Consider the following 57,671-nt stretch of genomic DNA (forward strand, 5'->3'; position numbering starts at 1 on the left):
AGGTTTACATATTTCACAGCCATGACCGCTGCCGTGTTTAGTTAGTAAGTCATCAAAGCTTTTAATGCTTTCTACTTTCACCATGTGCAGTAGTTCTTGGCGTGAATACGCAAAGTGCTCACATACATGGTTATTTACTTCAACACCGCGACTTGCTAATTCGTTATCAACAACAGATTTTAATAACGCAGCACAACCGCCACAGCCGCTTGCTGCTTTAGTGCATGATTTTACCGATGCTAAATCGCATGAGCCGCCATCAATCGCGCCTACAATGTCGCCTTTACTCACATTGTGACACGAACAAATAGTGGCGGTGTCGGGTAGGGCACTGCCAGATAACGACGGCGCGCCGCTGCTGTCTGGTAAAATTAAACACTCAGGGTTTTCTGGTAAGTCCATGTCGTTAAGCATGTACTGTAATAAAGTATCGTAATCGCTGGTATCGCCAACAAGTACAGCGCCCAGTAATTTATCGCCTTTTTCACTTAGTATTATTTTTTTATAACAGCCGCGAATAGCGTCTTGATATATAAGCTCTTTACAGTCTGGCGTTTTTGCATGAGCGTCGCCAATTGAGCCTACTTCCACGCCTAATAGCTTAAGTTTGGTGCTCATATCGGCACCTAAAAACTCAAGCTCGCCACCACTTAATTGACTCGCTGCAACGCGCGCCATGTTGTAACCCGGTGCTACTAAACCAAATAGTTTTTTGTCCCACAGGGCACATTCACCAATGGCTAAAATATCAGGATCTGACGTTTGGCATTGGTTATTAATAATAATACCGCCGCGCTCACCGAGTTCTAAATCAGCAATTTTACCTAGCTGATCATACGGGCGAATACCGGCAGAGAACAAAATTAGGTCTGTTTCTAAAAATGACTCATCCGAAAAATTTAATCTAAAGCGACTGGTTTCGCCTTTTACTATTTCGCTGGTTGCTTTTGATGTGTGTACCGTTACGCCAAGTTTTTCTATTTTATTTTTTAGTAGCGTACCGCCTTGTCCATCAAGTTGAACAGCCATAAGTTGTGGCGCAAATTCAACTACGTGGGTATCAAGCCCTAGTTGCTTAATGGCGTTTGCGGCTTCAAGCCCCAACAAACCACCACCAATAACAACACCGCTTTTACTTACAGCGGCACTGGCTTTTATTTGTTCTAAATCTTCTAATGTGCGATACACCAAACAATGGGGTTGGTCGTTACCTTTTATAGGCGGCACAAACGGAAATGAACCTGTTGCAAGTATAAGTTTGTCGTACGGGTATTGCTCACCTGTTAATGTGGTCACTATTTTTGCTGTTCTATCAATGCCTTCAACCCACTGGCTGGTATGCACATTAATATTAAGCTGTTTGTAGTTGTCGTGAGTGGTAAGTGCTAAATCGGCGGCTGTTTTACCATCAAATACACTTGATAAGTACACGCGATCGTATGCAAGATTTGCTTCTCCGCAAAGTACAGTAATGTCTGCGTTGGCATCGCTTTGGCGCATTTGCTCAACAAAGTGGTGTCCGACCATACCATTACCAATAATGAGTATTTTTTGCGAGGTTTGCATAGGGCATTCCTTAAAGTGACGGTTTAAATACAAATAACAAAAAAGCCCGCCACAAATACGCAATATGCATAACTGTGTGCGGGCTTCTTTGCCGATGGTTGCTAATAGCTATTGTGCTAACAACCTAAATTTTTGCCGTAAGTAAAACGGGCTTGTTAATAGAATGTTTGCAAAAATACAGCCAGTTTTTTAAGTTATTGTTTAAATAGTATTTAATGTATTTTTAGAGTGAAGATAAAACCCGTTTTGTTATATTTTGGTGCGCGCCTGGCACTAAGAGGGTGCAAGTATTGTCATTGTATTGTGCATTATCAGTCAATAAAACACCCATTATCATTCATTGTGTATTGAGTTAAATTTAGCCCATAAAATACGCACACGAATTACAAGCAAAATGATAAACACAAATTCAATAGATGATTCCCCTTTTCACGAAGGCGAGCTGGCAATACAAGACAAGCTCGGTAAACGAGAAATAATGGCAACATTTGGCAAACGTGCCGTGCGCTCATTTATGCCAGAGCAGCATCAGGCCTTTTTTGAGCAGTTACCATTTGTGGTTGCAGGCAGTGTTGATGAAAATGCCGATGTGTGGGTATCTATTGTTTCAGGGCAGTCAGGCTTTTTAAGCGCCCCCACACCTAGGTCGTTATTAATGACGCACGCGGTTGATAAAAACGACCCCTTACATGGCACGTTAAATATTGCCGGCTCGCCAATTGGTTTATTAGGCATTGAGCTAAGCACGCGTAGGCGTAACCGTTTAAATGTGCGCGTAGGTGAGGCAATTAGTGATAATAAAGTGAGTTTTAATGTTGATCAATCCTTTGGGAATTGCCCACAGTATATTCAAACGCGCGACTTAACGCTTAATAGAGATCCTTTACTTAAAAGTAATGCGGTACAAAAAGTTGAATTTAATACACTTGATAACGCAGCTAGTGCGTTAATTGACACAACCGATACATTTTTTGTTTCAAGCTTTATAACCGCAAAAAACAATCCAAAAATTGAAGGGGTGGATGTTTCTCACCGTGGTGGGTTGCCGGGCTTTGTAAAGCGCGAAGGTAACACATTAACGATTCCTGATTACGCAGGTAACAATTTTTTTAATACCTTGGGTAACTTTTTATTAAACCCAAAAGCAGGTTTGTTATTTCCTGATTTTGACACGGGTAATGTATTAATGGTTACCGGCAGCGTTGAAATTTTATGGGACGGGCACCCAGAGCTTGAAGGCTTTATTGGCGCAGACCGAGGCTGGAAATTTACCCTCACTAAAGGAATGTGGCTTAAAAACTTACTTCCGTTTAGTGCTAAATTTGATGCTTATTCCCCTAACACTAAAATGACGGGCACGTGGCTTGAGGCTGATAAAAACAAACAAGCCGAAAAACTAAAACATACTTGGCAGCCTTTAAAAGTAACCAAAATAACGAAAGAAAGTGATGTAATTACTTCCTTTTATTTAGAAGGGTATAACAATACAACCTTGTTACCGTTTAAAGCTGGGCAGCACTTAACCGTACAAATACCAAGTAAAAATAGTAGCAATAACAGTAATAGCAAACCTGTTATTAGAACCTACACCGTGTCATCGAGCCCTCATGAACTATTTTATCGGTTATCGATTAAAAAAGAGCTCAGTGGTGAGGTGTCTAACTACTTTCATAATAACGTAAAAGTAGGCGACGTTATTTTAGCTAAATACCCACAAGGGCAGTTTTTTATTGACCCTACTAGTACCAAGCCTGCGGTACTCATTGGTGGCGGAATAGGCATTACACCTATGATTTCAATGGCTAAACACATTGCCAATGAAGGGTTAAGAACCCGCTATACACGCCCCCTGCATATTTTCCACAGTGCTAAAAATAAACAGCAGCGTGCTTTTTATAACGAGCTAAAAGCACTAGCAGATACGAGCGGCGGGGCAATTGATTACTACTCACTTTTATCGCAGTCTGAGCTTAATGAAAAACAAGACGACATTTTTGATTTAAAAGATAATAGCTTTAATTTAAAAGATCAGAGCTTTGATTTAAAAGGGCGTATAAATGCGGATGTGTTTAGGTATTATTTACCACTTGATGATTACGAGTTCTTTTTATGCGGACCGCAAGCGTTTATGCAGCACGTATATAACGAGCTGTTATTACTCGGTGTGCAGGACAAAAACATATTTGCTGAAGTATTTGGACCCTCCAGTATTAAGCGCAAAGTACTTAACACAAGCGAAGCGCCTAATAAAACCAAAGAGATTAGTGTTGAGGAAGCAGACAACACTGTAATTAAATTTAGTAAATCGGGCTTTGAACAGCGCTGGAATAAAGGCGACAACACTATACTTAATGTAGCCGAAGCTCATGGTTTAGAACCTGAGTTTGGTTGTCGAAACGGCAGCTGCGGCAGTTGCGCCGTAAAAATAAACGCAGGTGCTGTGGTTTATCGCAATAACGTAAGTTATCCAGTAGAGCCGGGGCAGGCGCTGATTTGCTGCGCCGTACCTGCTAAAGGCGCTGATGAACTTGATTTAGAGCTGTAGTGTTTTGAAATGCAGCTCTAAATACATTAACTAAACTTGAGAATTAAAGTTCTGAGGAGTCCAGCTTGTTACAACCTACTTAATATAATCAAAAATTGAAAATACCTATAAATTATTTATCGCAGTATGAAGTCTCGTAATAATTATCGGCTTTAAAATAGTTTTATAGTCACTTGTTATGTATTTAAGCATTAATATATTGAGGTACTTTTTGTTTAAATAGTTTGATTAGAGCTGGCTCCATATATTCATAATCATCTGGAATACCTAAACATATGACACGTTGTTCTTTTAAATGCTTTTTAAAATATGTACGCAGCTTCTTTATCTGTGCTTGCTCCATGACAAAAATATAATGGGCCCAAACAACATCGTCAACGCCTAAAGGTATTTCTGCATTATTATTTAATCCTGCAGAGCGAACATTAACATTTGGTAAATCTGAGAATATGGATTCTGCAGTTGGGCTTCTTAGTTTATTTTGACTACATATAAAGAGTAAGTTCATCTACTTCCTTAGAGAAACATATAACGTCTGCTTAAACGGGCTAAAAAATGGGTTGTAATGATCGACGTACTTAAATGGAACAATGGTGAACAGAAGTATTTTTAAAAGTTTTTATCTTTCTAATTATATAGATTTAGTTTCCCTTTGTTAATTAGAACTCTAATAAAATCGGAAAAGCGTTTCACGTCACTTATGTTCCCATAGGAGTATCTCGGTATTCTTTCTCGAATAAATTCAATTCAGATCTTCCTCTAGCATATACCTATTTTATTAGAGGACATTTTCTTTACTTTCTAATGGAAAAATCCATATACCCTATGAAATTCTACAAATAGCAAATAGCGTAACCTATTGCCAATTATAAATATTATTCACTAAACTTCTAATCTCACTTAAACAAACACACAAAAAAGAGGCTTAATAGCCTCTTAAAAAATAGTATTAAAAACTTAAAACACTAAGCGAGCAAACCCGCTTTTGTTTCAGGCATTGCTAAAAAACCGTCAAGTTTACGAACGTTGTTTAACCATCTTAAAATATTTGGGTATTGCTCAAGCGATACGCCGCCCTCCGGTGCGTGTGCTATGTACGAAAAGTTGGCAATGTCGGCAATGGTTGGCTGAGTACCTACTAAGTATTCGCGGTTTTGCAAGTACGCATCCATTGTTTTAAATAATGTGTGGGCAATGTTTATCGCGTTTTGATGATCAAGCTTTGCGCCAAATACAGTGACTAAACGCGCCGAACACGGACCTGAAGCCACAAGTCCTGCAGCAACACTCAACCAGCGCTGAATGTGCGCTTGAGCAGTAACATCTTCAGGGTACCAGGTTCTGTTAGCATCAAATTTTTGTGCTAAGTACACTAAAATAGCGTTTGAATCGTTAATAATGTCGTCGTTGTTTTTAAGCACCGGTACTTGTCCAAAAATATTCATTTTTAGAAAGTCATCGTGCTTTTGTGCGCCGTCTTGCAGTGCCACATCAACCATATTTACATCAAGCTTTAAAAGCGATGTAAATAGCTCTGCACGATGAGAATGACCAGATAAAGTAAAACGATATAGCGTTAAGTTGCTCATGGGTTGTCCTGTTTTTAATTTGAATAGTGATTTTTAATAACGCTATTCTTTCACTATTATCAGTTTTGAAAAACCGAGCTAGTAAGGAATAAATGTCAATGCTATATTGACAATCATGGATACTATTATTGGCATTAAAACAATCATCGCGGTTGTTGAAACAGGCTCTTTTACAGCCGCAGGCGACAGACTAGGGCTTTCAAAGGCGCTGGTTAGTAAATATGTGGGCATTGTAGAGCAAGACTTAGGGGTTAGATTATTTAATCGTTCCACGCGCAGAATTTCGATTACCGAGGCGGGGCAAAGTTATTACGCAAGCGTAGTGCCGGTAATTGAAAGCTATAGCGAAATGCTCGATAACTTATCGGGTCAAACAGCCCTTGCCAGCGGCAAGCTTCGGGTGAGTGCGCCGGTGTCGTTTGGTGAATCAAACCTTGCGCCGTTAATGCCTGAATTACTGAGCCGATACCCTGATTTAAGTATTGATTTAGTGCTTTCAGACAAAACAATTGATTTGCTTGAAGAGGGGGTTGATTTAGCAATTAGAATCGGCAGTGTGTCTGACTCTAATTTAATTGCGCGGCAAATAACCAGTTACCCTTTAATTTTATGTGCATCAGCCGATTATATTCAGCGTTTTGGCGCACCTATAAGTGTTGACGAGCTTGAACAACACGCCACGGTGATTGATAGCAATTTTAAAATAGGTCGCCATTGGCCTCTAGTTTCACCTAGTGGCGAGGCATTAACGGCAAATGTAAACTCGCGAGTATCAGTTAATAATCCACAAGCTGTAAAAGAGGTGGTTGTAGCGGGTGGTGGTATTGGTTTAATTCCTGAAATAGTGGTGAGAGACGATATTGCATCGGGTAAGCTTGTGCAGGTTATGCGGGATTATAAAACCTTTGAGTTTGGTTTATTTGCTATTTATCCGCATAGGAAGTTTGTTGCTCAAAAGGTTACGTCGTTTATTCAGTTTTTATTTGAAAAGTTTGAAGCTAAAAAGTAAAGCCACTCTAAACCTTACTTTAAATTTAAAACTAAAACTAAAACTAAAACCCAACCTAAGCCAAAAACAAAAAGCCTAAAATCAGTTAAGTGATTTTAGGCTTTTTGTATGGGATTCTAAAACTTATTTAAAACCAATCCTTATTTAAAAATGGTCCTTACTTTAAAATAACCACTGGCACATCGCTGTTTTCGAGCATTTTAATGGTGTTACTACCTACAAAAAACTGCCTTAGTTTAGAGTGGCCAAACGCACCCATTACAATTAACTCTACATTATTTTGCTCTTTGTATTGCATTAGCGAGTCAAAAATATTGCCTTCTAAAAAGCTTGCTGACACTTCAAACCCCATACTGAGAAGTTTATGCTGCGCGTTAATAAACTTTTCTTCGAGGTCTTTTTCGTTATTTTTGATACTCACCAAATGACAATGTAAGCCATGTAATAAGCCACCATTAATCACTTGTTGCAGTGCTTTGTCGGCTGTTTCTCGACCATCATACGCAATCATGAATGATTCAGGTTGTTTAAATGTTTCAGGAATAAGTAATATAGGCTGAGTAGCATTACGTACTAAGGTTTCTATATGTGAGCCCAGCACTGCAAAACTATTACTATGTCCCGCACCATTTTGCCCAATAACAATAAGGCGTGTATCGTCTTTAAAGTCTATAACGGTGTTGAGTAAGTTACCGTGACGTTTTATTAATTCAAAATTAGTAATACCTGCCGATTTAGCATGCTCACTTACAGAACGTAATAATTCGTCAGCCATTTTTAAATTTACTTTACCGCGCTGCTCGTCAAGTTTAACCATCTCATCAAGCAATGTTGATTGCGCGCCAAGCCCAATGTTCCCCGAGTAGTCGCCGATATTAGTTTGTTGCGCTTTTTCAATTGTATGCACAAAGCTAATTGGTTTATTGAGCTTTTTTGAAGCCCAAATAGCAGCATCGGTTACATTTTTAGTAATGGCTGAGCCATCTACATAAGTAATTATTTTAGTCATTACATTCTCCTTAATGTCCGCCAAGTAGTTTTTCGACTTCTTCAGGGTTGTTGTGTACACCAAATTTATCAATTACGGTTTCGGTTGCGCTATTCATACCAATAATATTAACTGTTGCGCCTTCACGCCTAAACTTAATAACCACCTTGTCGAGTGACGATACACCGGTGATATCCCAAAAGTGAGCATGGGTTAAATCAATTACTACGTTAGAAACCGCATTTTTAAAATCGAACGACGCTATAAATTGCTCCGCTGAGGCAAAAAATACTTGGCCAACAACTTCGTAAGTTATTTGATCGTTGCTTTCATCATGGTTAGCTTTAACCACCATAAAGCGACCAATTTTGTTCGCAAAAAATAATGTAGCTAGCAATACGCCAACTAAAACACCAATGGCTAGATTATGCGTGGCAACTACCACAATAACGGTGGAAATCATCACTACGTTTGATGAAAGTGGATTCTTCTTTAAATCTTTAACTGATGTCCAAGAGAATGTACCAATCGACACCATAATCATTACTGCAACTAATGCAGCCATAGGAATTAACCGTAGCCATTCATCTAAAAACACCACCATGATGATTAAAAATGAACCTGCAATAAAGGTAGAAAGCCTGCCGCGACCACCCGATTTAACGTTAATAATTGATTGTCCAATCATGGCGCAACCTGCCATACCACCAAATAAACCTGCGCCAATATTGGCAATACCTTGACCTTTACACTCTTTATTACGATCGCTTGTGGTATCGGTTAAGTCATCAACAATAGTGGCGGTCATCATTGATTCAAGTAAGCCCACAACCGCAAGACCAATCGAATACGGCAAAACAATTTGCAGCGTTTCGAGTGTTAGCGGTACGTCGGGCCATAAAAATATAGGCAGAGTGTCTGGCAGTTCGCCCATGTCGCCAACGGTTCTTATATCAAGCCCTAAAAACAGTGAAACCAGCGTAATAACAACAATACACACTAAAGGAGAGGGAAGTATTTTGCCAATAGTTGGAATGTACGGGAATAAGTAAATAATACCTAAGCCCGCTGCGGTCATGGCGTAAACATGCCAAGTAACATTGGTAAGCTCAGGTAATTGCGCCATAAATATTAAAATAGCCAGTGCGTTTACAAAACCAGTAACAACAGAGCGCGATACAAATCGCATTAACTCACCGAGCTTTAAAAAGCCTGCAAATATTTGTATTACGCCGGTAAGCAAGGTGGCAACAAGTAAGTATTCCAGACCATGATCTTTAACTAGCGTCACCATTAACAGTGCCATTGCACCGGTAGNGGGCGCCCGCCTACAAAGGCAATAATAACGGCGATACAAAATGAGGCGTACAAACCCACTTTAGGATCAACACCCGCAATAATAGAAAAGGCAATAGCCTCAGGTATTAGGGCAAGCGCCACAACAATACCAGCAAGCACATCGCCACGAACATTAGAGAGCCAATCTCTTTTTACGTGATCAAACATGTAAATAACCTAATTAGTTAGTTTCCCAAAGTATAGGGGAATATTTTATTTAAATAACAATGATTCTCGCGCAGATGGCGATTAAGGTTGCACGTAACGTGCCGATGAAAAAGGGGGGGTTGCCTAGGGCGGCGTAAGTTTCAAGTAAAAAGCTCCTTTTTGATTAGTTTATATTAATAATGCAAACGAATTAAAGGTATCACATATATATTAGCAATATGCTGTTTGGCCTTAAAGACCAAACTTTAATCCAATAATGTTTTTGAATATTTAAAACTCAAACGTAAAACCAAACTCTCTTAGTTTTTCGTACACGTTTATGTCAAAACGGTACAAAGTTGCGGCTCTGTGTGCCACATTGGTCTGTTTTTCTTTGCAGTTTATCAATAAGTTCATTTTTTGAAACTTACGTCTAAAGTTAGGTTTATCGAGTGATTTATTTAAAATCGACTCGTAAATTCCTTGTAGCTCAAGCAGGGTAAATTTTTCTGGGAGTAGGCTAAAACCAATAGGCTCGTGTCTTACTTTATAGCGTAAATAATCTAAGCCGCTTTTTAAAATATCGGCGTGGTCAAACATTAAAGCCGGTACACTATTTACATCAAACCATTCACATTCTAAAGCATTATCGCCACTCACAAGGTTGGTTTCTTCAAAGCGAACGAGCGAATAATAAACAATAGTAATAATACGTCTAGCTGGGTAGCGGTCTACGTTACCAAATGCACCTAACTGATCTAAATACAGGTTTTCAACACCGGTTGTACTTTTAACGACACGAAGTGCGGCTGAATCTAGGTTTTCATTCTTTCGAACCCAATGACCAATTAAACCCCACTGGCTTGTTGCAAGGCCGCGGTTATATTTAACCAGCAACACCTTTAATTTACCTTCATGAATAGCAAATACAATATTATCTACGGTTAGATTACTAATACAGTCATCAGGAATCGATTCTTCGTCGATGTTGTTAGAAATGCTTGATGTTTTATAGTGCATAAATTACTCAGCCAAAGCTATACGTAGATATTGTTATAAAGACTATTAAGGGTATATAAAAGGTGGGTAAAGCGCAAATAAAAAGCTTTTATAATTCCTATTTAAAACAATCACATCTATTTAATTACTCACTTTATAAACTGTACCTGTTTTTACGCGTTCACGCCGATATTCGACTTTGGTTTGGTATTGGTTTTTTATTGAACGGATAATACCTTTGTATGTTAGTAAATTTAACGGCTAATTAGCGTCGTGTATTAAATACATTACTAGCAAATTAAAAATGTAACATAAATGTTTACATGCGCTAAAAATGCATATAGTATTTTTGACTATATCGATTTGCATTGAAAATTGAGCACACATGAACAACACAAAACACACACTCACAATTAAAGAAAAAATAGGGTACGGCCTTGGTGATACAGCCAGTAATATTGTATTTCAAATGGTCGCTAACTTTATGTTGATATTTTATACCGATGTTTACGGTTTATCTGCAGCCGCTGCGGGTACCTTATTATTAGCGGTTCGTTTATTTGATGGAATTACCGACCCAATAATGGGCAGTATTGCCGATAGAACGCGCAGCCGTTGGGGCTCTTACCGACCATATATATTATTTTTAGCCGTGCCTTACGGTGTGTTTGCTTGCTTAGCATTCATAACTCCAGATTTTGATTCTACGGGCAAGCTTATATATGCTTACTTTACTTACGGACTTTTAATGACGTGTTATACCGCCATTAATATACCGTACGGCGCACTTGGCGCAGTAATGACAAACGACCCTAAAGAGCGTGCATCGCTTCAGTCATATCGATTTGCAATGGCAATGGCTGCACTGCTTGTAATTGTATGGGCACTGCCTAAGCTGGTTGCTTTTTTTGGCGACGGTGACGATGTAGTAGGTTACCCGCTAGCAATGGTGTTTTTAGGCGGACTTGCTGCGGCTTGTTTTTTACTGTGTTTTAAAATGACCAAAGAAACCAAACAAGTTAAACCCGCGCAAAGTAAAAAGAATGCCTTCCTTGAATTTTTAAGCTTATTTAAAAACGATCAATGGGTTGTTATAGCCGTTATAAGCCTTGCAACATTAATATTAATTGGCGTTAGAGCCTCAGTAGCACCGCATTATATTAAGTACTACGTAGGAGAAGCCTCACTTACTTCTAACTTTTTAACACTCTCAGCAATTGGCTCAGTACTCGGCGCTGTGTCTACCAACTTTTTAACCAAATTTATTGAAAAGAAAACGCTATTTATAGTCGCTTTAGTGGTCGTAATTATTTCTCACAGCATGTTTTACGTACTTGAGAGCGACGCCATAGTCACCATTTTTATTGTCTACTTTATTGCTAACTTTGCTCACATGATAATTACCCCAATCATGTTCTCAATGGTGGCAGATACGGTTGATTACGGCGCATTAAAAATTGGCCGCAGATTAACCGCAGTTACGTTTTCGGGTCATTTATTAGCAATAAAATTAGGCTTTGCAATCGGCGGTGCTATTGCAGGGTGGATATTATCAGGGTACGCATACGTGCCTAATCAAGAGCAATCAGAACACACGTTATCAGGCATTTTACTCGCCTTTGCTGGCATTCCAGTAATTTGTACCGTGGCATGTTTAATTTTTATAACACGTTACAAACTCACCGAGCCTGAAGTAAAGCGCATTCAAACGCAGCTGGCTGATAACAAAACCATAAACTAATTTAGCAGCCCACTTTGCACCTTTTAAAAGTACAAAGTGGGCAGGCAATACTAGGAGTAAAAATGCAAAATACAGCGCAAGCAGCACCCCCATCTAATGGATTAAGTGACGCTGAACTTAAACAGTTAAAAGACCTACAACGAGCCAACTCGTTAATACAAAATCATAATGTGTTAGTTGATCACATGTATACAGCCGATCCGTCTGCGCATGTGTTTAACGGCAAAGTGTATATTTATCCATCGCACGACATTGAATCAAAAAATGAAATTAATGATAACGGCGACCACTTTGCAATGCGCGACTACCATGTGTTTTCCCTTGACGAAAGCTCAGGCAAAGCCATAGACCATGGCGTAGCACTTTGTGTAGATGACGTAAAATGGGCAAGCAAGCAAATGTGGGCACCCGATGCAGCGCATAAACTTGGTCAGTATTACCTTTATTTTCCGGCGCGCGATCAGCAAGGTATTTTCAGAATTGGCGTTGCAAAAAGTGACAGCCCAACAGGTCCATTCAAAGCAGAAGATGATTACATTCAAGGGACGTTTAGCATCGACCCAGCTGTATTTGAAGATGACGACTCAAGCCATTATTTGTATTTTGGTGGCTTGTGGGGCGGGCAATTACAAAATTGGCAAAGGAGCGAATTTAACAATGAAGACACCTATCCCAAAAATGGTGAACCTGCAATCCCTGCGCGTGTAGCAAGATTATCTGAAGATATGATCAGCCTAAGCGAAGACGTAAAAGAAGTTGCTGTACTCGATGAAAGCGGCTCNCCGCCGCTTTTTTGAAGGCCCTTGGGTACACAAACACAATGGTGTTTATTACTTTTCGTATTCAACGGGTGATACGCACAAAATTGTATACGCAACAGGCGATAACCCATACGGACCATTTACCTATCAGGGCGTTATTTTAAACCCAGTACTAGGTTGGACCACGCATCACTCAATTGTTAAACACAATGGTGATTGGTTTTTATTTTATCACGACAGCACGTTGTCGGGCGGGCAAACCCATTTACGCAGTATGAAAATGGCTAAGCTTGAGCACGACTCAAACGGAAAAATTCAAACAATAAGCCCATATGAACACGCTTAGTAAAAATAGTTACAAACATTGCAAATTATCTGCGTAAGCACCGCTACGGCTTTTATTTGCATAAAAAAGATATAGTCAATATGACCATTAATTTTTATTGTTAATGGTCAAAATAAGAGGAAGCTGAGGACATATGACAAAATGAAAATATTTTAAAGCAAAAAATTAGCACAAAGAATTAGCATAAACGTGCTGTTATTTAACGGTTTTTAGTTAAGTAACACATGTTTAAAACTGGTTGTGGTCTTTGTAAAACGTTTAAAACATACACACACAATAATTATTTATTGACCGTAAAATGAAACAAATAGTTTACAATTATGTTTCGAGTAATTCTTAAAGTCTTGCAGTACGTCAATAATAATTAAATAAGAAAAAGGCATCATGATGTTTAAGAAAAAGATAATTTCAACAGCCATACTCGCTGCAATGGGTACCGTTACGCTTCCTCACCAAAGCTACGCTGCCGAAACTGTTGCCGATGAAGATGTAGAAATAATACAAGTAACCGGCATTAGAGGTTCATTGCAACGCTCTATGGATGTTAAACGCGACTCTTCTGGTATTGTCGATGCAATTTCGGCTGAGGATATGGGGAAATTTCCTGATACCAATCTTGCTGAATCGTTACAACGTATTACCGGTGTATCAATTGATAGAGCGGGCGGTGAAGGTAGCCGCGTAACAGTACGTGGATTTGGACCTGCTAATAACTTAATTACTATTAATGGCCGCCAACTTCCAAATACAACAGGTGACCGCACATTTGATTTTGCAAATGTCGCATCTGAAAGCGTATCGGGCGTGCAAGTTTATAAAACATCAGACGCAAGTGTTACCTCCGGTGGCATTGGCGCAACTATAAACTTAACAACAAATAGACCTTTAAATAGCCCAGGTATAAAAGCATCGTTTGGCGTAAAAGCCGTAGACGATCAATCAACCGACGAGGGCAGCATTACACCAGAGGTAAGCGGTTTATATTCGCAAACATTTGGGGATGACAAGTTTGGCATTTCGATTTCAGGTAGCTACCAAGACCGTGAAAGCGGTATGCAACAGTTTATTCAAGATCAAGGTTACAGAGCATCTGATTACACAAATACAGGATGGGGCGGTGTACCTGCAGGCGCAGAAGGCGGAGCAAACAGACCTACATCAGGCATTTACTCAAACCCGCAACAACCACGTTATGTGTTTGAAGAGCGCCAACGTGAACGTGTAAATGGTCAGTTGGTATTTCAATATCAACCTGTTGAAAATATTACAGCAACCCTTGATTACACGGGCTTTAAAACAACCGTTGAAGAGCAGCACACTGACGCCTCAGTTTGGTTTAACTACGCTGGCGACAGAAGTGAATCTGTTTGGGCGGGCGAGCCTAACGCGTATCCACTTATTTACTCAGAAATTTATGACATTCAAAGTGATGCCGATTTCCGCGATACGTCGCTTACGGTAGGTTCTTGGGGTCGCGAAGAAAAAACAGATTCATTAGGCTTTAATTTAGAGTGGACAGTATCGGATCAGCTTAACCTAGAGTTTGATCACCACAGTTCAAAAGCATCAATGAAAGCAACTGATCCACGCCACGGTACACGTAACAATATTCAGTTACCATCTTACACACGTTCACGTACCGGGCTTGATTTAACCGGCGACTTACCCGGTATTGCTATTGGTAACATTGAAAATTTTACCCCAGAAACCATGCGTTTATCGGGTAGCTGGTTTGCAAACGACAAATACGATTCAGAAATCGATCAAACACAAATCTCAGGTAAGTACTTCTTAGACGACAGTTTAAGTATTGATTTTGGTGTTGCAGTTAATAAAGTAAACAACCATTATCGTCATACACAAGTGCAGCGTCCAGATTGGGGTGGGGTTGGTGTTGAGGGCGACTTTGCTGATATCGATTGGCGCCAAGATACTATTTTAGATAAGTTTCAAGCTAAGGCGGGCAACTTTGAAGGCACTGCAACACAAGGCGAATACGATTTATTTAATACAATCTTTTTTGCCGACTTTGATGCGATTGTAAATGCAGCAGAGTACGCAGATCCTATTGCCAACGTAGATAACCTTTATGGTGATTGTAAAGCAGCCGACGGCGCAGCGGCAGGACCAAACGGCGAAGGACAATTTTGTGCTTCAACCGACTGGGATGCAGCAACAAACCGCTTTACTGAAGAAAAAACGCAATCTGCTTTTGCACAAGTAAACTACAAAGGTGAATTGAGCGGCATGTTCTTCGACCTGCAAATTGGCTTACGCTACGAAAAAACAGACGTATTTTCTAAAGCAACCGCACCAGGTTACAGCCGCGTAGAGTGGAACGAAGATACAGCCACATCAGTAACCGGTGTTACTGGTATTGAAACGCTAAGCCAATCGGCAGATTACAGTCAATTCCTACCTAATATTAACTTTAATATTGAAGTTGTTGAAGATGTAATGATACGTGCAGCAGCGAGTAAAACTATTTCAAGAGCGGGCTACGGTCAGCTGCAAGGCGGTACAACTATTAATACCGGTGGTAGTTTAAGTGGTTATTCGGGTGGCTCTGGTAACCCAGGTCTTAAACCGCTTGAATCAATTAACTACGATTTATCAAGTGAATGGTATTACGACGAAGGAAGTTATATTTCGTTTGGTTACTTTAAAAAAGACGTAACAAATTGGATCACTACAGGCACTATCGACTCAAATATATTTAACTTATATGACCCATTAAATGGTGAAAAATTTAGAGCTGCATCAAGTGCACTAGGTGGTAATGCATCTAACGAAGACATCAGAAATTACATTTTTGAAAACTTTGCTGATGATCCAAATGTGCAGCCTAATTTTGATGAAGATGGTGAATTAGACGGTGGCACAATTGTTGGTGACCCAGACTCAGATGATCCAATTAACTTTAGAATAAACGTGCCTGTAAATGGCGACCAAGAATACACTATTGATGGCTTTGAATTTAATATTCAGCACTTATTTGGTGAGTCAGGCTTTGGTGGTATTTTTAACTACACTATGGTTGACTCAGGCCTTGAATACGACAACGACTCACTAGAGGATACAGAAGCACTAGTAGGGTTAAGTGACACGGCAAACGTGGTGTTCTTTTACGATAAAGAAGGCTTACAAGCGCGTATTGCGTATAACTGGCGCGACTCGTTTTTAAATGAGCGTCGTGTAAATGGCGATTTAACCGCACCAATTTACACCGATGAGTATTACCAAATAGACTTTAACGTAAGTTACGAAGTACCGGCAGTAGAGGGACTTACCGTATTTATTGAAGGTATAAACATTACTGATGAGTACGTAACATCGTACGGGCGCAAGCAAGAGCTGATTTATAACATCACTCAAACTGGCTCTCGTTACGGTTTAGGTGTTCGTTATAATTTTTAATAAATCACCCTTGTAGCAACCTTATAAAAGCCGCATTTTGCGGCTTTTTATTTGCCTAAATTAACCTAGTAATAATAATACCCAGCTGTTATAGTCAATGTGAATTTAACTTATTTGTTACATTTAACTCGTAACAGTAAGTAAAGGCACACAACAACAATTGGAGCACACAATCCATGGCCAATCATGCATTATTAAATAATGTTGAACATCAGCATTTAAAAATAAACCCTGCACGCAGCACACACTTAGGTGACGGGGTTTGGTATAGCGAAACATTTGTGAGCGAATTTAGAGTCGCTCAAGCACATTACCCAATATTTTTTACCAAAGACGATACAACAAATACATTTTCGTCGGTGTGTTTGTACGGCATAAATAAAGACGAAAATTTATTTTTAGTAAACCAGCAATGGCAAGCACACTACATTCCGTTAAGTATGCAGCGACTGCCTTTTGCTATTGCTACTCAAAATACAATGCAAAACGGTGTAGCAACGCAAGAGCGCATGCTTAGCATTGATTTAGACTCGCCAAAAGTATCAACAAAGCAGGGTATTAACTTATTTTTAGAACACGGCGGGAATAGCGATTACCTCGAAAACGTAATAAATGTGCTCGACAACCTGCATCATGGTTTACAACAAAACCAGCCCTTTATTAAAACCTTAATTAAACATGGTTTACTTGAGTCGGTATCCCTAGAGCTTGATTTAGTAAACGGGCTTAAACATAACTTACTCGGCTTTTACACCATAAACGAAGACACGCTTAACCAACTAAGTAGCGATGCAATTGCGCAGCTGCACTCGCAAGGGTATTTAGCGTGTATATACATGGTCATTGCCTCGCAAGTACATGTACGTGATTTAGTCGCGCTTAAAAACGAGCAACTTATGCTACAAAAGCACGCTGTGTAAGTGCTTAACTATGGAAAATTTAGAAAATAAAATTCAAACGCTTAATGGCTTAACTCCCAGCACGTTGCCCAAAGAGTTTTTAAACTCGCCTGTGCCTATTGTACTAAAAGGGTTTGTAAGCGATTGGCCCCTCGTTATTGCCGCTAAAAAATCTGATGCAGCTGCAATTGATTATTTAACACCGTTTTACGAAGGTTTTTTAGTTAACACTTGCACAATACCCGCCAGTCAAAGCGGGGTTGTAGGGTATAACCCTGATATGAGCGGTTTTAACTTTACTAATCAACAAGCGGCATTTATTAGTGCGCTTGAGCAAATAATGCAAAGTGGAAATAACCCACAAGCCGACACTTTATACATTGGCTCTACTAGCATTGCACAGTGCTTACCTGGTTTGGTTAATCACTGCCACGTTAACGCATTAAACGAAGGCTGTTTATTTAATGTATGGGCAGGCGGAAAAGTTACCGTACCAGCACATTACGACGTAGCGCAAAATTTAGCATGTTGCGTTGCAGGTAAAAGGCGTTTTACTTTATTTGCCCCCGATCAAATAGACAATCTATATATAGGTCCGCTTGATAAAGCACCCGGTGGTCAGCCAATAAGCTTAACCACTACAACTGCACCTAACTTTGAGCAGTTTCCTAAGTTTGAGCAGGCAATAAAAGCGGCAATTACCGTTGATCTTGAAGCCGGCGATGCCCTTATATTGCCCAGCATGTGGTGGCACCAAGTAGAGGGGCTTGGCAGCTTAAATATACTGTTTAATTATTGGTTTAAAAATACGCCTGCGGTTTATGGTCAGCCTACTAATGCGTTGCACCTTGCTATTTTAAACATACGTAATTTACCAAAGCATGAGCGCGAAGCATGGCAACGTTTGTTTAATTACTACGTATTTTCCGATAACGAATTTACTCACATCCCAGAGCCTGCACAGGCTATTTTAGCAAAGCCAATGGATGAGCTTGCAGCGCGTAAATTAAGAGCCGAATTACAAAATAAATTAAGACGCTAAGCGTACTTGTAAGGTTTGAAATATGAATCAAAATGCAATTAAAAAAATCGTAATAGCAGGTGGCGGAACCGCCGGTTGGATGTGTAGCGCTGCAATGGCAAAGCTACTAGGTAAAAATATTAAAGTGTGCTTAGTTGAATCCGATTTAATTCCTACCGTAGGGGTCGGGGAGTCAACTATTCCTACGCTGCATATATTTCATGATTTACTAAAAATCAGCGAATCAGAATTTATGGCAGCCACTAACGCCACGTTCAAATTAGGCATATCGTTTGAGGGTTGGAAACAAAACCAACAAAGCTACTTTCACTCATTTGGTTATGTTGGACAAGGCTGTTGGGCTGCAGGTTTTCAGCACTTTTGGCTAAAAGGTATGCAACAAGGTGTTGCAGCCGATATTGGCGACTATTGCACAGAGCACGTAGCAAGTCGCTTGGGTAAATTTGCCGTAGTGACGAATCAAGACCGTAACCATGCTTATCAGTTAGATGCCGGTTTGTACGCTAAATTTTTACGAAATTTTGCAGAGCAAAACGGCGCTAAACGTATAGAAGGCATGATAAGCAAAGTTAATTTAGAGCCCACCAATGGCTTTATAAAATCGCTTACTTTAGGTGACGGGCAAATTATTGAGGGCGATTTATTTATAGATTGCACCGGCTTTAAAGGTTTATTAATAGAGCAAGCGCTACACACCGGATACGAAGATTGGAGCCATTGGCTCCCGTGCGACAGTGCCGTTGCAGTGCAAACAGAATTAGTAAGCCCAATTGTGCCATACACACGTGCAATGGCACATAAATGTGGTTGGCAGTGGCAAATACCGCTGCAAAGCCGCCGTGGTAATGGTTTTGTGTTTTGCAGTAAATACATGAGCGATGATGAGGCCAAAACAGCGCTCCTCAATAACGTAGAAGGCAAACCTATTAATGAGCCGCGCGTTATTAAATACCGCACCGGTACACGACGTAAACATTGGAACAAAAACTGTGTTGCTATTGGCTTGGCAAGTGGTTTTATTGAGCCGCTTGAATCAACCAGTATTCATTTAATTCAGCAAAGCATTATAAGATTAATGCAAAACATGCCAACCAAAGCAATCGAGTCGTGCTATCAAGATGACTTTAATAACAAAATGCGCTTTGAAGCCGAAAACATTCGCGACTTTATTGTGCTGCATTACCACGTAACGCAGCGCACCGACAGCGACTTTTGGCGCTACTGTAAAAACATGCCAATACCAGAGTCACTCGCCAAGCGCATTGAGCTATTTAAGCAAAGCGGGCATGTATATAAAGCAGAGCAAGAGCTATTTGGCGAAGCATCGTGGTTACAAGTGATGTTAGGGCAAGGGCTAATGCCGCAAAATTATCACCCCATTGTAGACAGCATGAGCGATGATGAGCTTAAACGATTTTTAGAATCAATAAAAAATCATGTGGCTAAAAAGGCAAATAGCTTACCGAGTCACATTGATTTTATTAATCATTATTGCAAGGCTAAGTAAGTATTATGCTAACACTTGGCAATAACTTACAGCCGCAATATGAGTTTATAGGGCAAGAGCAAACGCCAATTATTATAATTGACGACTACCTAAGTGTGCCGCAAAAACTTATAAACCTAGCGCAAAGTGCTGCTCAAAGTAATGGGGAGTTTAAACCCGACGAACTCACTCAATACCCAGGTTTACGCATGCCGCTGCCAAAGCAATGTGTGGTTGATTACCTAAAGCCGCTTATACAGGGGTTTTATAACGTATTTAACATTGGGCAAACACTTACCCCATACCCAAAAGATAATACCCTATCGTTAATTACTAAAACGGAGCGGCAGCTATCACCAATACAAACCTTGCCACACTTTGATACAAACGATCCAAACTTAATTGCCATTATTCATTACCTTGGAGAGGGAGCGCACGGCGGCACTGGATTTTTTAGACATAAAAAAACAGGGTTTGAAACAATAAGCTCAAAGCGCAAAAACACGTATTTAACATATGCTCAGAAGTACCTTGAATTAGATAATGCAAAGCCTAGTTATTGCACCACACAGCATAGTGAATTTGAGTGCTACAAGCACATAGAATATAAGTCAAATAGACTTATTGTGTTTCCTGGGTATTTGCTGCACACCAGTTTACTTAACACCTCTACCGATATTTCGTCGTGTCCACAAACAGGGCGGCTAACGGCTAATATGTTTGTTCATTTTAAATAGGATTACTATGTCTTTTTCTTTATCTAGATTCGCATATAAGGGTTGGCTATTAAGCTTTGTTGTATTGGCGCTGAGTATGGTAACAGTGCAAAAAAGTAATGCTACAGGGTTTGATACCCTCCCTAAAAAGCAATTTAATGTGCTGCTATTTACAAAAACCGCAGGGTGGCACCATAAGTCGCAAACCGAAGGCGTTAAAGCGCTAGAAGGCTTAGCCGATAAGCACTTTTTTAACTTAATTTGGCACGAAGAAAGCCATTATTTTAACGACTATTACTTAAAGAATGTTGATGTAGTGTTATTTTTATCAACCACGGGCGATATTTTAAACCCAAAAGAGCAAGCCGCGCTTGAGCGATTTGTAAAAGCAGGCAAAGGCTTTGTTGGCATTCATAGCGCATCAGATACCGAATACGACTGGCCGTGGTATCAAAAGTTGGTGGGGCGCACCTTTAACATTCATCCTGTTATTCAAACTGGCGTACTAAGTAAAGTGCCTAATACTCGCTTTATTGGCTTAAACCATATGCCGCAGGAAATGCTTTGGACCGACGAGTGGTACGAATTTGGGCCCGAGCTAACTAAGTTAAACTACTTACTCACAGTTGATGAGCAAAGTTACAACCCAACTGCCGATTGGGGTAATAACAAAACAGGCTCAGGTATGGGGGCGTTTCATCCTATTTCGTGGTATCACAATTACGATGGCGGACGCTCGTTTTATACAGCCCTTGGGCATACTAATGCAGTGTATAAAAGTGAGTTTTTAACCGAGCATATTTATGGCGGAATTTATTGGGCTGCAACGGGTAAAGGATTAAAAAAGTAGTAATTAATAAATAACTAATAAATACGCTTTTTAGCACAATTCATGTCGATTCAGGCTGCTTTTTTAAGCGGCCTTTTATATTTTTTAAGTACTTCTTAAACACTTATTAAGCACCTCACACATTTCACTTAGTTTATAAAACAGATAAATAGTTTTGAGAATACCTTGATCAAATGGTCAAAAAGACTATATTAAATTTGCACGCTGATATAATTCAAATAAAGAGGATAAACATGAAAGTATTTTTTAAAATAACAACTTTATTGTTAACACTAATAAGCTATCAATCACTTGTTGCATTTAATAGTAACCCATCGAGTGTAGGCGCTGATAGTTCAGGGGCATACCGTAACCTCGCACAAGAAATGGGTAAAACAAACATACAACAAAAGGTGAATAGTACTTTTGACAATATGTTTGGCTATAACAATACACAACAACTTTACTACCCGTACACCGAAAACGGTGTTTATAAAGCACACTACATAAAAGCAATTAACCCTGACGAGGGTGATGATATAAGAACAGAAGGGCAATCGTGGGGAATGACCGCTGCTGTCATGCTTAATAAACAAGAAGAATTTGATAACCTATGGCGCTTTGCAAAAGCGTATCAAAAAAATCCAGACAACCACCCTGATGTAAAAAAACAAGGCGTTTACGCGTGGAAACTAAAGCTTAATCAAAACGGCTTTGTTTATAAAGTAGATGAAGGCCCCGCTCCGGATGGCGAAGAGTACTTTGCTTTTGCACTACTTAATGCCTCCGCTCGTTGGGGTAATTCGGGGGAGTTTAACTACTACAACGATGCAATTACCATGTTAAACACAATTAAAAATAAGCTGATGGAAAACTAAATAATCCGCTTTTCGCCTTACATTGATAACTTAACAGACCCTTCTTACCATATACCTGCGTTTTACGACTACTTTGCTAATAACGTAACTAACCAAGCAGACAAAACTTACTGGCGACAAGTAGCCACAAAAAGTAGAACCTTACTCAAAAACCATTTTACAAAAGTAAGTGATAATCCGCATTGGAACTTACCTACATTTTTATCGCGCTTAGATGGCAGCCCTGTTATTGGCTACATTTTTAACGGCCAAGCAAACCCAGGTCAATGGTATGAATTTGATGCATGGCGCGTAATTATAAATGTGGGTTTAGACGCGCATTTAATGGGTGCTCAAGCGTGGCATAAAAATGCAGTTAATAAAGCACTTGGCTTTTTAAGTTATGCAAAAACAAACAACAGTAAAAACTGTTACGAGCAAGTGTATTCGTACGGTGGTGCGCAAAACAAAGGCTGTGCAGGCGAAGGTCAAAAAGCCGCGAATGCAGTAGCGTTACTTGCTTCAACAAACGCTGGACAAGCAAATGAATTTTTTAACGAGTTTTGGTCTTTATCGCAACCAACCGGTAGCTACCGTTACTACAATGGTTCGCTGTATATGTTAGCTATGCTGCATGTATCGGGCAATTTTAAGTTTTATAACAACACGTTTAATTAAAATAACGGTGCTTAAGTAGCAAAAACCTAAGTAGTAAAAGCTTAGGCAGCAATAACTTAAATAATAAAAAACCGGTGTAACCAAGTTACACCGGTTTTTGTGCTTAACTAATAAACTTAACTTTCTCTTTAATAAGTTGCTTAACTAATTTAACTAATTAGCCAAACCAGCTATTTTTACATCAAGTGTAAATAACCCCTTAGCGGTAGTTATTAATAACGTTTTTCGGTTTTTACCACCAAAGGCAAGGTTGGTTACATTAGGGCCCAGTTCAATTTTATCGATAAATGCACCTTCTGGCGTATAAATATTAATAACGCCTTTTTTGTGGCTGCTAACGTAAATATTGCCAGCGGAGTCTACTTTTATGCCATCGGGCGAGGTTACTTTAATAAAGTCTTCGCGTGGTGAAATATCACCGTTTTCATCAATAGTGTATTTGCTTACGCGGTTGCTAAAGTCGCCAATATAAAGGGTATGCTGATCTGGCGAGAGCGCAACACCGTTGGGCTTTTCAAGCGTGGCGTCAATTAAACTAAGTGTGCCCGTATTACTTAACTTATACACACCGGTATAAGGCATTTGTTGAGTGCGTTCGCCTATTTGCCAGTTAGGATCGGTAAAAAATATATCGCCATTTTTATGCATAGTCATATCGTTTGGCGAGCTAAAGCTTAGCCCATCAAATTTATTGACTATTACGGTATTAGTTTTACTTTTTATATTAATTTTAGAAAGCGACTGCGTACTATGGTTAAGCGTATAGAGGCTCTCTCCTTTGGCATACAATCCGTTTGTACCACTGTGTTTTAAATAAGTGGTGAGAGTATTGGGCAGCACTAATTTATAAATGGTGGAGTCGGGGCCAAGTGCTTGCGAGCTTGCAAAGTTCATTTCTGAAAAATAAAACGCATTGTCTTGGCTTGACCACGTTGGGCCTTCTAAAAATAAAAGCTCGTCACTAACAAGTGTGGGTTTTACGCCCTTTATTAATGGCGACTGCTCATTGCTTTGGCTGTTTACAGTGTTTAACAAAGGCGTATTTTCAGGTTGTTGTGCCAGCGCTGCTTTATTAAAACAGAGTATTAATACAACTAAGCTTAGCGTTTTTTTGTGTGTTTTTAGCATAGACGTTTACTCAGGTTTGTTTAATTTATAATTAATGGTCATTTTGACTATATCATTTATTTTTTTCGTTGTATGATATTTATCGAAAATAATAACGATTCAACGGAGCACACACATGCATAAAAAACACACACTCAGCCTGCTTTTACTTGCAGGGTCATTAAGCGTAAACGCTGCACAAGACCAAGCTCTTAAAAACACCTTTGCAGACTCATTCAAAATGGGGGTTGCTGTAAACCAAGATATAGTGACAGGCAAAAACGCAGCCGCGCAGTCAATTATTGCTAAGCAATTTAATACAGTCACCCTAGAAAACGCCATGAAAGCAGAAGTAATTTACCCACAGCAAGGTAAGGTCGATTTTAGTGGTGCAGATGCGTTTATAGATTTTGCCAAGCAAAATAACATGTTTACCGTAGCCCACACCTTAGTGTGGCATAACCAAACGCCTGACTGGTTTTTTACAAATAGCAAAAATGAGCCAAATACCCCAGCAGAGCAGTTAGAGCAAATGCGCAAACACATAGAGCTTGTAGCAGGGCGCTATAAAAACAAAGTAGATGCGTGGGATGTAGTTAACGAAGTGATTGCTGATGATGGCTCTTATCGCCCAACTGTGTGGGTTAACCGCGTTGGTGATGGCGATACGATGGTAAAAGCCGCGTTTAAATACGCCCAGCAGTATTCACCTAATACCGAGCTTTACTACAACGATTTTAATGCATGGCGACCAGAAAAAAGAGACGGCATTATACGCATGATCAAAATGCTGCAAAAAGAAGGTATCCGCATTGATGGCATTGGCATACAAGCGCATTGGGGGCTTAACTTTCCTAAAATGCAATACATTGAACAAGCCATTGACGCATACGCCGCACTGGGTATAAAAGTGATGATCACCGAGCTTGATATAGACGTGCTGCCTTTAACAAAAGAAGGGCAAATTACCGGCACCGATATGATGAAACCGCAGTTTCAGTTAGAAGAGTTTGAAACCTACCTCGACCCATACAAAAATGGCTTGCCGAGCGATGTAGAGGCGCAACTAAACGCCCGTTATAAAGCCTTGTTTGAATTGTTTTATGCAAAGCGCGACAAGATAGACCGCGTAACCTTTTGGGGATTACACGATGGTATGTCGTGGAAAAACGACTACCCAATCCCAAACAGAACAAACTACCCATTACTATGGGATCGTAATTTAAACCCTAAGCCAGTTATTAAAACCATTGCTGATGTAGTTAAGTAAATCGCATTGTGTAGTCAAAGCCGAGTATTTTTAAATACTCGGCTTTTTTTGTTTGCAAATTTTTATATGGAGGCAAATAAAAGTCATTTTACTAAGCGATGAGCTGGTAAACCTTGATCTTACCTAAGTAATACAAGCACAAGTATCACTTACACCTTCTATTTAATTATTTTTATCAGGCTCAAATCAAACTCAAAGCATACTTAATAAGAAACGGGTCAAATTTTAGCCTTGATCCTTATTGTTAAATAGACTATAACAATGTTGGTTTTAGGTTAATTTTATGATTGCATATTCACACACACGATATAAAACAATAAATTTTAATTTAAACCTTAACTATAACTCAATGATTTTAAGTTTATATTTGTACCCTTGTACAAGGTAAATATTAACGTTTGAAGAGATATTAAAATAATAAATATAAATGACTGTTTGTTTTTCTAATTAGTTATAGTCATGTTGAATAATAGATTTTGATAATGCAGTAGAAATACTCTTATCATATTTTATTCACTCAAATGGCTTTTACTGCACCTAGTTTAAAAACGACTCATTTATTGCTTTAGTCTAAGGAATAAAAATGAATAAATCGATTTTTCGTAACACCGGATTAGTGACCTTAGTATCACTATTAATGGCGTGCGGGGGGAATAGTAAAGATACACCGGTGCCTGAACCTATACCGGAAGTAGTAGCCCCTGATACTCCAGCGCCTGAAGCGCCAATAGCAGCTGAAATAACAAATGGTGGGTTTGAAGAAGACACTACAGGGCAAACAACGCCTGTCGGAAATTGGGTATTTAGACCAGATCAAGAATCAAGCGCTGCTTCTACTATAGAGGTAATTGAATCGCAAGAAGGCGTTAATACTTACAAAGGCACCAAAGCAGCTGAGGTTATTGTTAATACATTGGGTGACAACCCTTGGGGAATTGAAATAGCTTATGAAGACATTCCTATCACTGGAGGTAAAAATTACGAGTTTAGTGTTTGGGCCAAAGGTGAAGAGGGAACCAGTGCCGATTTTTGGATTCAAACGCCCGCACCAGATTACGGTCAACTTAGCCTGGTAAAAGAAACACTCACAGGCGAGTGGCAAAAAATTACATTAACAGCAGCAACTGCCGAAGCTGACTCATTAGTTAGATTAGCAATTCACTTTTCAAAAGAAGAAAACATTAACAAATCTATATATATTGACGAATTTTCAGGCTTTATTTTAGACGATGTACCAGCAGAAGAAATACCCGATGTTCAATACAGCGAAGTGACAGCACAAAGTTTAAAAGCATTAGCACCTAATTTTAATATTGGTGTAGCTGTTCCTGCGGGTGGATTTGGTAACAGCATAATAGACAGACCAGAGATTAAAACGATTATTGAACAACACTTTAATCAACTCTCTGCTGAAAACATTATGAAGCCTACCTATTTACAACCAACCCAAGGTGAATTTTTTTACGATGATTCTGATGAGCTAGTTAACTACGCCAAAGACAACTCACTCACGGTACATGGCCATGTTTTTGTTTGGCACTCGCAAATTGCACCTTGGATGCAAAGTTTTCAAGGTGATAAAAGCGCTTGGATAACCATGATGGAAAATCATATCACTCAAGTTGCCACTCATTTTGAAGAAGAAGGTGATAACGATACGGTAGTTAGCTGGGATGTAGTTAACGAAGCGTTTATGGAAAATGGTAAATACCGTGGTGAAAAAACCACAAACGACAGCGCTGACGAATCTGTGTGGTTTGAAAATATAGGTGCTGAATTTTTGTCGTTATCCTATAAAGCAGCAAGAGCGGCCGATCCTGATGCCGACTTATACTATAACGATTACAACCTGATTTGGAATGCAGATAAATTAGATGCTGTTATCAATATGGTTAACGACTTTCAAACCAATGGCGTGCCTATTGATGGTATAGGGTTTCAATCTCATATTTCACTTAACAGCCCTGATATTTCAACCATTCAGACACATCTTCAAAAAGTGGTCGATATTCGCCCTAAAATCAAAGTAAAAATTACCGAGCTAGATGTTCGTATGAACCACGAAGGCGGCATTCCTCTAACTTACCTAACCAGTGAAAGAGCGGACGAACAAAAGCAGTACTACTACGATATTGTTAAAACATACTTAGAAACTGTACCTGAAGATCAACGCGGTGGCATAACTATTTGGGGCGTAATTGACGAGGATAGCTGGTTACAAAACTGGCCAGAGCCAACAACAGAATGGCCACTGTTATTTTTTAATGACTTTACTGCAAAGCCTGCCTTACAGGGATTTGCTAATGCATTAAAAGAGCTAATTGAAGTAGCTGAACCAGCACCTTCATCAGAGCTGCTAACTAATGGCGACTTTGAAGCCGGACTAGATTCATGGCAAGCCCGTGGCAGTGCAAGCATAACTCTTGAAACAACCCAAGCCCACAATGGCAATAATAGCGCTTTAGTACAAGGGCGAACTGAAACGTGGAATGGCATACAAAAGGATGTAAAAGGCTTATTTACAGTAGATAAAACCTATAACGTATCTGCATGGGTTAAGTTATTTGACGACAGCACAACAGTGTCGCCAGATATAAAACTCACACTACAAATAGAGCACACTAGCACCGAGTACCTTGAGCTTACACCCGTTACTACCGTTAACACGGGTGACTGGGTACAGCTTTCGGGCACTTACACACATTCAATTACAACGCAGGAAAGCGCCGCTTTACTTTATGTTGAGTCAAGTGAACTCACTGCTGACTTTTATGTGGATGATGTATCGGTAACCTTGGTCGAATAAAAACCTAGCTAAAGGAAATTAACCCCAGATTAAATAGTCTGTATTTTTATACAGACTATTTTTTTAGAGGGGGGGTTAATTTTTTATAAAAGTATTTTATATTCAGCAGAAGAATTAATATTTTGGTTTAGCTAAACGTTATCGGTATCTAATTTATTAAAAGAAAAATAAAGAGCTTTTTCTAGTCTGTTAAGAGTTCCTTTTTTGGGCGAAACTGGTTGATTAGCTAGTTCCAACTTCACAAAGTTTAAAAGTTTTTCTAAAGTTTCCTTTTCTTCACTGAAGTTATATGTATGACTAAATGTTCTATACCTTTCAAAAAGGTAGTCAGAGAAATAGCCAATTTCATTAAACGTCCAACCTTTTATAAGAGATTTCCATTGGGTAACTGTAAATTTATTGAGAATAGGTCTTGTCTTATAATTGTTTCCCATATAAAGCATTGATCTTTTAAATGACACTTGCAATGACTCATATAAATCACTTATTTCTTTACCAGCAGTTTCTATATCTAACTTCTCTATATATTCATCAGCTATATCTTTATATTTGGGGTTGGATATTGATAAACTTCTATTGCTGCGGTAGTTTATGAAAGTCTTTTGATCAGCTAATATTCTTATTGTATCAAATATAATGCTCTCATCTTTTGGGATATAACTATTGTCGACAAGATACTCATGGTAGAAGCAACATTCGAAAAACTTCCTAATTTCTACATTTATTTCGGTTAGTATGTAATATTTAAGTTCAGATACACCTCGAATGAATTCAGAGTCGCTTAAGCTAAAAGGCTGCTCAAATAATAGAGTATCTAAAAGTGATTTTTTTTTAGGGAGTTCATCTACATTAAAAACATCAGTAACACTTAAGTGTCGACCAATGATGTATCGTACAAATAATTCATTTAGTGTCAACGAGCCTCTAATTTTTAATTTTATCTTTTCTTTTTTATCTTCATCTGTACTTATTATTTCATTAACTGTTCTGTTTTCAATGTAATACATCTTAGATATGTGTAAACCATCATTAATTATTTTACCTTTAAGTAATTCATAGTTAACGTCTTCTAGTTCATTTACATATTTTAAAAGTGCTTCAAGTCTTTTAAATGTTCTATTGAGAACTCTAAGATTATATAGCTCATGCTTATTTATAAACTCTTCAATATGATTTTGTGAATCAGTTAAATGAACAAATTTCGGCTTAAAAATAGAAAAAATATCAAAGCTATTTAAGCTAAATATTATAGAGTCAGAAAATACTTTTTCGGTAAAAGATTTATCAAGCTTTAACTCATCATCAACAGTGACAAATAAAAATTTATTATTGTTCTCAGTAAGTCTCAGGCATTCCCCAATTATATTCTTTTTCAGCTTACAATCTTCGATACGCTCAATGTCATCGATAATAAAAAGCTCATTAGATATATTCTTTAACATATAATGTTTTATAGCACCGGTCGATCCTTTTAGTACGCTAGTAATTGCGTTATTGCCTAGAGAGTTTTTTTCTATGGAACCAAATAGTTCTATTAATTTAGATACTCCATTTGAATCATGTTTTTTTTCAAGATATCTTTTAGAAACAATTAGATCCTTAAAATCATCAAGTGATGAAATTCCCATAGTGGAAATATATGTAACGTTATAGCTATAGACGTTTTTTAGATCTTCAATTAAATGCTCTGTTACGTAATATGTCTTACCAGCCCCCCATTTACCGGAAAAAATAATCATAGGAGGGAAGGAGTCATCTGAGAAAAGAGTATGGATTTGTTTATGGTAGTCAGACATGAGTAATTTCCTTATTTTTTATACAAGCTAAGCTAACTTAATTAATTATTCAATATAATCCTTTCTATTAAGTAAGCTTCCTAATCTCGCGACCCAAAACTACTTAGCCTGATACCTCACGACTACAAACTTAAGTGGCACATCGCCGTTGTTATAAATGCCGTGTACGTCGTTAGGGGCTGCAAATAAAATATCTCCAGTATGCGCTGGCTGGCTTTTGCCATTAAGCGTCCACGTGCCAGAGCCCTCGAGAATCATTAGGTATTCTTCATCGGGATGCTGGTGGGCAGGATGTATTTCGTTATTAGGTTTAATAACCGCAACGCCCGTAATAGCGCCTTTGGTGAGTGGTGTATCGCCGTAAAAGTAGGTATGAAAATCACCGCCTTCGTAGTGAGTAATGTGCGCGTCTTTTTGACTTACAATAGCTGATGTAAGTAGTGTGGATTTATCTGCTGCGCTGACAGGTAATGCAAAAATGGCTGCGGCTGTTAGTGATAAGGTGTTTGTTGTGTTTTTCATGTGTGTCCTTGCCAATTTATTTACTAGTTAGGTGTGTAATTAAGAAATGTATGCTGTGTTATTTTTGTTCAGTCTATTTTAATAAAACGTTGTTGTCAAAAGGACTATATGGTGTTAAGTTTACGTTGCACACTAAAAACACACAACAGGTACATCATGCATAAAAATAAACTTACGATTGCTATTTTATTAGGAATGTCGAGCCTTGCACTTGGCTGTAATGACTCAGCAGAGCAAAGTAAACCGACATTAAAATCACAAAAAGCGCCGGAGCAATTAACGCTTAAAGCGCAATTTAAAGACCACTTTAAAATAGGTACAGCGATTAGCCGCGACCAAATATTAGAGGCTTTGCCTGAAGATTTAAATGTGGCTAAAGCGCAATTTAATACCTTTACGCCAGAAAACTCAATGAAGTGGGAGCGTATACACCCAGAGCTAGAAACGTATGACTTTGAAGCTGCTGATGCGCTAGTTGAGTACGCACAAGAGAACAACCAAGAGTTAGTTGGGCACACATTAGTGTGGCATTCGCAAACCCCTGACTGGGTTTTTGAAGACGACCAAGGCGAGCCGCTTACCCGCGATGCATTACTTAAGCGTATGCAAAACCATATTAATGCTGTTGCAGGGCGCTATAAAAACCGCATTTTTGCATGGGACGTGGTAAACGAAGCACTTAACGAAGACGGCACACTGCGCGAATCTAAATGGAGCACCATTATTGGTGACGACTTTATAGAATACGCGTTTAAATACGCTAAACAGGCAGCACCTAATGCCAAGTTATATTACAACGATTACAACTTGTATAAGCCAGAAAAAAGAGCCGGTGCAATTGCGCTTATTAAAAATTTGCAAAGCAAAGGTATTCAAATTGATGGTATTGGTATGCAAGCGCATTACTCGCTTGATAACCCAGAGCTTTCGTTAATGGAAGACTCTATTTTGGCATACGCAGCCACTGGCATTGATGTGATGATAACCGAGCTTGATATTTCGGTATTACCGTTCCCTGAAGGTGAAGAGCAAGGCGCTGACATTTCGTTAGATATTGCGCTACAAGAGCGCTTTAACCCATACCCGAATGGTTTACCTAGTGAAGTAAACACCCAGTTAGGCGAGCGCTACAAAGCCGTGTTTAACATACTTAAAAAACATGACGATAAAGTAAGCCGTGTTACTTTTTGGGGTATAAGCGATGCACGTACTTGGCGCAACGATTGGCCAATGCAAGGGCGCACCGATTACCCATTATTAATTGACCGTGAGTTAAAACTTAAAAGCTTTGTAAGCGATTTATAATCGCACTAAACATTTAACCTCCCGCAAAGGATCGCTTAATAGCGATCCTTTTTTGGTTTTAAGCGCTTAAAATAGCTATTTTTGATAGGTTTATTATTAAGATTTCAAGTTAGTTAAGCAGTAACTAATATGCGTTTGCAAAGGCACTTGTGGTGTTAAATAGCTAAATGGGAAGTGTGGGTTATTAGGGCTGTCGGGGAAAAATTGGGGTTCTAGGCATATACCGTCGTATGCATTAAACGGAGTTTTTAAATGCTGCCCTGTATAAACCTGAATGGCAGGGTAGTTAGAGAATACACTCAGCACTAGTTTTGTATCGGCGCTTGTAAGCTCTGCGTGTTGCTTATTGGTTTGCAGGTTAAGTGTTTGTTCGGTTACAAAGTTATGATCGAGCTTATCGGTTTTATTAAGCACCCGCGCATTTGTGTAGTCAAAAGTGGTATTTGCTACAGGCGTTATTAAACCTGTGGGAATGGCGTTTGTATCTACGGGGGTATAATACGCGCCGGCCAGTTTTAATGCATGCCCTTGTGCGCTGTTAGTAATGCCATTTAAATTAAAATACGGGTGCGCTGTTGGCCCTGCAATGGTTTTTTTATTACTGGTAATTGTAAATTTAATATCAAGATTACTGTGGCTTTTACTGTTAGTGGTAAAGGTATACAGCACGTTAAATGTAGTTTTACCTGGGTAGCCGTTGTATCCATCGGGTAGGGTAATACTTAAACTTATTGCATTTTTGTGATGATAATCGAGCTGCCAAAACAAGTCGCTTAATGCTTTTTGGCCGCCGTGAAGTTGGTTTACTCCTTCGTTTTTATTAAGTGCATAGGCTTTATCATCAATGTTTATTCGGGCGTTACTTAGCCTGTTTGCATAAGGGCCGGCTATAGCGCCTAAGTAAAACGTGTCGTTTAAATAATCATTAATATTAGAATAGCCAAGTACAATATTTCGTTTTTTATTATCAATATGGGTAACCCAGCTGGTAAGCCGGGCACCGTAGTTAATAATAGAAATAGTGTCGTTTACCTCATTACTTAGTGTGTATTGAATAAGTGAAGTTGTCATTGTGGTTACTCTTTTAATTGTTCGTTCTAGCTTTTTTAATTTCTTCTTTTACGATTGGGTACAGATCGTAAGTTGGGTAAAACTCAGTGCTGTAAGCTTTCCAACCATAACGTTCAATCGATAAGTTTACTTTAGGTAACAACGCTGCCGGAAAGCGCAAAGTGACTACTTGCCCTATGCCCATCATTACTTTCCAAGATTCTACCGTTGCGCCCTCTGGCGGAAAATGTTTGTAAAAGTTAGCGTTATTGAGTATTTCTTTTATTTCAGAGAGATTTTTTGATTGGTCGTGTTTTAAAAAAATCGTTAGCATTAGTTCATCATTTTGCTCGTCATTTGCCCATGCGTTAAAACTAGTACTCGCACTAAAAAGCATAATTAACAGTAAGTATTTCATAGTTCACCTTTGTTGGTTAATTGTAAAAATGCGCCGAGCTTTGGGAGGCTTAGCGCATTAATTGGATAAAGTTTGGATTATTTAGCGCATTACGCGTACTAAATATATTAAGCGTTGGCTTTAATTAACGCCTGCGCGGTGCTCACTACATTTTTGGTGGTAAAGCCAAAATGCTCTAATAACACGTTACCTGGCGCCGACTCACCAAAAGTGCTCATACCAATTACTTTGCCTTGTAAGCCTACATATTTTAGCCAGTAATCTTGGTGTGATGCTTCAATTGCAATACGGTTTGCTACCGAGTTTGGCAATACACTTTGCTTGTAATCGTCTGATTGCAGGTCAAACAATGTGGTGCTTGGCATTGATACCACACGCACTGCAACACCTTGTGCTGTCAGCTCTTTTGCGGCTTGCATTGCTAAATCAACTTCAGAACCCGTTGCAATTAAAATAAGCTCAGGCGTTTTACTGCTATCGCTAAGAATGTAGCCGCCTTTTTCTATATCGCTAATTTGCTGTGCGCTGCGTGGCTGGTGGTTGAGCCCTTGGCGACTAAAAATAAGCGCAGTAGGTTGCTGCTGATTTTGTATCGCGTTTTTCCACGATACTGCAGTTTCTACTGCATCACACGGGCGCCATGTGACTAGGTTTGGGGTCATACGTAGGTTGGCTAGTTGCTCAATAGGTTGGTGAGTTGGACCGTCTTCACCTTGGCCTATAGAGTCGTGGGTATACACAAATATATTTTGAATACCCATAAGTGCCGACATTCTGACTGCGTTACGGGCATATTCCATAAACATTAAAAATGTAGCGCCGTAATTAATAAAACCACTGTGCAGTGATATGCCATTCATAATGCCGCTCATACCGAACTCGCGCACGCCATAAAATAGGTAATTACCGCTGGCGTCATCTGCGCTTATGCCTTTAGAGCCAGACCATAGCGTTAAATTAGAACCGGCTAAATCGGCAGAGCCACCCAATAACTCTGGTAAGTGCGGGGCAAAGGCTTCAATGGTATTTTGCGAGGCTTTTCGGCTTGCAATGTTGGCAGCGTCTTTGTTGCACTGTGCAATGTAGTCGTTTGCAATAGCTTTAAAACTTTCAGGCAAGGTGCGTTTAATTACGCGGCGTTCAAATTCTTTGGCAAGCTCTGGGTGGCTTTTGGTGTAGTCGCTAAAAAGTTGTTGCCATTGTTTTTGTTTTTTATCACCGCTTTGTTTGGCGTCCCAATGGGCGTAAATATCATCACTAATACTAAATGCTTTATTTGGGAGGTTTAAAAATTTGCGCGCCGCAGTTATTTCGTCATCACCTAATGGCGAACCGTGGCAATCGTGCGAGCCTGATTTATTTGGCGAGCCAAAACCAATCACGGTTTTACAACAAAGTAGAGTAGGTTTGTCGCTCACTTGTTTTGCTTGTGCAATGGCGCTGGCAATTTGTTCTGGGTCGTGGCCGTCTATATCTTTTATTAAATGCCAGCCGTACGCTTCAAAGCGTTTAGCGGTGTCGTCGGTAAACCAGCCCTCAACGTGTCCGTCGATAGATATACCGTTATCGTCCCAAAAAGCAATAAGTTTACCCAAGCCTAGTGTGCCTGCAAGCGAACATGCTTCGTGCGATATGCCTTCCATTAAACAGCCATCACCCATAAAACAGTAAGTGTAATGATCTACAATATCAAAACTCTCTTTGTTAAATTGCGCGGCGAGGGCTTTTTCGGCAATGGCCATACCTACGGCATTTGATAAACCTGCGCCAAGCGGGCCTGTGGTTGTTTCAACACCTGGGGTATAACCGTATTCAGGGTGTCCTGGGGTTTTTGAATGCATTTGTCTAAATTGTTTAAGCTCGCTTAGTGGTAGTTCGTACCCGCTTAAATGCAATAAAGAATAAATAAGCATAGATCCGTGACCGTTACTGAGTACAAAGCGGTCTCGGTTTGCCCAATTTGGATCGTTTGGATTATGGTTTAAAAAATCGTTCCACAGTACTTCGGCTATATCGGCCATACCCATAGGTGCGCCCGGATGCCCTGAATTTGCTTGCTGTACCGCATCCATGCTAAGTGCGCGAATAGCATTTGCAAAAGGCGCACGAGAAGAAAGCTGAGTCATGTATTACCTCAAATAAAATTAAAAAAGCCTGCACATAATATGGCAGGCTTGAGGGAAATTAGTTTAGTAAGTCTTCAACCAATTTAGCCAAAATACGCTGATCTTTGGCAAAGTTACGAATACCTTCACCGAGCTTTTCGCTGGCCATTGCATCTTCGTTGTGCTGCCATAAAAATTGCTCGTGGGTGAGTGGGGTTATGTCACTTTGCGGTGCTTTGGCAATATTTGCAGCGTCAAGCTTAGTAACCAGAGTACCTTCTTGACTTTGTAAATCATTGAGTAATGATGGCGAGATAGTCAGTAAATCGCAGCCAGCAAGTTCGATTATTTCTTCAGTGTTTCTAAAGCTTGCGCCCATTACCACGGTTTTATAATCGTACTTTTTGTAGTACTGATAAATACCTGTAACCGACTGCACACCAGGATCTTCGCTTGGAGTGTATTCTTTATTATCGCGGGCTTTGTACCAATCAAGAATACGCCCAACAAACGGAGATATAAGCGTTACGTTAGCTTGTGCGCATGCAATGGCTTGAGCCATCGAAAAAAGCAGGGTTAAGTTACACTTAATACCTTCTTTTTCTAACTGTTCGGCGGCTTTAATGCCTTCCCATGTTGAAGCAAGTTTAATAAGTACGCGGTCTTTTGAAATACCCGCTTGCTCGTAAAGCGAAATAAGCTTACGCCCTTTGGCAATACTTGCTTTGGTGTCAAACGATAAACGCGCATCTACTTCGCTTGATATACGCCCAGGTATTACCTTTAGTATTTCACAGCCAAAGTTAACAATAAGTTGGTCGCAAATAGCGTCAACGTCGTTGCCAGCTTTGCTTATAGCATCACTAATTAAATGTTTATACTGAGGTAATTTTGCAGCTTGTAAAATTAACGAAGGGTTGGTTGTTGCATCAACCGGTTGTAGAGCTTTGATTGACTCTACATCGCCACTGTCGGCAACGACCGTGGTTACTTTTTTGAGTTGTTCTAACAAGTTCATAATGATGTACGCCTCGGCTTTAAAACCGAGGCGATGTCCTTATACGTAGCGGTTAACAATATTCTCAAGCAGTTCTTGGCGACCAGAAACTTGCTTAGGATCGATGTTGTTCTCGTGTACTAAGGCTGAAAGGCTCTCAAGTGATTGCTCACCATTTAGAATGCTTTGACCTAGGTCTTCTTTCCAGCCTGCGTAACGTTTTTCAACAAAGTCAGACAGCTCGCCACCTTCAATCATTGCTGCTGCATTGAGTAATGCTTTAGCCATCGTATCCATACCGCCAATGTGACCAATGAATAAGTCATCGCGTTCACACGATTGACGACGAAGTTTAGTGTCAAAGTTAAAGCCGCCCGTTGTAAAGCCACCCATTTTTAAAATTTCATAAACAACAAGTGTGCACTCAGCTACATCGTTAGGAAATTGGTCTGTATCCCAACCGTTTTGCATGTCGCCGCGGTTAGCATCAATACTACCCATAATGCCTTCTGCGCAAGCAACTGCAATTTCGTGATGGAAACTATGACCCGCAAGTGTTGCGTGGTTTGCTTCAATGTTTACTTTAATTTCGTCTTGTAAGCCGTGCTTATACAAAAAGCCTGCAACTGTTGCTGTATCGTAATCGTACTGGTGCTTAGTCGGCTCTTGTGGTTTTGGCTCAATTAATAATGTACCTTTAAAACCAATTTTTTTCTTGTGCTCTACAACCATTTTTAAAAAGCGTGCGTACTGTTCGCTTTCTTGTGCAAGGTCTGTATTTAGTAGCGTGTCGTAACCTTCACGACCACCCCAAAGTACGTAGTTTTCGCCGCCTAAACGATGCGTTATTTCCATTGCATGTTTAACTTGTGCTGCTGCATATGCATACGTATTAGGATTAGGGTTTGTTGCACCACCGGCACAAAAACGTTGATTTGAAAATAAGTTAGCAGTACCCCACAGTAGTTTTACACCTGTGCGCTGCATTTCTTTTTCGATAATGTTAGCGATATGCGTTACGTTATCGTGGCTTTCTTGTAGTGTTTTGCCTTCAGGTGCAATATCAACATCATGAAAACAAAAGTAAGGAACGCCTAATTTTTCATAAAATTCAAAGGCTACTTTTACTTTTTGTTCAGCAAGTTCTAATTGGTTGCCCACAGGTTGGATCCAAGGACGGTCAAACGTACCTTCACCAAAAATATCAAACCCTGTAGAACAAAAGTTATGCCAGTAACAAGCTGCAAAACGAAGGTGCTCTTTCATTGTTTTGCCAAGCACTACTTGGTTTTCGTCGTAGTAACGAAATGCAAATGGGTTTTTAGAGTTTTCACCCTCAAATTTAATTTTTTCAACGTTTGTAAAAAATTGCTCGCTCATATTGTGCTCCATTAATTTTATAATAGTGTATTAAAAGTATGTTTTTACACTTTGATAAAGTGCTTTGTATGTTGTGTATTGCTGTGCGTAAAAGTCTTGCATGATTGGGTCTGGCTCAATGGTTTGCGTTACTTTGCCGTTAACACACACTTGTTGTGCAGAGAGTTGTGTTACTGCTATTCGGGCAAGTCTTGCAGCGCCAAATGCGGGACCAACTTCTGAGCCTTCTCGGTAAATTAGGGGGCGGTTAAGTACGCTTGCGATGATTGTTCCCCACAGTGGGCTTTTAGCGCCACCACCAATAACGGTTACATCGTCAATTTGTGCGCCGGCATCAAGCAGTACTTGTTGGCCATCGGCAAAGGCAAAAGCAACGCCCTCGAGTACTGCGCGGCCAAGGGCTGCTGCATCGGTATCACTGTCTAAACCAAAAAACACGCCTTTGGCATCGGGGTTATTATGCGGCGTACGTTCGCCAGTTAAATAAGGCAAAAATATCACTGAGCTTGGTTTGCTAAAGTCGCATTTACTTACTTGTTCAAGCAATGCACTTTCGTTTTCAAAACCAGTTAATTTAGTGACCCAGGTTAAACAGCTTGCTGCGCTTAACACCACTGACATTTGGTGCCAGGTGTTTTCAATGCAATGACAAAAAGTATGTACAGCACCTTCTGGGTTAGGCAGGTATTTTTCGTTGGCAACAAAGTAAACGCCCGAAGTACCTAATGATAAAAACGCTTGTTTTGGCTTTACTACGCCTACACCGGCAGCGNCACCGCCTGCAACAACAGGTACTTGTTCCATTCCCCATTTAGCAGCAACTTGGGCTGTTAATTTACCTGTAATTTGTGTGCCTTCAAAAAGAGTAGGCATGTGTTGCTCTGTTAAGTCGCAAGCACTAAGCATTTTTTGCGACCATGCTCTTTTTTCTACGTCTAGCCATAATGTGCCTGCAGAGTCAGACATATCTGATGCAAAATCGCCGGTCATTAAAAAGCGTAGGTAGTCTTTTGGTAATAATACTTTGGCTACTTTTGCAAAATTTTCTGGCTCAAACTCTTTTACCCACACCAATTTAGGTGCAGTAAAACCAGGCATTGCTATGTTGCCGGTAATATTACGAGAATTTGGTTCGCGTTTTTCAAGCTCTACACATTGTGCAGCACTACGCCCGTCGTTCCATAAAATGGCTGGGCGAATAATATTATTGTTTTTATCAAGCAGCGTAGCGCCATGCATTTGCCCAGAAAGGCCCACAGCCTTTACCGATTTTAGTAATGCAGGGTGAGTATTTTTAAGATCCTCGATTGCACTACATGTAGCAAGCCACCAGTCTGTAGGGTTTTGCTCAGAAAAAAGTGGTGCTGGGCGTGAAACGCTTAAAGATCCACTTGCTTGAGCAAGCAATTGGTCTTTCTCGTCTAAAATAATTACTTTTACACCTGAAGTGCCTAAATCGATACCAAGGAACATAAATGTGATACTTAATGTTGTTTTAGTGTTAGCGCTAACATTAATGATTTGATATTGTTAAGTCAAGCTAGTTTTAAACTATGTTTAACAATTAATTTGCAAGTTTATTGCTTGGTTGTTGGAGTTCACTTAAATTTCTTTTTAAGATCATAAGGAAACACTATGAAAAAAATAAACTGGGGTATTGTTGGTTGTGGCCGAATTGCTGCACAATTTTGTGAAGACTTAGCACATACCAATAATGGTGTTGCGTACGCGGTTGCAGCAAGAAGTGGGGAAGATGCAAGCGCTTTTGCGAGTAAGTATGGCGCGGCAAATGCCTACGAAGGGTATCAAGCATTATTTGACGATAAAAACGTTGATGTAGTTTACATTGCGACCCCGCATAACTTTCACTTTAAAAATGCCAGTGATGCTATTAAAGCAGGCAAACATGTATTGTGCGAAAAGCCTATTACGGTTTCGGTAGAAGAGTGTAAGCAGTTGTCTTTACTGGCTAAAAAGCATGACGTATTTTTAATGGAAGCCATGTGGACGTACTTTTTACCTGCAATACAAAAAGCAAAAAAATGGGTAGAGCAAGGGCGAATTGGTAATATTAAACATGTTAAAGCTGACTTTGGCTATCCTGTGCCTTTTAACCCCGACGGGCGCGAATACAACCCAGATTTAGCGGGCGGTTGTTTACTTGATATGGGAATTTATCCGCTTGCCATTGCCAATTACTTTTTAAATAACGACCTTGAAAACTTACACGTAAGAGCAAATATTCGCTACAAAGGCGTGGAAGACGATGTACTTATTACTGCTAATTGTGGCGATGTAATGGTGAGCTTAGCAACGTCATTTCAATGCCGGTTAGGGAATGGTGCGTATATAATTGGTGACAAAGGCTATATAAAAATACCCGATGCATTTAGGGCTTACGAGTGCTCTTTGTATGAGCTTGATGATTTAATTGAGCGTTTTGAAGATGGCAGGCAGTCACAAGGTTACAGTTTTGAAGCCCAAGAAGTAGGGCGCTTACTGAGCGAAAATAAACGAGAGAGTGACATTATGAGCCACTCTCAAAGTTTACTTTTACAATCGCAAATGGAGCGTATTAAAGCCCTGATTTAATAGAGCTTTGAATGAGCTTTTAAATGGTTTTATATCAGCTCTAAATCAGCTAATAAACTTAACTGGCGGCGATTTATTCGCCGCTAGGTTCGTCATAATTAAAAAATGAATAGTGAGCTTCTTTATTTTGCCCCGATAAGTCTTGGCACGCCATACCAACAAAAGCACCGGTAAAACACGGGCGATACCCTTGTGGTGATTGCTGCACGTAATCATCAGATAAAATGCTGCCATCGAGCACTGGACCAAACTTTATCCAGCAGTTTTTCTCGGTAGCATAATAAAACTGTAGCTGCGCGCCATTAAAATCAGCTTTTAAGTAAACAGGTTTGTTTGTTTTAAGCAAAAGCGGTGCAACAGGCGTACTTGTTTGGTATTTATCGCAGCTTATTATATTTAAATAACGCGGTGTGGTTTCATCGCCTATATCGCCGCCGCTTATATGCAAATAGTAGTAATGCGCGGTGTTGTAATAACATACTAGCCCCGCCATTTGCTGAAAACTGCTCGGCGCAAAATCAACGCATGTGCTGCTAACAGTATGATGAGCCTGTACACGCCTGGCAATAAAACTTTGCTGATGCAATGAGCTTAAAGACTCTTTACCTACTAGGGTAAGCGATGCTTTTTGAGTGTTTTTATACACCCAATTTTTGCACATAGGTATGCGTAATGACTGAAAATCAACAGTAAGCCCATCGTTACTAAAATCAATATGTGTTGAGGGTTGAGGCTGTGGATTTGGCGTTAAGCCCTCAACGGGTACGTGTATTCTCGGGGCTTTATTTGTGTGTTTTGCATAAGGCCAGCCATCGTCTTTCCAGATTATTTGCTCAATCCCTGTTTCACGCCCTGTAATGCAGCAGCCACGCTCAGACAGTGGCCTTGATGTTAAAAATACCGTGTACCAATCACCGGTTTGTGTTTGAAAAAAATCTCCATGGCCACATTTTTGTAGCGCATTACTCGGCTCGTGGGCTGCTGTAATAACGGGGTTGTATGGGTGTACTTGGTAAGGGCCAAATACGTTTTTAGAGCGCGCAATACTAATGCAGTGTTCATACCCTGTGCCACCTTCAGCGGTAATTAAATAGTAGTAATCGCCGCGTTTTAAAATATGCGGGCCTTCAGTGCAACCAAGCTCTGTGCCTGCAAATATAGGTTTAACATCGCCTATTAACTTATTGGTTTTTAGGCAAAGCTCTTGCATTACTATTCCACCAAAGAGTGTGTTGTTGCGGTGATCAACCAGCATGTTTAACAAATAACTTTTACCGTCATCATCGTGAAAAATAGACGGATCAAAACCGCTAGAATTTAAGTAAGTCGCTTGTGACCAGTTGCCGGTAATATCAGTGGTTGATACAAAAGAATTTGGCGTGTCTTTCCATGGGCCATCAAAGCTTTTTACATTGGTATACACCAAATAAAAACGCCCATTGTTGTAGCTAAGTTGCGGTGCCCATACACCGCAAGAGTCGGGTACTCCTCGCATATCAAGTTGCTCTACGGTATTAAGCGCTTGACCTATAACTCGCCAATTAACTAAATCGGTAGAGTGGTGAATTTGTACACCGCCAAACCATTCAAAAGTTGAGGTGGCTATGTAGTAGTCGTTATTAACTCTGACAATGTTTGGGTCTGGGTTAAAGCCTCTTAGAATTGGGTTTTGCAGCATGCTCATAATATAGGCCTTTTTAAGTTTTTTATATTATTAGGTGTGAATACTATAAATTTGTTGTTAGCGCTAACATTTTCGGTGTAGTATAAGACTTTGTCAATAAGTAATCATTTAAAACGCGCTGTAAACAATATCAAGCTTTACAATTATGTATAATGAAAATTAAGAAAGTTAATTATAACAATCCACTGATTGTGAGTAGGTAATAACAGTAATGGCCGATCCTAAAAGAGCAAGAATACAAGATGTAGCCGAGCAGGCTGGTGTATCAATGATGACAGTTTCGCGCGTGCTCAACCAAGACAAAAAAGTAAGCGACAAAACCCGCGAAAAAGTAATGGCTGTTGTTGAGCAATTAAATTACAGGCCAAATGTGTCTGCTAGGCGCCTTGCTAGTACTAAGTCATTCTTTTTAGGGCTTTTATACGATAACCCAAGTGACTCTTACATAAGCCAATTTTTATTGGCAGCGCTTAAAAAATGCCGCGCACTGGGCTACCACCTTGTTGTTGACGAAGCGCATAGCGATATTGACAAAACAATTGAATCGGTAAAGCAACTTATTGATGTTACACAGGTTGATGGCATGATTTTACTGCCTCCTATGTGCGACAACGAACAGGTTTTAGATGTGCTTACTAAAGCACAAGTACCATTTGTAAGAATAACGCCAGATACAAAATTAAATCGCTCCCCTTATATATGCATGGACGATTACCAAGCGGCGTTTGATGTTACAGAGCATTTAATAAATCAAGGGCATAGCAAAATTGCACATATTATTGGCGACACTAAACAAGGTGTTAGCCGTTTGCGTTACCAAGGTTATTTAGATGCGCTGCGCTCTAATAAAATAATAACGCCACCTGAGTATATAGAGCAGGGCAGTTTTACTTATCAATCGGGCATGGAAGCGGCAATAAAATTACTTTCGCTTGATGATAAACCAACAGCTATTTTTGCAGCTAACGATGATATGGCAGNAGCCGCTGTAATCTCAATAGCTCAAAAACAAGGTATTAATATTCCAAGCGAACTGTCGGTAGTTGGCTTTGATGACACGCAACTTGCAACCATAGTTTGGCCAAATATTTCTACGGTAAAACAGCCCATTAATGAAATGGCTGAGCTTGCCATTACTTTACTTGCATCGGGTCAGTATAACGATTTAAGCAATGTAAAAAGCTTAGACTTAAGACATATTTTAGATTTTGAATTAATAGAAAGAGAATCAAGCTCAACCAATAAAAATAACTAAATAAGTGAATACGCACATACTTTTGAGCTTCAAAATCTATATAAAATAACAACACACACAATATGGATACTTATGAACGAGAAAGAAAATGTACTTTTAATAGTACTGGTTTGCTTTGTTGCGACCATTGGCGGTTTTTTATTTGGTTTTGACAGCGGTGTAATTAACGGCACGGTTGATGGACTCCAAACAGCGTTTGGCTCCAGTAGTGCGGGTACGGGGTTTAACGTTTCGAGCATGCTAATTGGTTGTGCAATTGGTGCATTTTGCGCAGGTCGATTAGCTGATAAATTTGGACGACGTCCAATTTTACTTTTTGCTGCAGCCTTATTTATTATAAGTGCTTGGGGTTCGGGTGTGTCAGTCACATCGTTTGAATTTGTGATTTATCGAATTTTAGGCGGCTTAGCGGTAGGGGCTGCATCGGTTATGACCCCAGCTTATATTAGCGAAATTGCCCCCGCACGATACAGAGGAACGCTCTCTACACTGCAACAAGTGGCTATAATTTTTGGTTTGTTTAGCGCATTTGTAAGTAACTACTTTTTAGCAAATACGGCTGGCGGTTCTACGGCGTTATTTTGGCTCGACTTTGAAACATGGCGTTGGATGTTTTGGGTTGAGTTATTACCTGCATGCTTGTTTTTAATCGCTTTATTTTTTATCCCCGAAAGCCCTCGATACTTAATTATGGCTGGTAAAAAAGACGCTGCTGCACGTGTTTTATCGTCATTATATGGCGATGAAACTGCCGCTCTTAAATTAAATGAAATAGCAGAGTCGCTTGCTGGCGATAAACACCAACCTAAATTATCTGATCTTATTGATAAACCTAAAAAACGTTTACGCCCCATTGTTTGGATAGGAATTGGCTTAGCTACATTTCAGCAATTAGTCGGCATTAACGTTGTTTTTTACTACGGCGCGGTACTTTGGCAAGCAGCCGGTTTTACTGAATCTGACGCGTTACTTATTAATATAATAAGCGGCTTTGTAAGTATTCTAGCGGTGTTTATTACCATGTATTTTATAGACAAAATTGGCAGAAAACCTTTTTTGTTAACCGGCTCAATTGGTATGACGGTGACGCTTTCGGTTATTGTTTATGCCTTTTTAAATGCAGATATTGGCTCAACAGGTAACTTAGAACTAGGAGAGCAGGGCATAGTTGCTTTAATAGCCGCTAATGCGTATGTGTTCTTTTTTAACCTATCGTGGGGCCCTGTAATGTGGGTTATGTTAGGCGAAATGTTCCCTAACCAAATTCGCGGTTCAGGCCTTGCAGTTACTGGCTTTGCCCAGTGGATAGCTAACTTTTTAATTACCTGGTCGTTCCCTGTTATGCTCACCGGTATAGGTTTAGCAGATGCGTATGGTTTTTACGCATTTTGCGCGTTTGTTTCAGTTATATTTGTATTTAAGTTTTTACACGAAACCAAAGGCAAAGAGCTTGAACAAATGAAAGGGTAAGTATGATTTTTTTTAATAAGCGCTAAAACTATAGCGATAGTTTTGGCGTTTGTTTTATTAATTCCAAGTACCAAAATATAATTGAAAATCATCTTCCCAGTTTTAATTACACAAAAAGTAGAGGTTAGGCTAACATCTGCATTTATTTTTGCTGTGAGACTTTTAATCATAATACAACCATAATAACTTGGTTGTTTGGTTTTACTAATCATCGGTATTATCAAAATGATGTTACTTACCGGTCTGTATAGAGCAGTGTTATTATACCGTTCAGTATTAGCATCCTCATCAAGTTAATCGAATGCTGGCCTTTATAGTTAACCTTTGGCTGCTAAGCAGCTAATTTTCTGCTACTCGGCTTTACATAGCTACCTTATAAAATTAGTTTAAAAATGTTCTTCAATAAACTTTTTATTTAGTCGTGGGTTTGCAATCTTAAGCGCTTTAAACCGGCGCACAAATGAAACATACCTTTATAAAAACAGCGCTCCCATACCATGCTCTTGGTAAAGCTTTAGAGTGATTGTTTGTCTCGGTTTAGCTTGCTTAGTGATGCTGTTGAGTTGATTAAATATAAACTAAATGCAGATTAAGGTGAATTAGGCTAATTGCACCTAATCAAGGCAATTATACTTATTATAATGCTCATATTATTGAAGTTATATCGCCGCGTACAACTAATTAGTGAATTTGTGCCTTGTGTGGGCACAGATGTCTAAACAAGTCACAAAAGCAGTTTATGGAATAGAGGTCATAGAATATTTCATGAAATGACACTGAAAATATTAGGTTAGTGGTCACCTGATTTGAAATTTTTGGTTTGGAATTTGTGATTTGATGTTTGTGAATTAGTAAGGGTAGGGGTCTAATTTTGAGGAAGATTAAAGAGCTAAAAAAGTGGTTTGGGCGCTTGGGCACAAATCGATAAAAACTGGAGTTTTTAGGATGATCATTTGAGGCTTGGCTCTCGTTATTTTTAAATTTTGAATACAGAATAATAAAAAAACCAAGAATTTAAATTTCAACAAAAAATTAAACGAGTAAATTGAATAGGTAATTTAACTGTTTGAAATATCGAGTTTAATTGGTACGACCGAGTGGATTCGAACCACCGACCTCTACCATGTCAAGGTAGCGCTCTAACCAGCTGAGCTACGGTCGTACAATTTTTTTAGGATTCTTAAATGTTGGTACGACTGAGTGGATTCGAACTACTGACCTTGGATCGGGTGATCAAGAGTAGGTAGTGCTTTTTCCTTCAGTGATACTTTTTTCTTAAATGTTGGTACGACTGAGTGGATTCGAACCACTGACCCTTGGACCGGGTGATCAAGAGTAGGTAGTGCTTTTTCCTTCAGATGTACTTTTATTTATTTTACTTAAATGTTGGTACGACTGAGTGGATTCGAACCACCGACCCCTACCATGTCAAGGTAGTGCTCTAACCAACTGAGCTACAGTCGTATTACTTTATTTAAGTAGGTGTTAATTGCTTAACAACGGCGGCTAATATATAGCGTGGCGGTTGGTGAATCAAGCAAGTTTGTTGTTTTTGAGTTTATTTGCCGTTTTTTTATTCATATTGGGCTTATTTCGCACGTTTTATAAAAACCTTGCCACCAAACCACATGTTTTTTAGCTGAGCTTTTTAGTAAGTTCAGTAAGTTACTTGTCGAGCCCGTTTTGACTAAGTTATTAATTTGAGGACTTGAGATACTTTCGTTAAACCAAAGCTCATTATAAAGCGGTTGTAGTGCCTCTAGATAACCAGTTAATTGTGCTTGATAGGGCTGAATTTGTTTTAGGTAAAACTTTTGGAATACGTTGCTTATGATTTTTGCATTTTTATTATTTTTACCTTGAGGACACAACGTATTAAAGTTTAGTGTTTTTACTAACTGTGTGGCGTTGTTATTTAACACTACCTGCTTGCGGACTGATTGAATGAGTGCTTGGTTAAATTGAAATTTATTAAGCTGCTCGAGTGCACTAAAAATAGAATCGCTATTAATTTCACTAAACTCTTTGGCGTTTATTTGCTGCTTAATGAGTACAAGTTGTTTGAGCGCCTGCAAGGTATCACTGAAGCCAGCGGGTTCGTTACTTAGCTCGTTTGATGTTAACAGCCATGTTTTATTAAGCTCTGGTTCTTTAAATAACATGGCGTTAAAAGAGTGCATTAGGTGTATTTGTTTGTAGTTTTTGGCTGCGAGTATTTTTGTGTAACTAGGACTATTTTTATCAAGGCTGTTTAAGCAAACCTGCGCACTTTTAATAAAGTTTATTTGATATTTTAATTGCCCAGCAGCGCTGGCGGTTTTTCCTAATTGGTTATTGTGCTCACTTATAAGCACGTTTAGCTTACATTGGCTAATGCCTGCAAGCTCAACAATACTCAGTGTTAGGTCGCTTTGTGCTATTGGGGGAGGCTGCAGTAAGGGGAGTTGCTTGAGTGGCGCAGGCTCTGTGGTGCTTGTATCAACTGTGCTACTTAAGCGTTCAATATAAGTAGCGTTTATACTACTTTGTGGTTTGCTGCAGCCAGTAAGCGTTAAAAAACACATTACCAACATTGCAGCTGGTAATGTTTTAAGGCTGAGTTTATTAGTTTTGATTGAGTGCATCAATTTTAAAAAATTCATATTTTAAACGTTTTTTTACCGTTAGCATTAATAAAATAGCAGCGACACTAAGTCCCACTATTATCCCAGCCCAGAAACCGTGCGGCCCCATAGCTGGCACTATTATATCTGTTCTTGCCAATACGTAACCTAAACAAAAGCCGATTAACCAATACGATATAAACGTTATATACGATATAGGCGTGGTGTATTTTAACCCACGAAGTATGCCATTTGCTGCAACTTGCAATGCATCAGGTAATTGGTAAATACACGCTAAAATCATAATTGATGAAGCCAATGCCATAACAGCGGGGCTGTCGGTATACAGTTGGCTAATTAAATCACGACCGGTGAACGTAATAAGCGCTAAAAATAACGCCACAGCAATGGCTAAAATATAGCTGGTAGAAACCGCAACTTTTAATTGAGTCATGTTCTTTTGGCCGTATAAGTTACCTATACGAATGCTGATAGCGATTGATAGGCTCAGCGGCATCATAAACAGCAATGTAGTTACACTGGCTGCTATTTGATGTCCAGATATAGCTACTGCACCTAAATGCGCTATAAATAGCGGTATACACGCAAATAAAGTGACTTCAAAAAAGGTGGCGAGTGAAATTGGTATACCTAACTTAGTAATAATACCAATGGTAGTGAAATTAGGTTTTTCGAATGATGAAAGCAGGCCTTTAGCATCTACTTTTTTACTTATTTGGCAGTAAGTGACTTGTGCTATTGCCATAACAGTTAACACAATGGCTGNGTTGCAATACCACAGCCCGCGCCGCCATGAGCAGGAAAACCAAATAAGCCATTTATGAAAATATAATTTACCGGAATATTAACAGCTAAACCTAATAGGCTTATGTAAAACGCGGGCTTGGTCATTCCCATGCCTTCGGTAACGTTTCTGTATACCGTAAAAATTAAAAATCCAAATACACCCCATTTCACAAAGTGGATGTAGTCAATAGCAAGGCTTGCAATAGCAGGCGTTGTATCGAGCTTAAAAATAATAGCATCTGCTAAATGGGCAATTCCAAAGCCTGTAAAGCTCAAAATAGCGGTCAAATAAAGCGCCTGTTGAAAATAGTGGCTAATGCCTTTATGGTCATCACTGCCCGAAAACTGCGCAATAATACCAGTAAGCGCTAATAAAATACCTTGAAGGCCAAGTAATAATGGGTTCCATATTCCTGTTGCAATAGAAAGTGCCGCTAAGTCAGTAGGACTAACTTGGCCTGCCATAATTGTGTCAACTACCGACATTAAAATAAGTGTAACTTGCGCTAAAAAAACAGGTAAAGCGAGGGAAAGTAAACGCTTGGCTTCCCAATTGCAAAAGGTCATAAAAACAGCTAGTTGATAAAATAGGGCGTAATTGTAATCTATTGGGGTTTAAATAAAAATCACAGTAGTGAATGATTTTATGAGTTGATACGTTAAACTAGCACTTTGTAATAATTTAAAGTGATTTTATGTTTACAGGAATAGTGCAAACGCAAGCTACCGTGGTCTCAAAAACTCAAACAGACGGTGTTTTACGCTTAGTTGTATCGGTAAGCGATGAGTACGTTAAGCATTTAGATTTAGGCGCAAGCATTGCTATTAATGGCTGTTGTTTAACAGTTGTGCAAGTTGAGCTAAGTAATCACGATGTGGTGGCGCAAGTTCATTTTGATGTGATTGACGAAACTCTAAAGCTAACTAATTTAGGGCTGCTTGAGCTAGGTAGTTTAGTTAATTACGAACGCTCTGTTACGTTTGGTACTGAGCTAGGTGGGCATATAGTGTCTGGGCATATTCATTGTACGTCACAAATTTCTCAAATAGTGAAGCTTGAGAATAACTGTAAAATTCAGTTAAGCCTGCCAAAAAAATGGCAAAAGTATGTGTTGTATAAAGGGTTTGTTGCGATAAATGGCGCAAGCTTAACCGTGGGCGAAGTTGATGAACAAGGTTTTTGGTTACACCTAATTCCGGAAACGCTCGCCATTACAAACATTGGTGCAGCGCAAGTGGGTGACAAGTTTAATATTGAAGTTGATCAGCAAACTTACACTATTGTAAATACGGTAGAAAACTACTTACGCCATCAGGCTTAAGTTAAAATATTTGTTCGTCATCACTGTCTACGTGTAGCTCTAATTTATTGTTAGCATGGTCTATATGCATATTTAAATGAATTGGGTTACAGCAGGCAGTGCAATCTTCTATATAGTCTTGATCGCCGCTGCTAGCGTCTAGGTCTAAATGAATATGGTGTCCGCAGTGTGGGCACGTTATTCGTTGTGATAAAAAATCTTTCATAATCACTCCAGTTATAAATAATTAAGTTAGGTTCAACTTAATCGCTTACAGATGAACGTCTACTTACTCATTAAATATAGTGCTGAAATGCAGCTTATGACACTTATTTTATACCTTCAAATACTAGCTTTTCTATATGTTGTTTAGCTTCAGTAAGATAGTGACCGGCAAAGATGTTAGCGTGATTTAAAATAGGGTATAGCTGGTATATTAACTTACGTTTTTCGTAATTTTGAGAAAGCGGGTAGTGCGCGTTATAGGCGCTATAAAAGTCTTTTGGCAGTGGCGCAAATAGTTCGCTCATTGCAATATCTATTTCCCGATCACCATAATAACAAGCTGGGTTAAATACCGTAGGCTCTGCTTTTAAAAAGCCCATATTTCCACGCCAAAAATCGCCATGCAGTAATGATGGCTCAACTTGATGACTGTGCAGCTGTTCTTTAACGGCATTAATTAAGCGCTCGGGTTCAATAAAGTTAATGCCTTTTTCAGCGAGTAGCTGTAATTGCCACCCTATACGTTCTTCGGCGTAAAATACATCCCATTTTTTGTGCCATCGGTTGGGTTGTATGGTAGTGGCTATGTAATTGTCTACATCAAAGCCAAACATGGCTTGGTCGTGTTTTTGATGCATTTTAGCGAGGCTGCTTCCCATAGTTGCCCACGTGTTGTGGGGTTGTTTATCTAAAATAAGCCACTGTAAAACAATAAATGAAAACTCTATATTTGCACCGGTTGTAATACATTCAGGGACTTTAAAATTACTATTTTGCGCCAAAAGCTTTAAGCCAATAAATTCACTTTCTAAACGCTCGAGTTCGCTTTTTAATGCTATTTTAACGAAGAAGTTATGCGTACCATTGGTAATATGAAATAGTTTGTCGGTATTTGTACTTTGTAATTGGCGTTTATAGGTGTGTTTAAAGTCAAAATTAATAGCTTGGCTGATGTGCTCATTTACTGTTTTCCACATAATAATTGTTCACCTTTTAAACAGATACTTAAACTATGGCAAAAAGAGATTAATTTAACAATCTAATCGTTGTAAAATTGGCGGCTAGGTTTAAATAAATAATTACAACGACTGTAATGGAGTAAAAATGAACAAAAGTTTAATAACCAATTTGCTAGCGGGTTTATGTGTTGTTGTAGGTTTTATGTTTAACCAAGCAATTGTGTTATCTGTTGGTTTATTTGCACTTTCTGGCGCGGTAACTAATTTATTAGCTATTCATATGTTATTCGAAAAAGTCCCGTTTTTATATGGCTCAGGCGTTATAGCGCTTAAGTTTGAAAGCTTTAAAGTCGCTATACGAAATTTAATATTAACGGAGTTTTTTTCAGAGCAAAAAATTAATAATTTACTCAATAAAGCGCAGCCTAATATCGATTTTGAGCCAATAATTAGTAATGTCGATTTAAACCCTGCATTCGACAATTTACTTATCGTTATTGAAGAATCTCAGTTTGGTAGCATGTTAGGTATGTTTGGCGGCACAGCGGCAATAGAGCCAATGCGTGAAAAGTTTATTGAAAAAATGCAATTGTCGCTTGGTGAAATCTCTCAAACTGACGACTTTAAAGCATTAGTAACCCAAACGCTTTCACAAGGTAATAGTGCTGAGAGTTTACATAAAACAGTACTTAAATTAGTTGATGAGCGCCTAGATGAGCTTACCCCTAAAATGGTTAAAGAGATTATTCAAACCATGATCCGCGAGCACCTAGGCTGGCTTGTAGTATGGGGTGGTGTGTTTGGTGGTTTGTTTGGTTTAATTGCAGGGCTTATTTAAGCGCTGTTCTGTGTTAGGTGATATCTGTAAAATAATTAAATTAAATGCTTTTTTGCGGCTGACATATTTTTTCAGGCTGTTATTATCGCCCCATAATTTAGTCGTGTTTTTTAGGAGCAACGGTGAGCAAAACGTTAGCCAGTTATTATCAGCAAGCATACGCTTGCGATCAGCAGCATTTTAACCAGTGTTTTTATTGTGGCTGTGAAGCGACAGAGCGCGACCATTGTCCGCCGCTGCATATGCTACAAAGCATTGTTGATTTAGGTGAAGAGGCTGACTTTATATCTATTGCGGCTTGTTATGAGTGCCATGCACTTTTACATAACGAAAGGCTGATGACGATTGATGAGCGCTTTAGTAAAATGAAAAAAAAGCTTGCCACCAAATATGCAAAACCACTGCGTGTTTATAACATGTGGGAAGAAAACGAACTTGGCGATATGAGCGATGAGTTTGCGCATAGTATTGCAGCGGGTATGAAATTAGGAAAAGAAGCCGCTGAGCGTTTAGCGTTTACGGGTTTTAGTTATGCCACAGAAGATGCCAAAGTCGCGGTGCGTGAAAAAACGAAAGAGTTTGATGTAGAGGGCATGATATTTACCGACTTTAAAGAGGCGCTAAATTATTGCATTAACGATTTAAACGTACAAAAAAGTGACTTTTATAAAATTTTGGTTGAAGACTACCAAGGTGATTTTAATAAAGCGTTGAGCCAGTATCGCCACCGACATGACAAAGTAACTGCAGCTAAAGACGGTAATACACTTATTAAAGATTTTTCTAAGCTACATAAGCAAAACTCTGATTTTGTAACGCGTACGGTTAAGCACTTTATTAGCAAAGATCCATCGCTTACAACCGAAGGTGCGCTTGAAAAGTTGTATAACAATTATATAAAGAAATAATCACAGAAATTCATCTTAATTAACTGCGTTTTCACCTGTTTTTTTGGCTTTATTCCTTAGCTTTCGCTAAAGTAGCAAAAAAACAGGAGATCCAAACAACATGCAAAAATTTGCACCTTCTTTATTAGCGGTTGGCTTAGCTGCCGCANCCCGCAAGACGATAAAATAACAATCAACAAAAATCCTTATCCAAGTACTTATCAGCCCGTTTCTACATCAAGCACACTTATTACAAATGCAACAGTACTTACAGGTACTGGTGAGCGTTTAGATGATGCTGATGTATTACTTGTTGGCGGCAAAGTACAACAAGTCGGTAAAGACTTAACTGCGACTGCTGATATTACAATTGATGCACAAGGCAAATGGGTAACACCAGGTATTATCGACGTACATTCACATTTAGGCGCTTACCCAAGCCCATCGGTTGAGTCGCATCAAGATGGTAACGAAATGACAAGCCCTAACACTGCAGAAGTGTGGGTTGAGCATTCTGTTTGGCCACAAGATCCAGGCTTTAATCGTGCACGTGAAGGCGGCATTACTTCTCTGCAAATTTTACCAGGATCAGCTAATTTATTTGGTGGACGCGGCGTTACGCTTAAAAACGTCCCTGCACATACTATGCAAGGTATGAAGTTTCCTGATGCGCCATACGGTTTAAAAATGGCGTGTGGTGAAAACCCTAAACGTGTTTATGGTCGTCAAGGTGTATTGCCTTCAACCCGTATGGGTAATATGGCTGGNGTATGGCGTGGGCTGAAGCCGCTGAATACAAACGCGCGTGGGATAAATACGATGCCGATTATGAAGCCGGTTTAAACCCAGAAGCACCAGTACGTGACATTAAACACGATACACTTCGCGGTGTGCTTGAGGGCGAAGTACGTATCCATAATCATTGTTATAAAGCTGAAGAAATGGCAATGATGATTGACCTGTCAAAAGAATTTAATTACGACGCGGGTACTTTTCACCACGGTGTAGAAGCATATAAAATTGCTGACCTACTTGCTGAGAATGGCTCGTGTGCTGCACTTTGGCCAGACTGGTGGGGTTTTAAAATGGAAGCCTACGACATGGTTCAAGAAAACGTAGCTATTGTTGATGCGGTTAAAAACTCGTGTGCGGTTGTTCACTCAGATTCAGATACTACTATTCAGCGCTTAAACCAAGAAGCTGGCAAGGTTATGTACCGTGCTAACGAAAACGGTTTTGATATTTCTGAGCAACACGCTATTAAATGGATCACGGCCAACGCAGCTAAATCGTTAGGTATTGATGACAAAACAGGTTCACTAGAAGCGGGTAAGCAGGGCGATGTGGTTATTTGGAATCAAAGCCCATTTAGTGTTTATGCTAAAGCTGAACAAGTGTTTGTTGATGGTGCAAAAGTTTACGATAGAAACGACAGCGCGTATCAAGCAACAAGTGATTTTATGTTAGGTCAACAATAAGGAGCACCCAGAATGAAAAATTTATCACGTTCGTTTTCGCTTTCTCTGGTTGCTGCAGGATTATTAGCATCTGGTGCTGTAAGCGCACAATCGCTAGCAATTATTAATGCAACATTGCATACGTCTTCTGATCAAGGTGTATTAGAAGCGGCAAGCATTGTAATGACAGATGGTAAAATTACAGCGATTAACCCAACTGAAATTAAAGTAGATGAAATTATTGATGCAAAGGGCCAAATTGTAACCCCAGGCTTTATTGCAAGTATTAATCAACTTGGTTTAGTTGAAGTAAGTGCAGTTGCAGGCTCTCGCGATGCAGGCGAAGAAAAAGCAGGTATTGATTTTGACGTAAGCCTTGCTTACAACGCACATTCAAGCTTAGTTCCTTATGCTCGTAAAGGCGGTGTAACACGCGATGTAATTACCCCTCATGGTGGTGATAGTATCTTTTCGGGCCTTGCGAGTGTTGTTGATTTAAGTGGTAGTTTTGATAGCGACATTCAAAAACAAGCAGCTTTAATTGTTTACTTAGGTGAGCGTAGTAAAGGTTCTCGTGCTTTTACTTTGCAAACACTTATTAATAAGCTTGATGAGCACAAAACTAAAGCCGGTAAAAAAGCTAAAAAAGATGACGACAAGCCAAGTACTGAAGACAAAGTAATGGCAAAAGTACTCAGTGGCGAAATGCCATTAGTGGTTGGCGTATCTCGTGCGGCAGATATTATTGAGCTTATTAAAGTAAAAGAGCAATTTGGTATTAACTTGGTACTTAATGGCGCACAAGACGCTGTTGTAGTAAAAGAGCGAGTTGCTAAAGCAAATATCCCAGTGATCGTTAGTGCAATGGATAGCTTACCAGCAAGTTTTGATTCGCTTCATGCGAGTTTAGATAATGCAGGTGTGCTTGAAAAAGCAGGGGTTAAAGTATTATTAACGGTAGGTGGCGATNAAGCCACAATATTTATCAGCTGCGTTTTGATGCTGGTAATGCTGTATCGTATGGTATGAGCCAAGAAGGTGCGTTAAAAGCGGTTACATCAAACGTTGCAGATGTATTTGGTATCAATGCCGGTAGTCTTGAAGTAGGTAAAGCCGCTGATGTAGTAATGTGGAGTAATGACCCGTTTGAACTAAGCAGCCACGTGAGCAAAATGTTTATAAATGGCGTTGAGGTATCTACACAATCTCGCCAAGATAAACTGCGTGACCGTTATACAACTGATTCAAAAATGCCACGCGCCTATACAAAATAGTATTGCCTACTATTTTTATTTAGGTAAAAGAAAAGGCTGCAACTGCAGCCTTTTTTTATGGTTACAAAAAAGCCGCTTACTTTTACAAGTAAGCGGCTTTTAAATTTAAACCAATATTTATACTAATTTAGCAAGAATATCGTTAAATGTAGTGCTTGGACGCATCGCTTTAAAGGCTGCATCATCGTTAGGCTGGAAGTAACCGCCTAAATCAACTGCAGGACCTTGCGCATCGTTAAGTTCACTTACGATTTGCTCTTTATTAGACTCAAGGTCGCTAGCAATTTGAGTAAACTGTGCTTTAAGTTCACTGTCATCATTTTGCTTAGCAAGTTCTTGTGCCCAGAATAAAGATAGGAAGAAATGAGAACCACGGTTATCAATTTCTTTCACTTTACGTGAAGGAGACTTGTTTTCTGCTAAGAAAGTGCCTGTCGCTTTATCTAGCGTATCAGCCAGTACTTGTGCTTTGTTGTTACCCGTAGTTACGCTTAGGTGCTCAAGCGATGCAGCAAGTGCTAAAAATTCACCTAAAGAATCCCAACGTAAGTGGTTTTCTTTTTCGAATTGTTGAACATGCTTAGGTGCAGAACCACCCGCGCCAGTTTCAAATAAGCCGCCACCGTTCATAAGAGGAACAATTGAAAGCATTTTAGCACTCGTACCTAGCTCTAAAATTGGGAATAAATCTGTAAGGTAATCACGTAATACGTTACCTGTTACAGAAATAGTATCTTTACCTTCTTTAATACGCGCTAATGAGAACAATGTTGCTTCAAGCGGTGCTAAAATTTGAATATCTAGGCCAGCTGTATCGTGATCTGGTAGGTATTTGTTTACTTTTTTGATTAGCTCAGCATCGTGCGAACGATTTTCATCTAACCAGAAAATAGCAGGAACGCCTGTTGCACGTGCACGATTTACTGCAAGCTTAACCCAATCTTGGATTGGTGCGTCTTTAACCTGACACATGCGCCAAATATCGCCTTGCTCAACACTGTGCTCAAGTAATGTATTACCATTTGCATCAACAACACGGATAGAACCATCTGCTTTAGCTTCAAACGTTTTATCGTGTGAACCGTATTCTTCAGCTTTTTGAGCCATAAGGCCAACGTTTGGAACGCTACCCATAGTTGTTGGATCAAACGCGCCATTTACTTTACAAAAATCAATAGTTGCTTGGTAAATACCTGAGTAACAACGATCTGGAATTACAAAGCTTGTGTCTTGTAATTTACCATCGTTATTCCACATTTGACCGCTTGAACGGATTGCAGCAGGCATAGACGCATCGATAATCACGTCACTTGGTACGTGTAGGTTTGTAATACCTTTATCAGAGTCAACCATAGCAATAGCAGGGCGGTTAGCGTAAACAGCTTGAATGTCTGCTTCAATTTCTTCGCGCTTAGCATCATCTAATGTTTGAATTTTAGAATATACATCGCCTAAACCATTATTTACATCAACACCTAGCTCTTCAAAAAGCTCACCGTGTTTAGCAAATACATCTTTGTAGAATACTTTTACAGCGTGACCAAAGATAATTGGATCAGATACTTTCATCATTGTCGCTTTCATGTGAAGCGAGAATAAAACACCTTTTTCTTTAGCAGCGTCAATTTCAGCAGCTAAGAAAGCTTGAAGCTTAGAAGCGCTGATGCTTGATGCATCAATAACTTCGCCAGCTAAAAGAGGCGTGCTTTGTTTAAGTACAGAAATGTCGCCGTTAGTTGCAACATGTTCAATACGTACATCAGTGGCCGTATCAACAGTTACTGACTGTTCTGAACCGAAAAAATCGCCTTCGCTCATGCTTGCAACATAAGACTCTGAATCTTTGCTCCACGCACCCATTGAATGTGGGTTGTTACGTGCATATTCTTTTACAGAACCTGGTGCGCGACGATCAGAGTTACCTTCACGTAGTACAGGGTTTACTGCACTGCCTTTGATTTTGTCGTAAGCAGCTTGAATTGCTTTTTCTTCATCATTTTTAGGTTCAACAGGGTACTCTGGAAGAGCGTAACCTTTTGCTTGAAGCTCTTTAATTACAGCGCGAAGCTGTGGTACAGATGCACTGATGTTTGGTAATTTGATGATGTTTGCTTCTGGTGTTTTAGCAAGCTCGCCAAGTTCAGCAAGTGCATCACCAATGCGTTGTTCTTGTGTTAAATAATCAGGGAAGCTAGCAATTACACGACCTGCTAATGAGATATCGCGAGTTTCAACTTCAACACCGGCCGCATTTGTATATGCTTGGATGATCGGTAGCAACGAGTAAGTTGCTAGTGCCGGAGCTTCGTCCGTTTTTGTATAGATAATTTTTGATGTCATCATCATTCCTAGATAGTAGACCGATAAGGTCTTATTCAACAATGCAAAGAAAATCATTACTAATGAGTGAGTGCATATTATTAAACAAGTTAATGAATACATACGCTCGTAATGAATAGTTTGTTAGGTGTTGGTACTCAGCGTTGCTCTTTTATAAAAGCAGAATAGTCACACCTGACGAACTGGAATTGTATTTATAGCTAAAAAATTAACAAAAATAAATCAGCCTTTAGCCTAGTACATATAGAATAGGCGACAAGTTGGATTAGT

The 57,671-nt window shown here is 39.4% G+C and carries 37 protein-coding genes, 2 tRNA genes and 6 pseudogenes; 22 read left to right on the top strand and 23 right to left on the bottom strand.

Features of this window, described 5'->3' with window-relative positions; all coding sequences use genetic code 11:
- On the bottom strand, positions 1-1,566 hold a 1,566-nt coding region (gene nirB / locus L656_RS0109300), incomplete at its 3' end, for a nitrite reductase large subunit NirB (protein WP_024599001.1).
- A gap of 394 nt (positions 1,567-1,960) precedes the next feature.
- Between nirB and L656_RS0109305 the strand changes: the two genes are divergently transcribed.
- Positions 1,961-4,111 (top strand): 2Fe-2S iron-sulfur cluster-binding protein, encoded by a 2,151-nt coding sequence (locus L656_RS0109305; protein WP_024599002.1) that lies wholly within the window; start codon positions 1,961-1,963, stop codon positions 4,109-4,111.
- Positions 4,112-4,295: 184 nt separating this feature from the next.
- Here the strand turns inward: L656_RS0109305 and L656_RS0109310 are convergent, their stop codons facing one another.
- Together L656_RS0109310 and L656_RS0109315 are read right to left on the bottom strand one after the other, a co-directional pair.
- The gene (locus L656_RS0109310; protein WP_024599003.1) at positions 4,296-4,619 is read right to left on the bottom strand and encodes a low molecular weight protein tyrosine phosphatase family protein; all 324 of its coding nucleotides are present in this window, start codon (positions 4,617-4,619) and stop codon (positions 4,296-4,298) included.
- A 457-nt stretch (positions 4,620-5,076) separates the two neighbouring features.
- Positions 5,077-5,700 (bottom strand): glutathione S-transferase, encoded by a 624-nt coding sequence (locus tag L656_RS0109315; protein WP_024599004.1) that lies wholly within the window; start codon positions 5,698-5,700, stop codon positions 5,077-5,079.
- A 115-nt stretch (positions 5,701-5,815) separates the two neighbouring features.
- Between L656_RS0109315 and L656_RS0109320 the strand changes: the two genes are divergently transcribed.
- Positions 5,816-6,709 (top strand): LysR family transcriptional regulator, encoded by an 894-nt coding sequence (locus tag L656_RS0109320; protein ID WP_024599005.1) that lies wholly within the window; start codon positions 5,816-5,818, stop codon positions 6,707-6,709.
- A gap of 157 nt (positions 6,710-6,866) precedes the next feature.
- Here L656_RS0109320 and L656_RS0109325 read toward each other — a convergent pair whose 3' ends face one another.
- The 3 genes and pseudogenes from L656_RS0109325 to L656_RS0109335 form a co-directional block, all read right to left on the bottom strand.
- Complete coding sequence (locus tag L656_RS0109325) at positions 6,867-7,718, bottom strand: universal stress protein (protein ID WP_024599006.1); 852 nt, start codon at positions 7,716-7,718, stop codon at positions 6,867-6,869.
- Between the two features lie 10 nt (positions 7,719-7,728).
- Positions 7,729-9,203: pseudogene (locus tag L656_RS01000000122110) on the bottom strand (SulP family inorganic anion transporter).
- A 270-nt stretch (positions 9,204-9,473) separates the two neighbouring features.
- Positions 9,474-10,202 carry an NUDIX hydrolase gene (locus tag L656_RS0109335; RefSeq protein ID WP_024599007.1) on the bottom strand — a complete coding sequence of 243 codons (729 nt, stop codon included), beginning with the start codon at positions 10,200-10,202 and terminating at the stop codon, positions 9,474-9,476.
- 364 nt (positions 10,203-10,566) lie between these two features.
- Between L656_RS0109335 and L656_RS0109340 the strand changes: the two genes are divergently transcribed.
- The 9 genes and pseudogenes from L656_RS0109340 (at position 10,567) to L656_RS1000000123705 (ending at position 22,953) form a co-directional block, all read left to right on the top strand.
- Positions 10,567-11,922: an MFS transporter gene (locus L656_RS0109340; protein WP_007585185.1), complete on the top strand. Its 1,356-nt coding sequence runs from the start codon at positions 10,567-10,569 to the stop codon at positions 11,920-11,922.
- Positions 11,923-11,984: 62 nt separating this feature from the next.
- A pseudogene (locus L656_RS01000000122115) lies at positions 11,985-13,029 on the top strand (glycoside hydrolase family 43 protein).
- 387 nt (positions 13,030-13,416) lie between these two features.
- Positions 13,417-16,446, top strand: a complete 3,030-nt coding sequence (locus L656_RS0109350; RefSeq protein ID WP_024599008.1) for a TonB-dependent receptor — start codon at positions 13,417-13,419, stop codon at positions 16,444-16,446.
- 176 nt (positions 16,447-16,622) lie between these two features.
- Complete coding sequence (locus L656_RS0109355) at positions 16,623-17,366, top strand: SapC family protein (RefSeq protein ID WP_024599009.1); 744 nt, start codon at positions 16,623-16,625, stop codon at positions 17,364-17,366.
- A gap of 10 nt (positions 17,367-17,376) precedes the next feature.
- Positions 17,377-18,387: a cupin-like domain-containing protein gene (locus tag L656_RS0109360; RefSeq protein ID WP_024599010.1), complete on the top strand. Its 1,011-nt coding sequence runs from the start codon at positions 17,377-17,379 to the stop codon at positions 18,385-18,387.
- A gap of 22 nt (positions 18,388-18,409) precedes the next feature.
- Positions 18,410-19,894, top strand: coding sequence for a tryptophan halogenase family protein (locus L656_RS0109365; protein WP_024599011.1), 1,485 nt, complete (start codon positions 18,410-18,412; stop codon positions 19,892-19,894).
- Positions 19,895-19,899: 5 nt separating this feature from the next.
- Positions 19,900-20,610 carry a DUF6445 family protein gene (locus L656_RS0109370; protein WP_024599012.1) on the top strand — a complete coding sequence of 237 codons (711 nt, stop codon included), beginning with the start codon at positions 19,900-19,902 and terminating at the stop codon, positions 20,608-20,610.
- Positions 20,611-20,617: 7 nt separating this feature from the next.
- Complete coding sequence (locus L656_RS0109375; protein WP_024599013.1) at positions 20,618-21,439, top strand: ThuA domain-containing protein; 822 nt, start codon at positions 20,618-20,620, stop codon at positions 21,437-21,439.
- Positions 21,440-21,852: 413 nt separating this feature from the next.
- A pseudogene (locus L656_RS1000000123705) lies at positions 21,853-22,953 on the top strand (glycosyl hydrolase family 8).
- 153 nt (positions 22,954-23,106) lie between these two features.
- Here L656_RS1000000123705 and L656_RS0109385 read toward each other — a convergent pair.
- Entirely contained in the window at positions 23,107-24,081 is a 975-nt protein-coding gene (locus L656_RS0109385) for an SMP-30/gluconolactonase/LRE family protein (protein ID WP_024599014.1), read from the bottom strand.
- A 115-nt stretch (positions 24,082-24,196) separates the two neighbouring features.
- Between L656_RS0109385 and L656_RS0109390 the strand changes: the two genes are divergently transcribed.
- Complete coding sequence (locus tag L656_RS0109390; RefSeq protein WP_024599015.1) at positions 24,197-25,330, top strand: endo-1,4-beta-xylanase; 1,134 nt, start codon at positions 24,197-24,199, stop codon at positions 25,328-25,330.
- A 583-nt stretch (positions 25,331-25,913) separates the two neighbouring features.
- A complete protein-coding gene (locus L656_RS0109395) occupies positions 25,914-28,136 on the top strand; it encodes an endo-1,4-beta-xylanase (RefSeq protein WP_024599016.1) in 2,223 nt (740 codons plus the stop codon).
- Between the two features lie 131 nt (positions 28,137-28,267).
- On the opposite strand, the gene L656_RS0109400 is transcribed toward L656_RS0109395, so the two are convergent.
- Positions 28,268-29,932 (bottom strand): hypothetical protein, encoded by a 1,665-nt coding sequence (locus L656_RS0109400; RefSeq protein ID WP_024599017.1) that lies wholly within the window; start codon positions 29,930-29,932, stop codon positions 28,268-28,270.
- Between the two features lie 99 nt (positions 29,933-30,031).
- Positions 30,032-30,454 carry a cupin domain-containing protein gene (locus L656_RS0109405; protein ID WP_024599018.1) on the bottom strand — a complete coding sequence of 141 codons (423 nt, stop codon included), beginning with the start codon at positions 30,452-30,454 and terminating at the stop codon, positions 30,032-30,034.
- Between the two features lie 156 nt (positions 30,455-30,610).
- On the opposite strand from L656_RS0109405, the gene L656_RS0109410 reads away from it, so the two are divergent.
- Entirely contained in the window at positions 30,611-31,759 is a 1,149-nt protein-coding gene (locus tag L656_RS0109410; RefSeq protein WP_024599019.1) for an endo-1,4-beta-xylanase, read from the top strand.
- Positions 31,760-31,855: 96 nt separating this feature from the next.
- Here L656_RS0109410 and L656_RS0109415 read toward each other — a convergent pair whose 3' ends face one another.
- The 6 genes from L656_RS0109415 to xylB all read right to left on the bottom strand — a co-directional run bounded on the left by L656_RS0109415 (position 31,856) and on the right by xylB (position 39,182).
- The gene (locus L656_RS0109415) at positions 31,856-32,830 is read right to left on the bottom strand and encodes an aldose epimerase family protein (protein WP_024599020.1); all 975 of its coding nucleotides are present in this window, start codon (positions 32,828-32,830) and stop codon (positions 31,856-31,858) included.
- A gap of 13 nt (positions 32,831-32,843) precedes the next feature.
- Positions 32,844-33,227 carry a hypothetical protein gene (locus L656_RS0109420; protein ID WP_024593043.1) on the bottom strand — a complete coding sequence of 128 codons (384 nt, stop codon included), beginning with the start codon at positions 33,225-33,227 and terminating at the stop codon, positions 32,844-32,846.
- A 107-nt stretch (positions 33,228-33,334) separates the two neighbouring features.
- A complete protein-coding gene (gene tkt / locus L656_RS0109425; RefSeq protein ID WP_024599021.1) occupies positions 33,335-35,353 on the bottom strand; it encodes a transketolase in 2,019 nt (672 codons plus the stop codon).
- A gap of 58 nt (positions 35,354-35,411) precedes the next feature.
- A complete protein-coding gene (tal, locus tag L656_RS0109430) occupies positions 35,412-36,350 on the bottom strand; it encodes a transaldolase (RefSeq protein WP_029750724.1) in 939 nt (312 codons plus the stop codon).
- 39 nt (positions 36,351-36,389) lie between these two features.
- Positions 36,390-37,709 (bottom strand): xylose isomerase, encoded by a 1,320-nt coding sequence (gene xylA, locus L656_RS0109435; protein WP_024599023.1) that lies wholly within the window; start codon positions 37,707-37,709, stop codon positions 36,390-36,392.
- A 30-nt stretch (positions 37,710-37,739) separates the two neighbouring features.
- Positions 37,740-39,182 (bottom strand): xylulokinase, encoded by a 1,443-nt coding sequence (gene xylB / locus L656_RS0109440; protein WP_024599024.1) that lies wholly within the window; start codon positions 39,180-39,182, stop codon positions 37,740-37,742.
- 162 nt (positions 39,183-39,344) lie between these two features.
- Between xylB and L656_RS0109445 the strand changes: the two genes are divergently transcribed.
- Positions 39,345-40,301 (top strand): Gfo/Idh/MocA family protein, encoded by a 957-nt coding sequence (locus tag L656_RS0109445; RefSeq protein ID WP_024599025.1) that lies wholly within the window; start codon positions 39,345-39,347, stop codon positions 40,299-40,301.
- Positions 40,302-40,374: 73 nt separating this feature from the next.
- On the opposite strand, the gene L656_RS0109450 is transcribed toward L656_RS0109445, so the two are convergent.
- Entirely contained in the window at positions 40,375-41,985 is a 1,611-nt protein-coding gene (locus tag L656_RS0109450) for a glycoside hydrolase family 43 protein (protein ID WP_024599026.1), read from the bottom strand.
- Positions 41,986-42,196: 211 nt separating this feature from the next.
- On the opposite strand from L656_RS0109450, the gene L656_RS0109455 reads away from it, so the two are divergent.
- Entirely contained in the window at positions 42,197-43,240 is a 1,044-nt protein-coding gene (locus tag L656_RS0109455; protein WP_024599027.1) for a LacI family DNA-binding transcriptional regulator, read from the top strand.
- Between the two features lie 60 nt (positions 43,241-43,300).
- Positions 43,301-44,710, top strand: a complete 1,410-nt coding sequence (locus L656_RS0109460) for a sugar porter family MFS transporter (protein WP_275041068.1) — start codon at positions 43,301-43,303, stop codon at positions 44,708-44,710.
- A 1,085-nt stretch (positions 44,711-45,795) separates the two neighbouring features.
- Here the strand turns inward: L656_RS0109460 and L656_RS0109465 are convergent.
- The 4 genes and pseudogenes from L656_RS0109465 to L656_RS01000000122125 all read right to left on the bottom strand — a co-directional run bounded on the left by L656_RS0109465 (position 45,796) and on the right by L656_RS01000000122125 (position 48,687).
- Positions 45,796-45,872: transfer RNA gene (locus L656_RS0109465), tRNA-Val, on the bottom strand.
- 225 nt (positions 45,873-46,097) lie between these two features.
- Positions 46,098-46,174 (bottom strand) — tRNA-Val (locus L656_RS0109470).
- A 113-nt stretch (positions 46,175-46,287) separates the two neighbouring features.
- Entirely contained in the window at positions 46,288-47,352 is a 1,065-nt protein-coding gene (locus L656_RS0109475) for a DUF3080 family protein (RefSeq protein WP_033036817.1), read from the bottom strand.
- Positions 47,315-48,687, bottom strand: a pseudogene (locus L656_RS01000000122125) (MATE family efflux transporter). The gene L656_RS0109475 and the pseudogene L656_RS01000000122125 overlap by 38 nt, the downstream one beginning before the upstream one ends.
- 128 nt (positions 48,688-48,815) lie before the next feature.
- On the opposite strand from L656_RS01000000122125, the gene L656_RS0109485 reads away from it, so the two are divergent.
- A complete protein-coding gene (locus L656_RS0109485; protein WP_024599030.1) occupies positions 48,816-49,442 on the top strand; it encodes a riboflavin synthase in 627 nt (208 codons plus the stop codon).
- 1 nt (position 49,443) lies between these two features.
- Here L656_RS0109485 and L656_RS0109490 read toward each other — a convergent pair whose 3' ends face one another.
- On the bottom strand, positions 49,444-49,647 hold the full coding sequence (locus L656_RS0109490) for a CPXCG motif-containing cysteine-rich protein (RefSeq protein WP_002962509.1): 204 nt from the start codon (positions 49,645-49,647) through the stop codon (positions 49,444-49,446).
- Positions 49,648-49,750: 103 nt separating this feature from the next.
- Positions 49,751-50,623, bottom strand: coding sequence for a fructosamine kinase family protein (locus L656_RS0109495; RefSeq protein WP_024599031.1), 873 nt, complete (start codon positions 50,621-50,623; stop codon positions 49,751-49,753).
- 127 nt (positions 50,624-50,750) lie between these two features.
- On the opposite strand from L656_RS0109495, the gene L656_RS0109500 reads away from it, so the two are divergent.
- The 4 genes and pseudogenes from L656_RS0109500 to L656_RS01000000122135 all read left to right on the top strand — a co-directional run bounded on the left by L656_RS0109500 (position 50,751) and on the right by L656_RS01000000122135 (position 55,061).
- On the top strand, positions 50,751-51,443 hold the full coding sequence (locus L656_RS0109500) for a hypothetical protein (RefSeq protein WP_024599032.1): 693 nt from the start codon (positions 50,751-50,753) through the stop codon (positions 51,441-51,443).
- A 122-nt stretch (positions 51,444-51,565) separates the two neighbouring features.
- The gene (locus L656_RS0109505) at positions 51,566-52,351 is read left to right on the top strand and encodes a hypothetical protein (RefSeq protein ID WP_024599033.1); all 786 of its coding nucleotides are present in this window, start codon (positions 51,566-51,568) and stop codon (positions 52,349-52,351) included.
- A gap of 100 nt (positions 52,352-52,451) precedes the next feature.
- Positions 52,452-53,808, top strand: a pseudogene (locus L656_RS01000000122130) (amidohydrolase).
- Positions 53,809-53,820: 12 nt separating this feature from the next.
- Positions 53,821-55,061, top strand: a pseudogene (locus tag L656_RS01000000122135) (amidohydrolase family protein).
- Positions 55,062-55,178: 117 nt separating this feature from the next.
- On the opposite strand, the gene L656_RS0109520 reads toward L656_RS01000000122135, so the two are convergent.
- Positions 55,179-57,401: an NADP-dependent isocitrate dehydrogenase gene (locus L656_RS0109520; RefSeq protein WP_024599034.1), complete on the bottom strand. Its 2,223-nt coding sequence runs from the start codon at positions 57,399-57,401 to the stop codon at positions 55,179-55,181.
- Positions 57,402-57,671 lie beyond the last annotated feature (270 nt).

This window comes from Pseudoalteromonas sp. TAE56, assembly GCF_000497955.1.
Classification (GTDB): Bacteria; Pseudomonadota; Gammaproteobacteria; order Enterobacterales; family Alteromonadaceae; genus Pseudoalteromonas.

Coding starts and splice junctions, on each gene's coding strand:
- L656_RS0109305 (WP_024599002.1), top strand. CDS start 1,961: ATGATAAACACAAATTCAATAGATGATTCCCCTTTTCACGAAGGCGAG.
- L656_RS0109310 (WP_024599003.1), bottom strand. CDS start 4,619: ATGAACTTACTCTTTATATGTAGTCAAAATAAACTAAGAAGCCCAACT.
- L656_RS0109315 (WP_024599004.1), bottom strand. CDS start 5,700: ATGAGCAACTTAACGCTATATCGTTTTACTTTATCTGGTCATTCTCAT.
- L656_RS0109320 (WP_024599005.1), top strand. CDS start 5,816: ATGGATACTATTATTGGCATTAAAACAATCATCGCGGTTGTTGAAACA.
- L656_RS0109325 (WP_024599006.1), bottom strand. CDS start 7,718: ATGACTAAAATAATTACTTATGTAGATGGCTCAGCCATTACTAAAAAT.
- L656_RS0109335 (WP_024599007.1), bottom strand. CDS start 10,202: ATGCACTATAAAACATCAAGCATTTCTAACAACATCGACGAAGAATCG.
- L656_RS0109340 (WP_007585185.1), top strand. CDS start 10,567: ATGAACAACACAAAACACACACTCACAATTAAAGAAAAAATAGGGTAC.
- L656_RS0109350 (WP_024599008.1), top strand. CDS start 13,417: ATGTTTAAGAAAAAGATAATTTCAACAGCCATACTCGCTGCAATGGGT.
- L656_RS0109355 (WP_024599009.1), top strand. CDS start 16,623: ATGGCCAATCATGCATTATTAAATAATGTTGAACATCAGCATTTAAAA.
- L656_RS0109360 (WP_024599010.1), top strand. CDS start 17,377: ATGGAAAATTTAGAAAATAAAATTCAAACGCTTAATGGCTTAACTCCC.
- L656_RS0109365 (WP_024599011.1), top strand. CDS start 18,410: ATGAATCAAAATGCAATTAAAAAAATCGTAATAGCAGGTGGCGGAACC.
- L656_RS0109370 (WP_024599012.1), top strand. CDS start 19,900: ATGCTAACACTTGGCAATAACTTACAGCCGCAATATGAGTTTATAGGG.
- L656_RS0109375 (WP_024599013.1), top strand. CDS start 20,618: ATGTCTTTTTCTTTATCTAGATTCGCATATAAGGGTTGGCTATTAAGC.
- L656_RS0109385 (WP_024599014.1), bottom strand. CDS start 24,081: ATGCTAAAAACACACAAAAAAACGCTAAGCTTAGTTGTATTAATACTC.
- L656_RS0109390 (WP_024599015.1), top strand. CDS start 24,197: ATGCATAAAAAACACACACTCAGCCTGCTTTTACTTGCAGGGTCATTA.
- L656_RS0109395 (WP_024599016.1), top strand. CDS start 25,914: ATGAATAAATCGATTTTTCGTAACACCGGATTAGTGACCTTAGTATCA.
- L656_RS0109400 (WP_024599017.1), bottom strand. CDS start 29,932: ATGTCTGACTACCATAAACAAATCCATACTCTTTTCTCAGATGACTCC.
- L656_RS0109405 (WP_024599018.1), bottom strand. CDS start 30,454: ATGAAAAACACAACAAACACCTTATCACTAACAGCCGCAGCCATTTTT.
- L656_RS0109410 (WP_024599019.1), top strand. CDS start 30,611: ATGCATAAAAATAAACTTACGATTGCTATTTTATTAGGAATGTCGAGC.
- L656_RS0109415 (WP_024599020.1), bottom strand. CDS start 32,830: ATGACAACTTCACTTATTCAATACACACTAAGTAATGAGGTAAACGAC.
- L656_RS0109420 (WP_024593043.1), bottom strand. CDS start 33,227: ATGAAATACTTACTGTTAATTATGCTTTTTAGTGCGAGTACTAGTTTT.
- tkt (WP_024599021.1), bottom strand. CDS start 35,353: ATGACTCAGCTTTCTTCTCGTGCGCCTTTTGCAAATGCTATTCGCGCA.
- tal (WP_029750724.1), bottom strand. CDS start 36,350: ATGAACTTGTTAGAACAACTCAAAAAAGTAACCACGGTCGTTGCCGAC.
- xylA (WP_024599023.1), bottom strand. CDS start 37,709: ATGAGCGAGCAATTTTTTACAAACGTTGAAAAAATTAAATTTGAGGGT.
- L656_RS0109445 (WP_024599025.1), top strand. CDS start 39,345: ATGAAAAAAATAAACTGGGGTATTGTTGGTTGTGGCCGAATTGCTGCA.
- L656_RS0109450 (WP_024599026.1), bottom strand. CDS start 41,985: ATGAGCATGCTGCAAAACCCAATTCTAAGAGGCTTTAACCCAGACCCA.
- L656_RS0109475 (WP_033036817.1), bottom strand. CDS start 47,352: ATGAATTTTTTAAAATTGATGCACTCAATCAAAACTAATAAACTCAGC.
- L656_RS0109485 (WP_024599030.1), top strand. CDS start 48,816: ATGTTTACAGGAATAGTGCAAACGCAAGCTACCGTGGTCTCAAAAACT.
- L656_RS0109490 (WP_002962509.1), bottom strand. CDS start 49,647: ATGAAAGATTTTTTATCACAACGAATAACGTGCCCACACTGCGGACAC.
- L656_RS0109495 (WP_024599031.1), bottom strand. CDS start 50,623: ATGTGGAAAACAGTAAATGAGCACATCAGCCAAGCTATTAATTTTGAC.
- L656_RS0109500 (WP_024599032.1), top strand. CDS start 50,751: ATGAACAAAAGTTTAATAACCAATTTGCTAGCGGGTTTATGTGTTGTT.
- L656_RS0109520 (WP_024599034.1), bottom strand. CDS start 57,401: ATGACATCAAAAATTATCTATACAAAAACGGACGAAGCTCCGGCACTA.